54 protein-coding genes, 2 tRNA genes, 1 other RNA gene, 1 pseudogene and 1 other annotated feature (2 of these 59 cut by a window edge) are annotated in these 56,372 nt (G+C 52.5%); of the genes and pseudogenes, 27 read left to right on the forward strand and 31 right to left on the reverse strand.

Going from position 1 to position 56,372, the window contains the following annotated elements; translation table 11 throughout:
* Together ACFL9S_RS04765 and ACFL9S_RS04770 are read left to right on the forward strand one after the other, a co-directional pair.
* Window positions 1-10, forward strand: the final stretch of a protein-coding gene (locus tag ACFL9S_RS04765) for a MipA/OmpV family protein (RefSeq protein ID WP_405260560.1). The gene continues 740 nt to the left of window position 1, outside the view; the window shows 10 of its 750 coding nt (coding positions 741-750); its start codon lies beyond the left edge, outside the window; its stop codon occupies window positions 8-10.
* Between the two features lie 82 nt (window positions 11-92).
* Window positions 93-944 carry an aldo/keto reductase gene (locus tag ACFL9S_RS04770; protein ID WP_405260562.1) on the forward strand — a complete coding sequence of 284 codons (852 nt, stop codon included), beginning with the start codon at window positions 93-95 and terminating at the stop codon, window positions 942-944.
* Window positions 945-998: 54 nt separating this feature from the next.
* Here ACFL9S_RS04770 and ACFL9S_RS04775 read toward each other — a convergent pair whose 3' ends face one another.
* Window positions 999-1,877, reverse strand: coding sequence for a D-hexose-6-phosphate mutarotase (locus ACFL9S_RS04775; RefSeq protein ID WP_405260564.1), 879 nt, complete (start codon window positions 1,875-1,877; stop codon window positions 999-1,001).
* 70 nt (window positions 1,878-1,947) lie between these two features.
* Window positions 1,948-2,943, reverse strand: a complete 996-nt coding sequence (gene gapA / locus ACFL9S_RS04780) for a glyceraldehyde-3-phosphate dehydrogenase (protein ID WP_405260566.1) — start codon at window positions 2,941-2,943, stop codon at window positions 1,948-1,950.
* Window positions 2,944-3,284: 341 nt separating this feature from the next.
* Between gapA and msrB the strand changes: the two genes are divergently transcribed.
* Window positions 3,285-3,695, forward strand: a complete 411-nt coding sequence (gene msrB, locus ACFL9S_RS04785) for a peptide-methionine (R)-S-oxide reductase MsrB (RefSeq protein ID WP_405260568.1) — start codon at window positions 3,285-3,287, stop codon at window positions 3,693-3,695.
* An 8-nt stretch (window positions 3,696-3,703) separates the two neighbouring features.
* Window positions 3,704-3,982, forward strand: coding sequence for a YeaC family protein (locus tag ACFL9S_RS04790; protein ID WP_405260570.1), 279 nt, complete (start codon window positions 3,704-3,706; stop codon window positions 3,980-3,982).
* Between the two features lie 75 nt (window positions 3,983-4,057).
* Here ACFL9S_RS04790 and pncA read toward each other — a convergent pair whose 3' ends face one another.
* From pncA to sppA, 3 genes are all read right to left on the reverse strand, one after another.
* Window positions 4,058-4,672 carry a bifunctional nicotinamidase/pyrazinamidase gene (pncA, locus tag ACFL9S_RS04795; RefSeq protein WP_405260572.1) on the reverse strand — a complete coding sequence of 205 codons (615 nt, stop codon included), beginning with the start codon at window positions 4,670-4,672 and terminating at the stop codon, window positions 4,058-4,060.
* A gap of 16 nt (window positions 4,673-4,688) precedes the next feature.
* Window positions 4,689-5,702 carry an asparaginase gene (ansA, locus tag ACFL9S_RS04800; protein WP_405260574.1) on the reverse strand — a complete coding sequence of 338 codons (1,014 nt, stop codon included), beginning with the start codon at window positions 5,700-5,702 and terminating at the stop codon, window positions 4,689-4,691.
* A 102-nt stretch (window positions 5,703-5,804) separates the two neighbouring features.
* Complete coding sequence (sppA, locus tag ACFL9S_RS04805) at window positions 5,805-7,661, reverse strand: signal peptide peptidase SppA (RefSeq protein WP_405260576.1); 1,857 nt, start codon at window positions 7,659-7,661, stop codon at window positions 5,805-5,807.
* Between the two features lie 193 nt (window positions 7,662-7,854).
* Between sppA and ACFL9S_RS04810 the strand changes: the two genes are divergently transcribed.
* From ACFL9S_RS04810 to ACFL9S_RS04820, 3 genes are all read left to right on the forward strand, one after another.
* A complete protein-coding gene (locus ACFL9S_RS04810) occupies window positions 7,855-8,406 on the forward strand; it encodes an NAD(P)H nitroreductase (RefSeq protein WP_405260578.1) in 552 nt (183 codons plus the stop codon).
* Between the two features lie 105 nt (window positions 8,407-8,511).
* Entirely contained in the window at window positions 8,512-10,434 is a 1,923-nt protein-coding gene (locus ACFL9S_RS04815) for a DNA topoisomerase III (protein WP_405260580.1), read from the forward strand.
* Entirely contained in the window at window positions 10,434-10,739 is a 306-nt protein-coding gene (locus tag ACFL9S_RS04820; protein ID WP_405261061.1) for a YnjH family protein, read from the forward strand. The genes ACFL9S_RS04815 and ACFL9S_RS04820 overlap by 1 nt, the downstream gene beginning before the upstream one ends.
* 66 nt (window positions 10,740-10,805) lie before the next feature.
* Here ACFL9S_RS04820 and xthA read toward each other — a convergent pair whose 3' ends face one another.
* From xthA to ACFL9S_RS04850, 6 genes are all read right to left on the reverse strand, one after another.
* Complete coding sequence (gene xthA, locus ACFL9S_RS04825) at window positions 10,806-11,609, reverse strand: exodeoxyribonuclease III (protein ID WP_405260582.1); 804 nt, start codon at window positions 11,607-11,609, stop codon at window positions 10,806-10,808.
* A gap of 134 nt (window positions 11,610-11,743) precedes the next feature.
* Window positions 11,744-11,872: non-coding RNA, RtT sRNA (locus tag ACFL9S_RS04830), on the reverse strand.
* 39 nt (window positions 11,873-11,911) lie between these two features.
* Window positions 11,912-11,996: transfer RNA gene (locus ACFL9S_RS04835), tRNA-Tyr, on the reverse strand.
* A gap of 72 nt (window positions 11,997-12,068) precedes the next feature.
* A tRNA-Tyr gene (locus ACFL9S_RS04840) sits at window positions 12,069-12,153 on the reverse strand.
* Window positions 12,154-12,297: 144 nt separating this feature from the next.
* The gene (gene purU / locus ACFL9S_RS04845) at window positions 12,298-13,146 is read right to left on the reverse strand and encodes a formyltetrahydrofolate deformylase (protein WP_405260584.1); all 849 of its coding nucleotides are present in this window, start codon (window positions 13,144-13,146) and stop codon (window positions 12,298-12,300) included.
* 39 nt (window positions 13,147-13,185) lie between these two features.
* Window positions 13,186-13,647: a YchJ family protein gene (locus tag ACFL9S_RS04850; RefSeq protein WP_405260586.1), complete on the reverse strand. Its 462-nt coding sequence runs from the start codon at window positions 13,645-13,647 to the stop codon at window positions 13,186-13,188.
* 106 nt (window positions 13,648-13,753) lie between these two features.
* Between ACFL9S_RS04850 and rssA the strand changes: the two genes are divergently transcribed.
* The 5 genes from rssA (at window position 13,754) to ACFL9S_RS04875 (ending at window position 19,264) form a co-directional block, all read left to right on the forward strand.
* Complete coding sequence (rssA, locus tag ACFL9S_RS04855; protein WP_405260588.1) at window positions 13,754-14,662, forward strand: patatin-like phospholipase RssA; 909 nt, start codon at window positions 13,754-13,756, stop codon at window positions 14,660-14,662.
* A gap of 95 nt (window positions 14,663-14,757) precedes the next feature.
* Window positions 14,758-15,771, forward strand: coding sequence for a two-component system response regulator RssB (gene rssB, locus ACFL9S_RS04860; RefSeq protein WP_405260590.1), 1,014 nt, complete (start codon window positions 14,758-14,760; stop codon window positions 15,769-15,771).
* 194 nt (window positions 15,772-15,965) lie between these two features.
* Complete coding sequence (galU, locus tag ACFL9S_RS04865) at window positions 15,966-16,874, forward strand: UTP--glucose-1-phosphate uridylyltransferase GalU (protein WP_405260592.1); 909 nt, start codon at window positions 15,966-15,968, stop codon at window positions 16,872-16,874.
* Between the two features lie 26 nt (window positions 16,875-16,900).
* Window positions 16,901-18,241, forward strand: coding sequence for a UDP-glucose dehydrogenase family protein (locus ACFL9S_RS04870; RefSeq protein WP_405260594.1), 1,341 nt, complete (start codon window positions 16,901-16,903; stop codon window positions 18,239-18,241).
* 15 nt (window positions 18,242-18,256) lie between these two features.
* On the forward strand, window positions 18,257-19,264 hold the full coding sequence (locus tag ACFL9S_RS04875; RefSeq protein ID WP_405260596.1) for an NAD-dependent epimerase: 1,008 nt from the start codon (window positions 18,257-18,259) through the stop codon (window positions 19,262-19,264).
* Between the two features lie 133 nt (window positions 19,265-19,397).
* Here the strand turns inward: ACFL9S_RS04875 and hns are convergent, their stop codons facing one another.
* A complete protein-coding gene (hns, locus tag ACFL9S_RS04880) occupies window positions 19,398-19,805 on the reverse strand; it encodes a histone-like nucleoid-structuring protein H-NS (RefSeq protein ID WP_133842144.1) in 408 nt (135 codons plus the stop codon).
* Between the two features lie 363 nt (window positions 19,806-20,168).
* Between hns and tdk the strand changes: the two genes are divergently transcribed.
* Window positions 20,169-20,795, forward strand: coding sequence for a thymidine kinase (gene tdk, locus ACFL9S_RS04885; RefSeq protein ID WP_405260598.1), 627 nt, complete (start codon window positions 20,169-20,171; stop codon window positions 20,793-20,795).
* A 129-nt stretch (window positions 20,796-20,924) separates the two neighbouring features.
* On the opposite strand, the gene adhE is transcribed toward tdk, so the two are convergent.
* Both adhE and ACFL9S_RS04895 read right to left on the reverse strand, forming a co-directional pair.
* The gene (adhE, locus tag ACFL9S_RS04890) at window positions 20,925-23,615 is read right to left on the reverse strand and encodes a bifunctional acetaldehyde-CoA/alcohol dehydrogenase (protein ID WP_405260600.1); all 2,691 of its coding nucleotides are present in this window, start codon (window positions 23,613-23,615) and stop codon (window positions 20,925-20,927) included.
* Between the two features lie 236 nt (window positions 23,616-23,851).
* On the reverse strand, window positions 23,852-24,064 hold the full coding sequence (locus ACFL9S_RS04895; protein ID WP_405260602.1) for a hypothetical protein: 213 nt from the start codon (window positions 24,062-24,064) through the stop codon (window positions 23,852-23,854).
* A gap of 24 nt (window positions 24,065-24,088) precedes the next feature.
* Here ACFL9S_RS04895 and ACFL9S_RS04900 point away from each other — a divergent pair, with 24 nt between their 5' ends.
* The 7 genes from ACFL9S_RS04900 (at window position 24,089) to ACFL9S_RS04930 (ending at window position 32,112) form a co-directional block, all read left to right on the forward strand.
* A complete protein-coding gene (locus tag ACFL9S_RS04900; RefSeq protein WP_405260604.1) occupies window positions 24,089-24,736 on the forward strand; it encodes a YchE family NAAT transporter in 648 nt (215 codons plus the stop codon).
* A 791-nt stretch (window positions 24,737-25,527) separates the two neighbouring features.
* Window positions 25,528-27,165, forward strand: coding sequence for an oligopeptide ABC transporter substrate-binding protein OppA (oppA, locus tag ACFL9S_RS04905; RefSeq protein ID WP_405260606.1), 1,638 nt, complete (start codon window positions 25,528-25,530; stop codon window positions 27,163-27,165).
* 83 nt (window positions 27,166-27,248) lie between these two features.
* Complete coding sequence (oppB, locus tag ACFL9S_RS04910; RefSeq protein WP_405260607.1) at window positions 27,249-28,169, forward strand: oligopeptide ABC transporter permease OppB; 921 nt, start codon at window positions 27,249-27,251, stop codon at window positions 28,167-28,169.
* Between the two features lie 14 nt (window positions 28,170-28,183).
* Entirely contained in the window at window positions 28,184-29,092 is a 909-nt protein-coding gene (gene oppC, locus ACFL9S_RS04915) for an oligopeptide ABC transporter permease OppC (RefSeq protein ID WP_405260609.1), read from the forward strand.
* Between the two features lie 11 nt (window positions 29,093-29,103).
* Window positions 29,104-30,120 carry an ABC transporter ATP-binding protein gene (locus ACFL9S_RS04920; protein ID WP_405260611.1) on the forward strand — a complete coding sequence of 339 codons (1,017 nt, stop codon included), beginning with the start codon at window positions 29,104-29,106 and terminating at the stop codon, window positions 30,118-30,120.
* Window positions 30,117-31,118: a murein tripeptide/oligopeptide ABC transporter ATP binding protein OppF gene (gene oppF / locus ACFL9S_RS04925; RefSeq protein WP_405260613.1), complete on the forward strand. Its 1,002-nt coding sequence runs from the start codon at window positions 30,117-30,119 to the stop codon at window positions 31,116-31,118. Before ACFL9S_RS04920 ends, oppF begins: the two co-directional genes overlap by 4 nt.
* 136 nt (window positions 31,119-31,254) lie before the next feature.
* A complete protein-coding gene (locus ACFL9S_RS04930; RefSeq protein WP_405260614.1) occupies window positions 31,255-32,112 on the forward strand; it encodes an ion transporter in 858 nt (285 codons plus the stop codon).
* A 25-nt stretch (window positions 32,113-32,137) separates the two neighbouring features.
* On the opposite strand, the gene ACFL9S_RS04935 is transcribed toward ACFL9S_RS04930, so the two are convergent.
* The gene (locus ACFL9S_RS04935; protein ID WP_048915935.1) at window positions 32,138-32,461 is read right to left on the reverse strand and encodes an HI1450 family dsDNA-mimic protein; all 324 of its coding nucleotides are present in this window, start codon (window positions 32,459-32,461) and stop codon (window positions 32,138-32,140) included.
* A 45-nt stretch (window positions 32,462-32,506) separates the two neighbouring features.
* Window positions 32,507-33,967, reverse strand: coding sequence for a cardiolipin synthase ClsA (gene cls / locus ACFL9S_RS04940; RefSeq protein WP_405260616.1), 1,461 nt, complete (start codon window positions 33,965-33,967; stop codon window positions 32,507-32,509).
* Between the two features lie 171 nt (window positions 33,968-34,138).
* Here cls and ACFL9S_RS04945 point away from each other — a divergent pair, with 171 nt between their 5' ends.
* The gene (locus ACFL9S_RS04945) at window positions 34,139-34,312 is read left to right on the forward strand and encodes a YciY family protein (RefSeq protein WP_137269397.1); all 174 of its coding nucleotides are present in this window, start codon (window positions 34,139-34,141) and stop codon (window positions 34,310-34,312) included.
* A gap of 43 nt (window positions 34,313-34,355) precedes the next feature.
* Here ACFL9S_RS04945 and ACFL9S_RS04950 read toward each other — a convergent pair whose 3' ends face one another.
* Window positions 34,356-34,652, reverse strand: coding sequence for a YciI family protein (locus ACFL9S_RS04950; protein WP_405260619.1), 297 nt, complete (start codon window positions 34,650-34,652; stop codon window positions 34,356-34,358).
* A gap of 202 nt (window positions 34,653-34,854) precedes the next feature.
* Here ACFL9S_RS04950 and tonB point away from each other — a divergent pair, with 202 nt between their 5' ends.
* On the forward strand, window positions 34,855-35,568 hold the full coding sequence (gene tonB, locus ACFL9S_RS04955; protein WP_405260621.1) for a TonB system transport protein TonB: 714 nt from the start codon (window positions 34,855-34,857) through the stop codon (window positions 35,566-35,568).
* 227 nt (window positions 35,569-35,795) lie between these two features.
* On the opposite strand, the gene yciA is transcribed toward tonB, so the two are convergent.
* The 3 genes from yciA to ACFL9S_RS04970 all read right to left on the reverse strand — a co-directional run bounded on the left by yciA (window position 35,796) and on the right by ACFL9S_RS04970 (window position 37,649).
* Window positions 35,796-36,224, reverse strand: a complete 429-nt coding sequence (gene yciA, locus ACFL9S_RS04960) for an acyl-CoA thioester hydrolase YciA (RefSeq protein WP_405260623.1) — start codon at window positions 36,222-36,224, stop codon at window positions 35,796-35,798.
* A 73-nt stretch (window positions 36,225-36,297) separates the two neighbouring features.
* The gene (locus ACFL9S_RS04965; protein ID WP_405260625.1) at window positions 36,298-36,837 is read right to left on the reverse strand and encodes a septation protein A; all 540 of its coding nucleotides are present in this window, start codon (window positions 36,835-36,837) and stop codon (window positions 36,298-36,300) included.
* A 74-nt stretch (window positions 36,838-36,911) separates the two neighbouring features.
* Window positions 36,912-37,649, reverse strand: coding sequence for a YciC family protein (locus tag ACFL9S_RS04970; protein WP_405260627.1), 738 nt, complete (start codon window positions 37,647-37,649; stop codon window positions 36,912-36,914).
* A gap of 370 nt (window positions 37,650-38,019) precedes the next feature.
* Between ACFL9S_RS04970 and ompW the strand changes: the two genes are divergently transcribed.
* Window positions 38,020-38,655, forward strand: a complete 636-nt coding sequence (gene ompW / locus ACFL9S_RS04975) for an outer membrane protein OmpW (protein ID WP_405260628.1) — start codon at window positions 38,020-38,022, stop codon at window positions 38,653-38,655.
* Window positions 38,656-38,713: 58 nt separating this feature from the next.
* Here the strand turns inward: ompW and ACFL9S_RS04980 are convergent, their stop codons facing one another.
* Window positions 38,714-39,028 (reverse strand): BON domain-containing protein, encoded by a 315-nt coding sequence (locus ACFL9S_RS04980; RefSeq protein WP_405260630.1) that lies wholly within the window; start codon window positions 39,026-39,028, stop codon window positions 38,714-38,716.
* Window positions 39,029-39,423: 395 nt separating this feature from the next.
* Between ACFL9S_RS04980 and ACFL9S_RS04985 the strand changes: the two genes are divergently transcribed.
* Complete coding sequence (locus ACFL9S_RS04985) at window positions 39,424-39,612, forward strand: hypothetical protein (protein WP_405260632.1); 189 nt, start codon at window positions 39,424-39,426, stop codon at window positions 39,610-39,612.
* Here the strand turns inward: ACFL9S_RS04985 and ACFL9S_RS04990 are convergent.
* The gene (locus ACFL9S_RS04990; RefSeq protein WP_405260634.1) at window positions 39,584-40,279 is read right to left on the reverse strand and encodes a hypothetical protein; all 696 of its coding nucleotides are present in this window, start codon (window positions 40,277-40,279) and stop codon (window positions 39,584-39,586) included. The two genes, ACFL9S_RS04985 and ACFL9S_RS04990, sit on opposite strands and share 29 nt — an antisense overlap.
* Window positions 40,280-40,574: 295 nt before the next feature.
* On the opposite strand from ACFL9S_RS04990, the gene ACFL9S_RS04995 reads away from it, so the two are divergent.
* Window positions 40,575-41,432: a hypothetical protein gene (locus ACFL9S_RS04995; RefSeq protein ID WP_405260635.1), complete on the forward strand. Its 858-nt coding sequence runs from the start codon at window positions 40,575-40,577 to the stop codon at window positions 41,430-41,432.
* A gap of 280 nt (window positions 41,433-41,712) precedes the next feature.
* Here ACFL9S_RS04995 and trpA read toward each other — a convergent pair whose 3' ends face one another.
* The 5 genes and pseudogenes from trpA to ACFL9S_RS05020 form a co-directional block, all read right to left on the reverse strand.
* Entirely contained in the window at window positions 41,713-42,519 is an 807-nt protein-coding gene (gene trpA, locus ACFL9S_RS05000) for a tryptophan synthase subunit alpha (protein WP_405260636.1), read from the reverse strand.
* Window positions 42,519-43,709, reverse strand: a complete 1,191-nt coding sequence (trpB, locus tag ACFL9S_RS05005) for a tryptophan synthase subunit beta (RefSeq protein WP_405260637.1) — start codon at window positions 43,707-43,709, stop codon at window positions 42,519-42,521. Before trpB ends, trpA begins: the two co-directional genes overlap by 1 nt.
* A 14-nt stretch (window positions 43,710-43,723) precedes the next feature.
* Window positions 43,724-45,085 (reverse strand): bifunctional indole-3-glycerol-phosphate synthase TrpC/phosphoribosylanthranilate isomerase TrpF, encoded by a 1,362-nt coding sequence (trpCF, locus tag ACFL9S_RS05010; protein ID WP_405260638.1) that lies wholly within the window; start codon window positions 45,083-45,085, stop codon window positions 43,724-43,726.
* A gap of 2 nt (window positions 45,086-45,087) precedes the next feature.
* Window positions 45,088-46,679, reverse strand: a pseudogene (gene trpD, locus ACFL9S_RS05015) (bifunctional anthranilate synthase glutamate amidotransferase component TrpG/anthranilate phosphoribosyltransferase TrpD).
* A complete protein-coding gene (locus ACFL9S_RS05020; protein ID WP_405260640.1) occupies window positions 46,679-48,241 on the reverse strand; it encodes an anthranilate synthase component 1 in 1,563 nt (520 codons plus the stop codon). Before ACFL9S_RS05020 ends, trpD begins: the two are co-directional and overlap by 1 nt.
* 23 nt (window positions 48,242-48,264) lie before the next feature.
* Window positions 48,265-48,363: a sequence feature (Trp leader region), on the reverse strand.
* Between the two features lie 156 nt (window positions 48,364-48,519).
* On the opposite strand from ACFL9S_RS05020, the gene ACFL9S_RS05025 reads away from it, so the two are divergent.
* Together ACFL9S_RS05025 and ACFL9S_RS05030 are read left to right on the forward strand one after the other, a co-directional pair.
* Window positions 48,520-49,431, forward strand: coding sequence for a PHP domain-containing protein (locus ACFL9S_RS05025; RefSeq protein WP_405260642.1), 912 nt, complete (start codon window positions 48,520-48,522; stop codon window positions 49,429-49,431).
* Entirely contained in the window at window positions 49,431-50,051 is a 621-nt protein-coding gene (locus ACFL9S_RS05030) for an L-threonylcarbamoyladenylate synthase (protein WP_133841897.1), read from the forward strand. The genes ACFL9S_RS05025 and ACFL9S_RS05030 overlap by 1 nt, the downstream gene beginning before the upstream one ends.
* A 55-nt stretch (window positions 50,052-50,106) precedes the next feature.
* Here ACFL9S_RS05030 and ACFL9S_RS05035 read toward each other — a convergent pair whose 3' ends face one another.
* The 4 genes from ACFL9S_RS05035 to fdhF all read right to left on the reverse strand — a co-directional run.
* On the reverse strand, window positions 50,107-50,733 hold the full coding sequence (locus ACFL9S_RS05035) for a serine protease (RefSeq protein WP_405260644.1): 627 nt from the start codon (window positions 50,731-50,733) through the stop codon (window positions 50,107-50,109).
* 831 nt (window positions 50,734-51,564) lie between these two features.
* The gene (locus ACFL9S_RS05040; protein WP_405260646.1) at window positions 51,565-52,590 is read right to left on the reverse strand and encodes a HoxN/HupN/NixA family nickel/cobalt transporter; all 1,026 of its coding nucleotides are present in this window, start codon (window positions 52,588-52,590) and stop codon (window positions 51,565-51,567) included.
* A 27-nt stretch (window positions 52,591-52,617) separates the two neighbouring features.
* On the reverse strand, window positions 52,618-54,909 hold the full coding sequence (gene hypF, locus ACFL9S_RS05045) for a carbamoyltransferase HypF (protein ID WP_405260648.1): 2,292 nt from the start codon (window positions 54,907-54,909) through the stop codon (window positions 52,618-52,620).
* Between the two features lie 69 nt (window positions 54,910-54,978).
* Window positions 54,979-56,372, reverse strand: the 3' portion of a protein-coding gene (gene fdhF, locus ACFL9S_RS05050; protein WP_405260650.1) for a formate dehydrogenase subunit alpha. It continues 778 nt past the right edge of the window; only the last 1,394 of its 2,172 coding nucleotides appear in the window; its start codon lies beyond the right edge, outside the window; the stop codon is at window positions 54,979-54,981.

A 56,372-nucleotide genomic window follows, 5' to 3' on the forward strand; every position in this document is an offset into this window, starting at 1 on the left:
TACCTTCTGATGCTATCGCTATGCACTAAAAAGGGGCGCTTTGCGCCCTTTTTTATCATTGTTGCGCCCTAAAAAAGTGCATGGAGAGAAAGATGAGCCGAGTCGTCACGTTTGCCGATGGCACCGACCTGCCTGCAATAGGTCAGGGTACATGGTTTATGGGGGAAGATGCCGCTCAGCGTCACCAGGAAGTCGCTGCATTACAGGCCGGACTGGAGAGAGGGCTGACGCTGATTGATACCGCTGAGATGTATGCCGATGGTGGCGCTGAACGCGTGGTTGGGGAAGCCTTGCGCGGGCGACGTGATCAAGCCTTCCTTGTCTCCAAGGTCTACCCGTGGAATGCCAGTGAAGTGGATGCGGTTGATGCCTGTGAGCGCAGCCTGACGCGCTTAAACACCGATTATCTCGATCTCTATCTGCTGCACTGGCGGGGGAATATCCCGCTGGAAGAGACGCTGCGGGCGATGCAAACATTGCAGCAGCAGGGAAAAATTCGCCGCTGGGGTGTGTCTAACTTTGACAGTGATGACCTCCACGAGTTACTGGCTGAAGAGGGCGGTGCGCAGTGTGCCACCAACCAGGTGCTTTATCATCTGGCCTCTCGCGGTATTGAGTACGATGTGTTACCTGACTGTCAGCAATTAGCGATGCCGCTGATGGCTTACTGTCCACTGGCGCAGGCAGGCCGGTTACGCGCGGAGCTGATGAGTCACCCGACGCTGACCCGGATTGCACAACAAAAGGGCATCAGCATGGCGCAGCTGTTGCTGGCGTGGGTGATCCGCAAAGAGGGCGTCATGGCGATCCCGAAAGCGAGCAACATTGCGCACGTTGATGACAATGCGGCGGCGCTTAAGGTGGTACTGACCAGCGAGGAGCTGGCGCTGATCAATCAGGCGTTTCCTCCGCCAGCAACAAAGCAGCCGCTGGATGTGGTCTGAATTCGGATCGGGCAGAGCTGGGAGCGGCCCGGAAAGGGTCGCTCCAGTCTATCCTTAACGCTTGCTGCGCACCCGGAAGGTGCTCGCCAGGCGGGCAGGTTGTTCACCCGCGCTTTTCATCGGCTGGCTAACATGGGCCGTTTCCACGCACACCATGGTTTTAAAACCTTCGTTAGCCATATCACTCATACTGCATGACAGTTCTGCACCCGGGTTCCAGGTGACAACGTCACTTTGGTGATGATGATAAACCTCAATCACGCGCTGCCCGGCCTTGTCGTCAATCAGGCTGCAATCTGCCGGTTGGGTATAGATGCGGTCGACGCGTTGCGGGTAGGTCTGTTTACCGTCGACAGAGGCACCAGTGACACCGTTGTTGACCTTGTCGATATAGCTCTGGCCCAGACCGCTGACTTCAACGTCTGCAATGTCGGCCACTTCGAAATAGCTGTGCAGTGCGGCGGTGGCATCGAAGTCACCGTGGGCCTCCAGCTCTATTTCACAGCGATCGCTGAAGCGGAAACGGGCAAACAGCGTAAAATCGTGCGGCCAGAGTTTCTTCGTTTGCTCACTGCTTTTTAATTCGAAGGTCAGCATCACGCTGCTGTCATTTTCATCGTGAGCGGTCAGCGTCCACGGCAGAACACGGGCAAAGCCATGTGCAGGTTCACCGGCCGGGCCAAACCACGGCCAGCAGATCGGGACACCACCACGAATAGCTTTACCGGGGTTCCAGGCGGTTTTATCACTTAACCAGACCACCGGTTTTTCACCGGAAGGTTGCCAGGCAATCAGTTGGGCGCCCTGTAAGGTCACGGCAGCACGCACTTTAGGATGCGTCACGACCACCACGGGTAATTCGCCAATCTGACGCTGGGAGAGGTAAGGGGTAATCTGGTTAATCACGGGCAGTGAAAAGAGTTTCTCGTTCATGAGTCAGCCTTCTGAAATTTAACCATAAAAAAAGGGCGACTTCCGTCGCCCTCAGTCTCATTCACGTCGCTTATTTAGCGATGTGAGCAACCAGGTCCAGGACCTTGTTGGAGTAGCCAGTTTCGTTATCGTACCAGGAAACCAGTTTAACGAAAGTGTCGCTCAGTGCGATACCCGCTTTCGCATCAAAGATAGAAGTCAGTGTTTCACCGTTGAAATCGGTAGAAACAACTTCGTCTTCGGTGTAACCCAGAACGCCTTTCATCTCGCCTTCGGCAGCAGCTTTAATCACAGCACAAATTTCTTTGTATGTAGCTGGTTTAGCCAGACGTGCAGTCAGGTCAACAACAGAAACGTTAGGGGTAGGAACGCGGAACGCCATACCAGTCAGTTTGCCGTTCAGCTCAGGAATCACTTTACCTACCGCTTTAGCAGCACCGGTAGAAGAAGGGATGATGTTCTGAGATGCGCCGCGGCCGCCGCGCCAGTCTTTGTGAGACGGGCCATCAACGGTTTTCTGAGTAGCGGTAGTTGCGTGAACAGTTGTCATCAGTGCTTCAACGATACCGAAGTTGTCGTTGATCACTTTAGCCAGTGGTGCCAGGCAGTTGGTGGTACAGGAAGCGTTAGACACGATATCCTGGCCAGCATATGACTTGTGGTTTACACCCATAACGAACATAGGGGTGTCATCTTTAGATGGGCCAGTCAGTACAACTTTCTTCGCGCCAGCTTCGATGTGTTTACGTGCAGTTTCGTCAGTCAGGAAGATGCCCGTTGCTTCTGCAACCACATCCACGCCTACTGCATCCCACTTCAGGTTCGCCGGATCACGCTCAGCGGTAACACGGATGGTTTTGCCGTTAACAACCAGATGGCCGTCTTTGACTTCCACGGTGCCTTTGAAACGGCCGTGAGTTGAGTCGTATTTCAGCATGTAAGCCATGTACTCTGCGTCCAGCAGATCGTTGATTGCAACGATTTCTACATCAGAACGTTCCTGAGCAGCACGGAAAACGATGCGACCGATACGGCCAAAACCGTTGATACCTACTTTGATAGTCATATATTCCACCAGCTTGTTGATAGTGAATAAAAGGTTGGCTGTAAAATTACAAAAACCATACCAGGCGTCAAGCGGAATCGTGTCAATTGTTGCGACAAATCAAACTGTCGAACAGGAATTATTCAACACAAAACCTATTTCTTGACGCGTGAACAACATTGATCTTGGGGCAAGTTGCCCGAATATAAAGGGGTGATGGTTCCAAAGAGTGATCCGCATCACAAATTCGGCGTTGTCTGGATCACCTTATGCACCCGACTCGAAAAATTCACCTGCTCTTGTTAAGTATTTGTTAGAATACCAGCCGATAAATTCAGAATAACACTGCCAGAGAGTCTAACATGGCTAAAGATGATACACCTTTCTCACCCGAAAATGTGTTAACCGAGATGCAGCGCTACGTTACCCAGCAGCGTGGCACAGAACCGCCGTATTCCGGCAAATTGCTGCATAACAAGCACGAAGGCATCTATCACTGCCTGGTTTGTCAGGCTCCGCTGTTTCTGTCCGGGTCAAAATATGACTCCGGCTGTGGCTGGCCGAGCTTCTATGAACCCTACAGTGATGACGCCATTCGCTATCTGGAAGATGAAACTCACGGCATGCAACGCATTGAAATCCGGTGCGGAAGCTGTGATTCTCACCTCGGTCATGTGTTCCCGGATGGTCCGCAGCCGACCGGTGAGCGCTTCTGCGTTAACTCCGCTTCGTTGAGTTTTACCGACGAAGACGGCAACAGCACTCAGGGCTAGGAGTCGTGATGGAACTGGACGAAATGATTGCCAGTATGACGCCAGAAGTGTATCAGCGACTGGTGACGGCCGTAGAAATCGGCAAGTGGGCTGATGGCGTGGCACTGACGCCGGAGCAGAAAGAGAACAGCCTGCAACTGGTCCTGCTGTGGCAGGCGCGTCACAATGAAAACCCGCAACATATGAGTGTAGCGAAAGGCGGGGAAATTGTGACGAAAAGCAAGAAACAGCTCAAAGAAGAGTTCGGGATCAGCGACGACGCGATCACGCGAATAAAACTCCAGTAAATTATTCCTCCCGGAATAATTCTTGCTGATGATATCACCGGGTGGGGCTTTTCCCGCCCGGTGTTTTCGTTGCGTTTAGATAATTTTCGCGCCTGCCCTGGCCATTTCTGTCAGGGCCTTCTGGCTGTCACCTGCCTGCAAATTGACCCCACGGCATCCGGCACTCACCAGGGTGACCTGATATCCCAGCGCCAGCGCATCCAGCACGCTGTATTTAACACAGTAGTCGATTGCCAGGCCCATTACCGTCAGCGCCGTTATGCCGTTCGCCTGGAGCCAGGCATGTAAGTGCGTCTGGTGACGCTGGCCGTTATCATAGAACGCACTGTAGCTGTCGACATCCGGGTTCTCCCCTTTGCACACCTGCAGTGTCAGCAGCGCCTGGTTAAGCTGTGGGTGCAGCTGCGCACCGTGGCTGTGCTGCACGCAGTGATCCGGCCACCACATTTGCGGCAGGCCGTTAAGCTCACCTACGGTCCCTGGCTGCGTACCTGCGCTGGTGGCAAAACTACCGTGTCCTGCCGGATGCCAGTCCAGCGTGGCAATCACCGGCTCACCGCGCTGATGAAACTCGGCAGCGAGGCGGTTTCCCACCGCAATGGTCTGATCACCTTCACTGACGGCCAGCGCGCCACCAGAACAAAAGTCATTTTGCAGATCAATCAACAACAACGCCTCGCGGTCACGCATCAGTTACTCCATTGAATTAGTCCGGGGTCAGTTCACCACGCAGGTTCTGTTTCATCAGCTGACGAATGTCGTTGCTGGTCAGATCCTGGCTCAGAAGGAAGTGCAGTTTGGTCAGTGTTGCCTCAACGGTCAGGTCGGCACCGCTCACGACACCGGCAAGGGCCAGTGCGTTTCCGGTGGCATAGCCGCCCATATTCACCTTACCGGACATGCACTGCGTGAGGTTCACGACCACAATGCCGCGCTCAGACGCTTCTTTCAGTTCCTGCAGGAACTCTTTGTTCTGCGGCGCATTCCCGACGCCATAGGAACGCAGGATCAGTGCTTTTACCGGCTGTTGCAGGAAATTACGTACAACGGCAGCTGAAATGCCCGGATAGATCGTCACCACGCCAATCGGCTGCGGTGTAATCGGATGCACGATCAGCGCTCCCTGACCGGCGGGGGCCGCGGGGGTATTCAGACGACGAATATGGATACCGGCTTCCAGCAGCGGGGCGAGGTTGGGCGAATCAAACGCATTGAAACCGTCAGCGTGCGCCTTGGTGGTGCGGTTACCGCGATAAAGCGTGTTATTGAAGAATAACGTCACTTCATTAATCGGGTAATTAGCGGCAACAAACAGGGAGTTCAGCAGGTTTTGCTGGCCGTCGGATCGCAGTTGCTCCAGGGGGATCTGTGAGCCGGTCACAATCACGGGTTTGGCCAGGTTTTCCAGCATGAACGACAGCGCAGAGGCAGTAAATGCCATGGTGTCGGTGCCGTGCAAAATGACAAAACCATCGTAATTGTCATAATTCTGACGAATGTCATCCGCAATCGATTGCCAGTCTTGCGGCGTCATATCGGAGGAGTCGATCAGCGGCTGGTATTCATGGATGGTGAAATCAGGCATCTCCGGGCGATGAAACTCCGGCATATTGGCCAGTTGACGTTGCAGATGGCCGGAGACCGGGATAAAGCCGTGTTCAGAGCGCTGCATACCGATCGTACCGCCCGTATAGGCGACGTAAATGGATTTCTTTTGCATTAGTAAACTCAAGACTTGCCAAAAAAGCGCAGTATAAGGGGAAAACAGGGGAAAAGCAGCCCGACCAGATGGCGTCGGGCTGAATAGTGATCGCGGTCACCGCTATTTGACGTTACCGCAGCTCAGACAGAAGGCGTAACGGTTCTGAGGATCGTTCAGATCGCCCATCAGTCCTGGCTGATCTTTCATGGTATTCATCACATCCATCATCGGCGCGGGTAACCAGGCTTTCAGCGTTTCAGGCAGTGCCGCGTGTGCGGAGGCATCGACCTGGCTGAACAGCACCTCAATCAGGCTGGGGTCATTCTGATACCAGCTGAGCTGAGGTTGCTTGAGTTTGGCCAGCTCTGCGGCTTTGGCGACGGCATCGTCAAAGTCACCCAGCGCATCCACCAGCCCGTTTGCTTTCGCGTCGCTGCCGGTCCAGACATGGCCCTGTGCAATCTGGTCAATCTGTTCCGGTGTTTTGTTGCGCGACGTCGCCACCAGACCGAGGAAGTTTTTATAGCCATTCTCGATGCTCAACTGCATCAGCTGTTGCACTTCTGTTGGCAGCGCCTTGGTGCTGGCAATATCAGCCAGCGGTGAGGTCGCTACGCCGTCAGTGTGTACGCCGATCGCATCCAGTGAGTTCTCAACCGTGTTAATCACGCCGAAAATCCCGATGGAACCGGTCAGCGTATTCGGGCTGGCAATGATGTAGTTAGCCGGTGTAGACACCCAGTAACCGCCTGATGCTGCCATACCGCCCATCGATACCACCACCGGCTTACCCGCTGCTTTTGCGGCTGCCAGCTCTTCACGGATGGTTTCAGATGCCGTCACGCTGCCGCCAGGGCTGTTCACGCGGAAAACGATCGCTTTGATTTTCGGATCAAGGCGCGCATCCCGGATCTCCATTGCGGTGGTGTCACCACCAACGCTGCCCGGTGTTTCTTCGCCATCCATGATCGCGCCATTGGCCATGATGACCGCGACGTTGCCATCGGTGGTCGGGGTGTTTTTCAGCGGATAGTCATAAATGCTGGTGCCGTTATAGTCTTTCGCCTGTTTATCCCAGCCGAATGTTTTCACCAGTTGCTGATCCACAATGGACGGAGAAGCCAGTTCATCCACCAGCTTGGCGTCTTTGGCATACTGAGCCGTATCGCCACCGACTTTCTGCAAGCCATCCAGCACGCCCTGCGCACCCGGGAACACCTGGTCTGCGGTGATCTGACGGTTGGCCGCCAGTGTATTCACATAGTTTTGCCACAGCTCACCGACCCAGCGACTGTCGGCATCCCGTGCCGCAGGTGACATATCATCACGCAGGAAAGGCTCAACGGCTGATTTATACGTCCCGACGCGGAAGACATGAGAGCTGACTTTCAGCTTATCCAGCAGGGTTTTGTAGTAGAGACCGTTGGTGGCAAAGCCGTGCAAGTCGACCGTTCCCTGTGGGGAGAGGTAGATCTTATTCGCGAAGCTGGCGAGGTAATATTGCGCCTGGCTGTAGCTGTCGCCCGTGGCGTAAATCGGTTTGCCGCTGTCGCGGAACTCGCGCAGTGCTTTACCAATATATTGCAGTGACGGCTGATCAGCGCCAGCAAAGTTGCGTAAATCCAGCACCATGCCGGTAATTTTTGCATCCCCTTTTGCCTGGCGAATGGCATCCACCACGTCAAACAGGGAATTTTCTTTCAGGCGATCGCTGCTGGCACCCAGCAGCTGGCGGCTCAGTTTACTCATCGTATTGCTGACGGACGGTTTATCGACCACCACACCGCTGAGGTTGACGGTCAGCGCACCTTTCTGAACATCGGCAGGCGTGCTGGCACTGTTAAACTGCAACCAGATACCTGCGCCTACCAGGATCAGCAAAATAAGGAAAAGGTTGAGAATAAATTCGCGTACGAAATTCAGCACCCGCCATGTCCACTTAAAAAAATTAGCGATAATTCGCCACAAGACGCGCATAAACTCTCCATAATCGCAATGAAATACCCGATACGCGTGATGTCGGTGACAGCGTAACCGCTAAACCGGGCAGTAATAGCTCACATCCTAAATAGCAGTGGCGTAATTGTCAGCAGGAAAAAGCGCAATGCTGTAACAAAACATCATCCTGTGCTAGTTTCTGCGGGATACAAATTATTATCAGGAGGAAGTTATGGACGCTCTGGAATTACTGGTTAACCGTCGCTCAGCATCCCGTCTGGCGGTGCCAGCGCCGGCAGGTGAGGTACTGGAAAACATTCTGCAGGCAGGTATGCGCGCTCCCGATCACGGCACCTTGCAGCCGTGGCGTTTCATCATCATTGAAAATGAAGGCCGCGATCGCTTCAGCGCGCTGCTGGAAAAAGTCTCACGTGATGCACAGCTGGATGACAAAGCCATCGAAAAAGCGCAGCAGGCGCCATTCCGTGCCCCGATGATTATTACCGTGGTTGCTCACTGTGAAGAGCATCCAAAGGTGCCGCGCTGGGAGCAGGTGGTTTCTGCTGGCTGCGCCGTGATGGCAATGCAGATGGCCGCAGCGGCACAGGGTTTTAACGGCATCTGGCGCAGCGGTGCCTGGACAGAAGACGAAACGGTACGCCAGGCATTCGGTTGCCGCACGCAGGATGCCATTGTCGGTTTCCTCTATCTGGGCACCCCGCAGTTGAAATCCTCAACCACTATCCAGTCGCCAGATAGCGCACCATTCGTCAGCTATTTCTGAGTGATACAGATGAACGAGAACACGATTCGTCTGACGCAGTACAGCCACGGAGCAGGCCGGAAGGGCCGTTATTGAAGTCAAACCCTGAGCAGGATTTACCCACGGATGCGTTTGTTTATTGCCGAGAAACCCAGTCTTGCCCGTGCTATTGCGGATGTCCTGCCCAAGCCACATCGTCGTGGTGATGGTTATATTGCCTGTGGTCCCGACCAGGTGGTGACCTGGTGCGTGGGGCACCTGTTAGAACAGGCGCAGCCTGACAGTTATAACAGCCGTTTTGCCCGCTGGTCGCTGGCTGACCTGCCTATTGTGCCGGAAAAGTGGCAGCTGAAGCCGCGCCCGTCGGTCGCCAAGCAGCTTAATGTCATCAAAGGCTTGCTGGAGCAGGCCAGTGAAGTGGTTCACGCAGGTGACCCGGACCGCGAAGGTCAGCTTCTGGTCGATGAAGTGCTGGACTACCTGACCATGCCGGTGGAGAAGCGGGCAAAGGTACAGCGTTGCCTGATTAACGATCTCAACCCGCAGGCGGTGGAAAGAGCTATTGGGCGACTGCGCGAAAACCGCGAATTCATTCCGCTGTGCGTCTCGGCGCTGGCGCGTTCACGCGCTGACTGGTTGTATGGCATCAACATGACCCGTGCATACACCCTGTTGGGGCGTAATGCTGGCTATGATGGCGTTCTGTCTGTGGGGCGTGTTCAGACGCCCGTGCTCGGACTGGTGGTGCGCCGCGATGAAGAAATTGAAAACTTCGTGGCGAAAGATTTTTTTGAAGTGAAAGCGCATATCGTCACGCCAAAGGATGAACGCTTTGTCGCGCTGTGGCAGCCCAGTGACTCCTGCGAGCCTTATCAGGATGAAGAGGGGCGTTTGCTGCATCGCCCGCTGGCGGATCATGTGGTGGCGCGTATTGATGGCCAGCCCGCACTGGTTACCAGCTATAACGACAAACGTGAGAACGATACGGCACCGCTGCCGTTTTCACTGTCGGCGTTACAGATTGAAGCGGGTAAACGTTTTGGTCTGAGCGCACAGATTGTTCTCGATACCTGTCAGCGTCTGTATGAAACCCATAAGCTGATCACCTATCCGCGTTCTGACAGTCGCTATCTGCCCGATGAACACTTTGCCGGGCGTCAGGCAGTACTGAATGCCATTAATGCCCATCAGCCCGATCTGACACCGCCTGCCGATTTCAACAGCGACCAGAAGAATCGCTGCTGGGATGATAAAAAAGTGGATGCGCACCATGCCATTGTCCCCACAGCGCGCAGCAGCCGGGTCTCTCTGACGGAGAACGAACAGCAGATCTATCGGCTGATCGCCACCCAGTATCTGATGCAGTTCTGCCCGGATGCGGTGTATCGCAAGTGCGTGATCGAACTGGATATCGCGGGGGGTAAGTTTGTGGCTAAGGCGCGGTTCCTTGCTGAAGCGGGCTGGCGTGCGCTGCTGGGCAGCAAAGAGCGTGATGAAGAGAACGATGGCACGCCGCTACCGGTAGTGGCGAAGGGCGATGAGCTGTTGTGCGAGCGCGGGGAAGTGGTTGATAAGCAGACCCAGCCGCCGCGACCCTTTACGGATGCCACGTTACTTTCGGCGATGACGGGCATTGCACGCTTTGTTCAGGATAAAGATCTCAAGAAAGTGCTGCGTGCGACCGATGGTTTAGGTACGGAAGCTACGCGCGCCGGGATTATCGAGCTGTTGTTTAAACGCACGTTCTTATTCAAGAAAGGGCGTTATATCCACTCCAGCCCGGCGGGTCGCGCGTTAATCCATTCACTGCCGGAGATGGCCGCACGGCCTGATATGACCGCGCAGTGGGAGTCAACGCTGACTAAAATCAGTGAGAAACAGTGTCGCTATCAGGACTTTATGTTCCCGCTGGTCGAAACACTGCACAGTCTTATCCATCAGGCGCGACAGCAACCCGCTGCGCATGCATTCCGGGGCTTACCGGCACCGGCGACGAACAAAGCGAAAAAACCGCGCCGTAAGGCGGCAAAAGAGAAGGAGAGCGAGTGATGAAATTGCGTCTGGCTATGTTACTGCTGCTGGCTATTAGCGCCCCGACGATGGCCGAACGTTACACCAGTAACGGCCACGGTAATAATAACGGCGGCAATACTGATGTCGTGGTCGATCTGCCACCGGAAGTCTGGACTCAGGGGAGCGGCAACAGTCAGCCACCGTGTCAACGCTGCTGTATCTATGAGAACCGGAGCTATACCGAAGGTGCCGTACTGAAAAGTGAAGGGGTTCTGTTGCAGTGCGCACGTGATGAGCAATCGCTGGGAACCAACAATCTCATCTGGCGGATTGTGAAGTAAAAACATCATCGTTGGTGTTGCAGGGCGGCGGGGTGCCGTCCTGCAACAGGATATCAGCGCGATAAATTACAGTGAAAACTCTGCCCAAATTGGCGCATGATCTGACGGCTTTTCCATCCCGCGAATGTCATAATCAATCCCGGTCGCGATGCAGCGCTCCGCCAGCGGTTTGCTGGCCAGTACCAGATCGATACGCAGTCCACGATTGTCATCGAAACCTTTAGAACGGTAGTCGAACCAGGAGAAGCGGTCATTAGCTTCCGGGTTCTGTGCGCGCCAGGTATCGACCAGCCCCCAGTTCATCAGACGATCCATCCATTCACGCTCTTCCGGAAGGAAAGAGCACTTGCCGGTGCGCAACCAGCGCTTGCGGCTCTCTTCACCGATGCCAATATCCAGATCGGTGCTGCTGATATTCATATCGCCCATGATCAGAATCTGATTGTCAGTACTTTGCTGCTCCAGATAGCTTTGCAGATCGCGATAGAATTTCTCTTTTGCCGGGAATTTGGTGGCATGGTCACGGCTTTCACCCTGAGGGAAATAGCCGTTAAGCACCGTCACAATGCCGGAAGCCGTCGGGATATCGGCCATAATCATACGACGCTGAGCGTCTTCATCATCACCGTCAAAGCCACGGCGCACGGCAAGCGGCTCTGCTTTGGTCATCAGCGCAACGCCGTAGTGGCCTTTTTGACCGTGGTAAAAAACGTGGTAGCCGAGTTTAGCGACCTCTTCGAGAGGAAACATATCGTCGTGAACTTTCGTTTCTTGCAGGCCGATAACATCCGGCTGATGCTGCTCAACGATCGCTTGAAGCTGATGCGGGCGCGCACGCAGCCCATTGATATTAAAAGAAAGAAATTTCATAGCACAGGCCATTTTGCGTGGAAAAAGTGGGCCGAATGGTAGCAGGTTTTGCCAGCAGAAAGAAATATTGCTGCGATTGATAAAGGGGAGATGAAAGTGTGGAGCAAGTTTGGAAGTATCTGGATATTTGAAGATGGTGGTGGGGGAAGGATTATTCGTCGCTAAGCTCCTCACCCTGCGGGCCGCCATAAATGGCGTTGTCTCACTGCGTTCGACGCAAACCTTCGGTCGAAGCTTCTCATTCTTCCCCAACGGGAATATGAAAGCGTGATGCAGTTTGGGAGTATTTAGGTATTAGAAGATGGTGGTGGGGGAAGGATTCGAACCTTCGAAGTCGATGACGGCAGATTTACAGTCTGCTCCCTTTGGCCGCTCGGGAACCCCACCAGGGGAAGCGTGTTAACAAGTTCAGAATCTTTACTGCGGAAGGATAACTGCGTCGCTGCGCTCTCCCAGAAATGGTGGTGGGGGAAGGATTCGAACCTTCGAAGTCGATGACGGCAGATTTACAGTCTGCTCCCTTTGGCCGCTCGGGAACCCCACCACTGGCCTGATTACTGTGCTTGTTAAGCGGGGCGCATCATATCAAATGAAGTGATGCTGTAAAGCCCCGTTTTGCATAAAACAGCGTGTTTGCCGTTTTTTTGCCCGTGATGCTGTTTTGTCAGACAAAACAGCATCATCCGGCTCACAAAATGATGGTGCGGTTGCCGTAAACAAAGACGCGCTGAGCCAGTACCTGATAAAGGGCACGGCTCAGGGCATTTTTCTCAACGTCACGACCCGCACGCATCATATCTTCAGCGGTGTAGGTGTGATCAACATGGATCACGTCCTGCATAATGATCGGGCCTTCATCCAGGTTGTCATTCACGTAGTGCGCGGTCGCACCGATGATCTTCACTCCGCGCTCATATGCCTGATGATACGGGCGCGCACCGATAAAGGCGGGCAGGAATGAGTGGTGGATATTGATGATCTGATTTGGGTAACGCTGCACAAAGCCCGGAGTCAGCACGCGCATGTATTTTGCCAACACCACATAATCAGGCTGGTAGCGGTCGATTTCCGCAGCCATATTATTGTCATGCTCTTCGCGGGTTAACCCTTCATGGCTGACCAGAACGAAGGGAATGTCAAAACGCTCAACCAGCGTGCGCAGTGTGTCATGGTTGCCAATGACGGCGGCAATCTCGACATCCAGACCACCGTAGGCGCTTTTCATCAGCAGGTCGCCCAGGCAGTGCGCTTCTTTCGTCACGAGGATAACAATGCGACGACGACCTGCGGGTTGCAGTTCACGCACGGATCCAACAGGCAGCGCGCTGTCGAGATCGGCCAGCAGCGTACCGTCATTAAAAATGCCTTCCAGCTCAGTGCGCATAAAAAAGCGACCGGTGCGGTGATCGACAAACTCATTGTTTTGCACAATGTTCAGTTCGTGTTTGTAGCAAATATTGGTTATTTTCGCGATCAACCCTTTAGCGTCAGGGCAGATAGTGCGTAGAACTTTACGTTGCAGTGTTTGCGCTTGCATTGCGATGGTAATCCTGTCGATACAAAAGGGAAAACCGGGTCACGACTGACCACAGCATTTCTTGTATTTTTTGCCAGAGCCACATGGACACTGGTCATTACGCCCGATTGGCGGGAAAATTCCGTCGATATAGTACCAGCGTTGTTCCTCACGAAGAAAGCGCGAACGTTCATGAATAAAACTTTCACGCCCATTTTCCGTGAATCGGGCAAAAAATGTCACATAACCCTGGGGCTTATCCGGCACTATTTCACTGTTAAGGATGGTTAATCCCCGCCAGTGAGTATGAGGATAGCTCTCTTCAATACTGGCTGAGAACCGCTCTGCGTGGCACGACGGGTGCCAGGTCGCCACCAGATAGGGTGTGTCCTGCTTCACATAAGCGCTGTAGCGTGAGCGCATCAGGCTTTCTGGTGTGGCGGGGAGAGCGCTACCGTTTAGATACGATTCGCAACATAGGCTATACTGCAACCCGCTACCGCACGGACAATGTTCAGACACGTTGACTCCGGAAGTGTTATGACAGGTAAGAAGATATTCAGGCGTCATGATAACCGGGCAGACGCGGTGATGCCATTTTGTTCGTTGAGCACTGGCCAGAGGTGGAATGAGACAGGTAAAAATCGGGCTTGCGCTGGGATCGGGAGCAGCCAAAGGATGGGCGCACATTGGTGTTATTAATGCCCTTGAACGTGCTGGAATTCGCATTGACGTGGTAGCTGGATGCTCTGTCGGTGCTCTGGTGGGCGCAACCTATGCGACTCATCGTCTGCCATTGATGGAGCGCTGGGTGCGATCTTTCAGCTACTGGCAGGTCATTCGCTTGATGGATTTCTCCTGGCGACGTGGCGGGCTAATCCGTGGCGAGCGAGTCTTCAGTCATGTCCGCAGTTTGATCAACTGTGACACCATCCAGCAGTGCGCAATGCCTTTTGGTGCCGTCGCCACTAACCTCAGTACCGGACGCGAACTGTGGCTGACGGAAGGCGATTTGCATCAGGCCGTCCGGGCTTCCTGCAGTATGCCAGGCTTACTGGCACCGGTGAGCTGGAACGGTTACTGGCTGGTGGATGGTGCGGTAGTCAATCCTGTTCCTATCTCTTTGACGCGTGCGTTGGGGGCCGATATCGTGATTGCGGTCGACCTTCAGCATGACGCACATCTTATGCAGCAGGAACTCTTCTCGGTCACGCCAGAATCGGATATCGACACTCACTTACCTGAGCCGAACAGTTGGAGCGGTCGACTGCGCCAGCGCATCGGACGCATCAAATCACGTAAGATGCACTATACGCCGGGCGCGATGGAAATCATGTCCACATCCATTCAGGTTTTGGAAAACCGGCTTAAGCGTAATCGCATGGCAGGCGATCCTCCTGATGTGCTGATACAGCCATTCTGTCCGCAAATCTCCACCCTGGATTTTCATCGGGCGGAGGAAGCGATTGAAGCGGGGAGATTATCCGTTGAGAAAAAAATGGACGAACTGTTACCGCTGGTGCGTGACAGGCAATAGAGTGGTCGATTGAGCATGCTACTTCAGGCAATTCTGAGAGGCGCAAAAGGCGTTTATAGACCACTATTGAGGTATCTGTTATGCAGGGGGACACAATGGAAAAACCATTAAACGGAAAACATATTCTCATCGTCGAGGACGAAGTCGTTTTCCGTTCCCTGCTGGATAATTTTCTCACCGCTCTAGGGGCCGTTGTCAGTCTGGCGGATGACGGTATCCACGCGCTTGAAATGATGGTTCATACGCCTCCTGACCTGATGATTTGTGATCTTGCGATGCCGCGCATGGGCGGTATTCAGCTGGTTGAGCATGTGCGCAGCAAGGGGGGGGCGTTGCCGATCCTTGTGATATCTGCCACGGAGAATATGTCGGACATTGCGCACGTTCTGCGATTAGGTGTGCAGGATGTCCTGCTGAAACCGGTGAAAGACCTCGGTCGGCTGCGCGAAGCTGTTTTTGAATGTCTTTATCCCTCGATGTTTACCTCTAAAGTGGAAGAAGATGAGCAGCTGTTTCAGGACTGGGACGCGCTGGTTAGCGATCCACAGGCCGCTGCAAAATTACTGAAAGAGCTGCAACCCCCCGTGCAACAGACAATTGCTCACTGTCGAGTGAACTATCGCCAGCTCACCATGGCAGAACAGCCTGGGCTGGTCCTGGATGTCGCGGCATTGTCTGAGAAAGATCTGGCCTTTTACTGTCTGGATGTTACCCGTGCAGGCGACAACGGCGTTCTGGCTGCATTATTGTTGCGGGCACTGTTCAACGGTCTGTTACAGGAACAGTTATCAGGGCAGGGACCGCGCTTGCCTGAACTCGGCGCATTACTTAAACAGGTCAATCTTTTATTACGTCAGGCCAACCTGAAAGGGCAATTCCCGCTACTGGTTGGCTATTATCACCAGGGATTAAAGAACCTGATCCTGGTTTCTGCTGGTTTAAACGCCTCTCTCAATGTTCATACCCACCAAATCCAGTTGAGCAACGGTGTCCCTCTTGGCACGCTCGGCAGCACACATCTTAATCAAATTAGCCAGCGTTGTGATGCCTGGCAATGTCAGGTATGGGGCGCCGGAGGGCGGCTACGCCTGATGTTGTCTACAGAATAACCACCCCGTGACTATTTTCATCTGGCCCTGGCAGACAGGGCCAGAGATAAGCTTTACACTTGGGTAATAGTCTTAATTTGCGCTGAAATGGTTTAACCAGGATAAATCCGCGTGGGTTCAACTGGTATACTCACTTCGTTTTTTAACTCGACATATCAAGTAATAACTTGAACGGCCTAAAGAGAGGTACTTTGATGTCTGCCTATAAGTCCAAAGTAAAAAAAGCGGTTATCCCTGTTGCTGGTTTGGGAACGCGTATGTTACCTGCCACAAAAGCGATTCCAAAAGAGATGCTGCCGCTGGTTGATAAGCCGCTGATTCAGTATGTCGTAAACGAATGTATCGCCGCAGGAATTAATGAAATTGTGCTGGTTACGCACTCTTCCAAAAACTCCATTGAAAACCACTTCGACACCAGTTTTGAACTGGAAGCGATGCTGGAAAAGCGTGTTAAGCGTCAGCTGCTGGAAGAGATCCAGTCCATCTGTCCACCGCACGTCACCATCATGCAGGTCCGTCAGGGTCTGGCGAAAGGCCTCGGCCACGCAGTGATGTGTGCCTGGCCTGTGATTGGCAATGAGCCTGTTGCGGTGATCCTGCCAGACGTGATTATCGACGAATACGAATCTGACCTGTCTACCGAGAACCTGGCAGAGATGATGAAGCGCTTCGACGAAACCGGTCACAGCCAGATCATGGTTGAGCCAGTAGCCGATGTGACGGCGTATGGCGTTGTTGACTGCCAGGGCGCAGAGCTGAAGCCGGGCGATAGCGCACCGATGGTCGGTGTGGTCGAGAAGCCAAAAGCTGACAAAGCACCCTCCAACCTCGCGGTTGTGGGGCGCTACATTCTGTCTGCGGATATCTGGCCACTGCTGGCGAAAACCCCTCCAGGTGCCGGTGATGAAATCCAGCTGACGGATTCAATCGCCATGCTGATGGAGAAAGAAACCGTAGAAGCTTATCACCTGAAAGGTGTGAGCCACGACTGTGGTAACAAACTGGGCTACATGCAGGCTTTCGTTGAGTACGGTGTGCGTCACAACACACTGGGCAGCGATTTCAAAGCCTGGCTGGAAACCACCGTTGGTAATAAAAAGTAAGTTTAATTTCTAACCGGGACAATTCAATGAAAGTCACCGTATTTGGTATCGGCTATGTTGGTCTGGTTCAGGCTGCAGTTCTGGCCGAAGTCGGACATGACGTTCTTTGCATCGATGTCGACGAGAACAAAGTCGAGAATCTGAAGAAAGGGATCATTCCTATATTTGAACCGGGCCTGACGCCGCTGGTTATGCAGAACTATGAGGCGGGCCGCCTGAAGTTCTCCACGAACGCTGAAGATGGCGTCAACCATGGTGTTATGCAGTTTATTGCTGTCGGTACGCCACCGGATGAAGATGGTTCGGCTGACCTGAAGTATGTGACAGCGGTTGCACGCACCATTGCGCAGCACATGAAAGACCACAAAGTGGTGCTGGACAAGTCAACCGTGCCAGTAGGTACGGCTGACCGTGTGCGTAAGGTCATGGAAGAAACCCTGAAAGAGCGCGGCGTATCGCTGACCTTTGATGTGGTCTCTAACCCTGAGTTCCTGAAAGAAGGCGCGGCAGTCAGCGACTGCATGCGTCCAGAGCGTATTGTTATCGGTACGGATAATGATGACGTTGTCGAGCTGCTGCGTGAGCTGTACGAGCCGTTCAACCGTAATCACGACCGTATGATCCTGATGGATATTCGTAGTGCTGAACTGACCAAGTATGCAGCAAACTGCATGCTGGCGACTAAAATCAGCTTTATGAACGAAATCTCCAACCTGGCCGAGCGCCTGGGTGCAGATGTTGAAAAAGTCCGCCAGGGTATTGGTTCTGATTCGCGTATTGGCTACTCCTTCATCTATCCGGGCTGCGGTTACGGTGGTTCCTGCTTCCCGAAAGATGTGCAGGCACTGATCCGTACCGCTGAGCAGATTGGCTACACGCCGCGTCTGTTAAAAGCGGTGGAAGATGTCAACGACTCGCAGAAGAACAAGCTGCCAACCTTTATCAAGCGTCATTTTGGTGAAAATTTACAGGGCAAAACCTTTGCCGTGTGGGGGCTGTCATTTAAGCCAAACACCGATGATATGCGTGAAGCTTCCAGCCGTGTTCTGATGGAAGCGTTATGGCAGGCAGGGGCAACGGTTCAGGCCTTTGACCCTGAAGCCATGGACGAAGCCCAGCGCATCTATGGTCATCGCAGCGATCTGAAGCTGATGGGAACCAAAGAAGCGGCACTTCAGGGGGCAGATGGCCTGGTTATCTGTACTGAATGGCAAAACTTCCGTGCACCTGATTTTGATGTGATTAAAAATGCTCTGAAAGAACCCGTGATTTTTGATGGTCGTAACCTGTATGATCCAGAAAGAATCAGCAAACGCGGTTTTGTTTATTATGCAATCGGCCGCGGAGCATCTCTACAAATTGCATAATTAAACGAGGGTAGTATGAAATATCTGGTCACCGGCGCAGCAGGCTTCATTGGCTTTCATGTCACGCAACGTCTGCTTGCCGCCGGTCACCAGGTTGTCGGTCTCGACAACCTGAATGATTATTATGATGTGAATCTCAAGACCGCACGTCTTGATCAGATTAACCCCCACCCTGAATTCACCTTTGTGAAAGGCGATCTTGCCGATCGTGAAGGTATGGCCGACCTGTTTCGAACGCAAGGCTTCCAGCGTGTTATCCACCTCGCAGCACAGGCGGGTGTTCGCTACTCACTGGATAACCCTCTGGCATACGCTGACGCTAACCTGATTGGTCATCTCAATATTCTGGAAGGGTGTCGCCACAATAAAGTGGAACATCTGCTGTATGCTTCTTCCAGCTCGGTATATGGCCTTAATCGTAAAATGCCATTCTCGACAGATGACTCCGTTGACCATCCTGTTTCACTGTATGCGGCGACCAAGAAGGCGAATGAGCTGATGTCGCATACCTATTCTCATCTGTACGGTATTCCCACCACGGGATTGCGCTTCTTTACGGTATACGGTCCGTGGGGGCGTCCTGATATGGCGCTATTTAAGTTTACCCGCGCTATTCTTGCGGGTGAAAAAATCGACGTTTATAACCACGGACAGATGCGCCGCGACTTTACCTATATCGACGATATTGCTGAAGCGGTTGTACGCCTGCAGGACGTTATCCCGCAAGCGGATAAAGACTGGACGGTGGAGAGTGGCAGCCCGGCAACCAGCTCTGCACCGTACCGGGTATATAATATCGGTAACAGCCAGCCTGTGACGCTGATGGCGTATATTGAAGCGCTGGAAAATGCACTGGGGCAGGTGGCTGATAAAAATATGTTACCGATGCAGCCTGGTGATGTGATGGAAACCAGTGCCGATACGACGGCGTTATATCAGGTTATCGGCTTCAAGCCGAAAACGTCGGTGGAAGAGGGTGTTGCGAGCTTTGTAGAGTGGTACAAAGGTTTCTACCCGGTTTAATTTCCGGTCGATACTCAAAGAAAAAGGAAGCCATTGGCTTCCTTTTTTATCTGTACCTGGTGATAACAACTAAAAATAGGACCAAAAAAACCCCATTTAATTATGGGGTAGTAGAGAAGGACCTTGAGCAGAATTACAGAAGAAAGTCTTCCAGCTTCTTGCCTTGCTCTTCAATGGCTTTTTTGATGACTGCTGGAGTACGACCCTGGCCTGTCCAGGTCTTGCTTTCGCCATTCTCATCAATGTAAGAATATTTAGCAGGGCGCGCAGCACGTTTAGCTTTACCTGGCGCTTTAGCCGCAGCCAGAGTAGACAGTAATTCATTTGGATCAATGCCGTCAGCGATCAGCATATCGCGGTATTGCTGCAGTTTACGTGTACGCTCTTCAACTTCAGCCTGAGCCTGGTTATCTTCGTCACGACGTTCATTAACGACAACTTCCAGCTTCTCCAGCATTTCTTCCAGCGTTTCCAGGCTACATTCTCTCGCCTGAGCACGCAGTGTACGGATGTTGTTCAGAATTTTAAGTGCTTCGCTCATTGTCCAATTCTCTAAATTATATTGATAGGGATGTTTCTGCCTGATAATAATAGTGTTCGTCATTCGGAACTGCAATAGTTAATTTTGTAAGAAAGCCGAATGAGCTAATAAAGCATAATATTTAGTTAAAAAAAAAGAGTCAAAATATGATGTGCTAGCTAAATAATGCCCTTTTCAGTCGATGCTTGCACTGATGGAACGCGTTCCTCGTTAACATTTGTTAATTGTTAAATCTTGCGCGGCCTGTACGATACATACCATCTTGCCACTATTTATTACCGGGTTATTATCGGTGCCAGGGCCTTAACAACCGTGTTTATGTTACACTCCGGCCATCTTTAGCGACATGGGGGGCGGGGCTCTATGGCTCAACTTTATTTCTATTACTCGGCCATGAACGCCGGTAAGTCAACGGCATTACTGCAGTCTTCTTATAACTATCATGAGCGTGGTATGCGCACGCTGGTGTATACCGCAGAGATTGATAATCGCTTTGGCGCGGGGCGGGTGAGTTCGCGCATTGGGCTTTCTTCTCCGGCTAAATTGTATAATAACAACACTTCGCTGTTTAGTGAGATAAACGCAGAACACCAGATCGAACCGATTCACTGTGTGCTGGTGGATGAAAGTCAGTTTTTGACACGCGATCAGGTGAAAGCATTATCTGATGTTGTTGATAATTTAGATATACCTGTACTTTGTTATGGTTTGCGTACAGATTTTCGGGGTGAGTTATTTATCGGCAGTCAGTACCTGCTGGCCTGGTCAGATAAACTGGTTGAATTAAAAACCATCTGTCATTGTGGCAGGAAAGCCAGCATGGTATTACGCCTGAATGAAAGCGGAAAACCCTTTAAAGAAGGGGCTCAGGTGGTGATTGGCGGTAATGAACGTTACGTTTCCGTATGTCGTAAACACTACTATGAAGCGCTTGACAGCGGATCGATGGTGGCTATTTACGGGCATCGTCATTCCGAAGACAATGCCTGAAAGTATTCTCTTACATAAAAGGTGAGTGTGGTTTAGCTTATACCGTTTATAAGCATTGCTTACTATTTCATGCACCTTTATGTATTAAAAAACCCGCCAGATGGCGGGTTTTTTTGTGTCACGAAGGATTTAGTGTTTCACTTTACGTTCTGCTTTCTTAACTTCACCTGCAGATTCAGTGGCTGTTACCGCTTCTGCCACATTGGCGAAAGGCTCAACAAAGTCACGACCGTAGAAGCTATCCAGCATAATCTGTTTCAACTCAGCAATCAGCGGATAACGTGGGTTAGCGCCGGTACACTGGTCATCGAAAGCATCATCAGCCAGCTTATCCACTTTTGCCAGGAAGTCTGCTTCCTGAACGCCCGCTTCGCGGATGGATTTAGGAATGCCCAGTTCTGCTTTCATGCCATCCAGCCACACCAGCAGTTTTTCGATTTTCTGCGCAGTGCGGTCACCCGGTGCGCTGAGGCGCAGGTGATCGGCGACTTCAGCGTAACGACGACGTGCCTGAGGACGGTCATACTGGCTGAACGCGGTCTGTTTGGTTGGGTTGTCATTGGCGTTATAGCGGATAACGTTGCAAATCAACAGTGAGTTCGCCAGACCGTGTGGGATGTGGAACTCTGAACCCAGTTTATGGGCCATTGAGTGACAAACCCCAAGGAAGGCGTTGGCAAAGGCAATCCCAGCAATGGTCGCGGCGTTGTGAACGCGTTCACGTGCAACCGGGTTTTTCGCGCCTTCGTTGTAACTGGCTGGCAAGTTTTCCTGCAGCAGTTTTAACGCCTGAAGTGCCTGGCCGTCAGAGTATTCGTTAGCCAGCACGGAAACGTAGGCTTCCAGTGCGTGGGTCACGGCATCCAGTCCACCGAAGGCACACAGGGATTTCGGCATATCCATGACCAGGTTGGCGTCAACAATCGCCATGTCCGGGGTCAGCGCATAGTCTGCCAGTGGGTATTTCTGGCCCGTTGCATCGTCGGTAACAACCGCAAACGGCGTCACTTCTGAACCGGTACCTGACGTTGTGGTTACCGCGATCATTTTCGCTTTCACGCCCATTTTCGGGAACTTGTAGATGCGTTTACGGATATCCATAAAGCGCAGCGCCAGTTCTTCGAAAGAGGTTTCAGGGTGTTCGTACATTACCCACATGATTTTCGCTGCATCCATCGGTGAACCACCGCCCAGGGCGATAATCACGTCAGGTTTGAACGAAAGCATCTGCTCAGCACCTTTGCGAACGATACTCAGCGTTGGGTCGGCTTCCACTTCGAAGAACACTTCGGTTTCAACGCCACGTGCTTTCAGCACGTTGACGACCTGGTCCGCATAACCATTATTAAACAGGAAGCGGTCGGTCACGATAAAGGCGCGTTTCGCCCCGTCGGTAGCCACTTCATCCAGAGCAATAGGCAGTGAACCGCGACGGAAGTAGATAGATTTAGGAAGCTTGTGCCACAACATATTCTCTGCTCGCTTGGCCACGGTTTTCTTGTTGATCAGATGTTTTGGTCCGACGTTTTCAGAAATCGAGTTACCACCCCATGAGCCGCAGCCCAATGTCAGTGATGGTGCGAGTTTGAAGTTGTAGAGGTCACCGATACCACCCTGAGAAGCAGGGGTGTTAATCAGAATGCGCGCAGTCTTCATTTTGTCGCCGAAGAAATTCACGCGTTCACGTTCGTTATCCTGGTCGGTATACAGGCAAGAGGTATGACCGATACCGCCCATTGCCACCAGTTTTTCTGCTTTGCTGACGGCGTCATTGAAGTCTTTGGCACGATACATGGCAAGCGTCGGAGACAGTTTTTCGTGAGCGAAAGGCTCTGACTCATCGACCAGCTTCACTTCACCGATCAGAATTTTGGTGGTGCCCGGTACGGTAATACCGGCCATTTCCGCAATTTTCACCGCAGGCTGACCAACAATGGCTGCATTCAGTGCGCCATTCTTCAGAATAATATCCTGAATGGCTTTCAGCTCTTTACCCTGCAACATGTAGCCGCCGTGGCTGGCAAAGCGTTCACGCACTGCATCATAAACGCTGTCGACCACAATCACTGATTGCTCAGAAGCACAGATAACACCGTTGTCGAAGGTTTTTGACATCAGAATAGAAGCAACGGCACGTTTGATATCCGCCGTTTCATCGATCACGACAGGTGTATTACCTGCACCAACGCCGATGGCAGGCTTACCAGAGCTGTAGGCCGCTTTCACCATGCCCGGACCGCCGGTTGCCAGAATCAGGTTGATATCAGGGTGATGCATCAGCTGATTGGACAGCTCAACAGAAGGGACATCAATCCACCCGATAATATCTTTCGGGGCACCCGCAGCAATCGCGGCCTGCAAAACAATATCCGCAGCTTTATTGGTGGCGTTCTTAGCACGTGGGTGCGGCGAGAAGATGATCCCATTACGGGTCTTCAGGCTGATCAGTGCCTTAAAGATAGCGGTAGAGGTTGGGTTAGTGGTTGGGACGATACCGCAGATGATGCCGGTCGGTTCTGCGATGGTGATTGTACCGAAAGTGTCATCGGTCGCGAGAATGCCGCAGGTTTTTTCGTCTTTGTAAGCGTTATAGATGTATTCGGAAGCAAAGTGGTTTTTGATAACTTTATCTTCAACAATCCCCATGCCGGATTCGGCAACGGCCATTTTGGCCAGTGGGATACGGGCATCCGCTGCAGCAAATGCTGCGGCCCGGAAGATTTTGTCTACTTGTTCTTGCGTGAAGTTGGCATATTCACGCTGGGCTTGTTTAACACGTTCAACCAGTGCATTAAGTTCAGTGATATTAGTAACGGCCATGTGGCTCTCCTGAAAGTTAAACTCTATTAGTAAACAAGTCAGAACTAGCAATTATAGTCATGTCGGACAACACTGCCTGCCAGGGCTTGCCGAATGGCTAAAAACGTTCTAATAGGTTTACTAAAAGAGTCTGTGGTACAGGTTATTACAGATCCCTTTCGGTACGTTATCATCTTCCTTTGATGTCCCTGAGCATAGCGGTTGTGCCGGGGTGAAAAGATGATTTAGATCATTATTTATGTAAGCTGATACCATTCAGCCATTGGAATAATCTGATCTGAATAAAAGTCATCTTTTGTGCAAAAAATATGCGCTTTTTTGTTTTTTATTGTGCTGAAATGTGAGGTTTCAGCAGTCATAATCGCTGGCTTTACGCTGATAATTTGGTGTGATATTCCGGTCTTTGGGGGATAGTCATTATCAGCGATTTCTATTACATTAGCGGCCATCAATCGTCCCCCACAGGAGCGCATGTGAATCCTGCTCTTTTAGATCTCTCTGGCTATATCAAATTTTTCGTTGGTCTGTTTGCACTGGTCAACCCGATTGGGATCATCCCGGTGTTCATCAGTATGACCAGCTACCAGATTCCGGCAGCGAGGAATAAAACCAACCTGACAGCCAATCTGTCGGTGGCGATTATTCTGTGGACGGCGCTGTTTCTCGGTGACGGCATCCTGCATATTTTTGGCATCTCGATTGATTCTTTCCGTATTGCGGGCGGCATTCTGGTGGTGACCATCGCAATGTCGATGATCAGTGGGAAGCTGGGTGAAGATAAACAGAACAAACAGGAAAAGTCAGAAAGCGCTAACCGCGAAAGTATTGGCGTTGTGCCACTGGCGCTGCCGCTGATGGCCGGGCCGGGTGCTATCAGCTCGACCATTGTCTGGAGCACCCGCTACCATAGCTGGCAAAACCTGCTCGGCTTTACCCTGGCCATTGCGCTGTTTGCTTTTTGTTGTTGGCTGTTATTCCGCGCCGCCCCCTTGATGGTCAGAGTACTGGGGCAAACGGGGATTAACGTCGTAACTCGTATTATGGGCTTACTGTTGATGGCGTTAGGGATTGAATTTGTCGTGACTGGCCTTCGGGCACTGTTCCCCGGGCTTACAAATTAACCCGGTTAAAATTCTGAATTGGTAAATATAAAGCGCATTTAATGCGCTTTTTTTTAACACCCCTATCCCGTAATGCACTGAAAAGGTGCAACACACCATTTTGGTGTATTGTTTTGGTGCATTTATTCATTTCTCTTACATTAACGTGGCAATTATTAATGTAATTACTGCAAACGATATGATTATCCATGCAATTGTAGGGGGTGTGATTTTTTTAACATCACAACATAGCGCGGAGTGGCGTTATTTGTGGTTTTTACTGCTGGTTTTTCGTTAAATAGCAGTGTTAATGTAATTATTACTCATATTTATACGATATTTGCTTAAAAATCATTCGAAAAAAATCCTGTTTTTGAAAAAACTCACGCTATAACCCCTCTTTATTACTATTTATCATCAATTTAGCTGTTATTTTTCAATAATAAATAACGCTTTATCCCTGCTTTTTATCGTGATAAAAGAGAAATGGTTAACATTTTTGCTATTTAGCTTTAGCGCAAATGCAGCCCTTCTGATAATTTTTTAATGGCGTTGATAAAAAGTGGCACTGGAAATGCAATCCCAAGGGGGGCGTTCTGAAGTCTTACCGCTCCCCATGCCAGACCGAACATGACAACGTGCGGCACCGCCGGGCGTTGAAAGGTGATAGCAAGCAGTTCTCAGCAGTACAGAGTATAAAAAAAACAAACCGGGTAGCCTCGTTCCGCTGCCCGATGAAGTTTTCCCGAAAATAGGGTAACCGCGGTGCCTGTCACACGTCGGTATTAATAAAAACTGGAATAGGTAAAAAAATGATCAACATCACGAAGAAGAGTCTGATCGCCGTGGGCGTGATGGCGGCGCTGGGATCAATGACAGCACAGCAGGCTTTTGCAGCATCCGTGCCGGCAGGTGTCGAGCTGGCTGCGAAGCAGGAGTTAGTAAAAGGTAACGGTGCAGAATTACAGTCACTTGACCCGCATAAAATAGAAGGTGTGCCGGAATCTAACGTCAACCGTGACCTGCTTGAAGGTCTGGTTATCAGTGACCTGCAGGGGCACCCGATTCCAGGCGTGGCCGAGAGCTGGGACAATAAAGACGGCAAGGTGTGGACATTCCACCTGCGCAACAACGCCAAATGGTCCAATGGCGAGCCGGTAACGGCACAAGACTTCGTTTACAGCTGGCAGCGTCTCGCCGATCCGAAAACAGCTTCTCCTTACGCCAGTTACCTGCAGTACGGCCATCTGGCGAACATCGACGATATTATTGCGGGTAAAAAAAGCCCGGACACGCTGGGCGTGAAGGCGATCGATGCGCATACGCTGGAAGTCACACTGAGCGAGCCGGTACCTTATTTCTATAAACTGCTGATCCATCCTTCCATGTCCCCGGTGAATAAAGCGGCGGTAGATAAATTTGGTGAGAAGTGGACTCAGCCCGCTAACTGGGTGGGTAACGGCGCCTTCAAACTCTCTGAGTGGGTGGTGAACGAACGCATTGTTCTGGTGCGTAATACCGATTACTGGGACAACGCGGAAACCAAACTGGATAAAGTCACCTTCCTGCCGATCTCATCTGAAGTGACCGATGTTAACCGCTACCGCAGCGGCGGCAGCGATATGACCTACAACAACATGCCGATTGAGCTGTTCCAGAAGCTGAAAAAAGATATCCCGACCGAAGTGCATGTTGACCCTTATCTCTGTACTTACTATTACGAAATCAATAACCAGAAAGCACCGTTCAACGATCCGCGCGTTCGTGCTGCGCTGAAACTGGGTATTGACCGCGACATCATCGTTAATAAAGTGAAAGGACAGGGCGATCTGCCTGCCTACAGTTTCACTCCGCCTTATACCGAAGGTATTAAGCTGACGCCGCCAGAGTGGTTTGGCTGGTCCCAGGAAAAACGTAATGAAGAAGCGAAAAAATTACTGGCTGAAGCAGGTTACACTGCGGATAAACCACTGACCTTCAATCTGCTGTATAACACCTCCGATCTGCATAAGAAGCTGGCGATCGCTGCCGCGTCGATCTGGAAGAAAAACCTGGGTGTGAACGTTAAACTGGAAAACCAGGAGTGGAAGACCTTCCTGGATACGCGTCACCAGGGCAACTTTGATGTAGCACGTGCAGGCTGGTGCGCTGACTACAACGAACCGACCACCTTCTTAGGCACCATGCAGTCAAAAAGCAGCAACAACACCTCCCACTATAAGAGTGAAGCCTTCGATAAAGCGATGGATGCGGCACTGGCATCAGCGGACGAAGCGACCCGCGCTACCCGTTATGCCGATGCTGAGAAAATCCTCGATAAAGATTCCGTCATCGTGCCGGTCTATTACTACGTCAATGCCCGTCTGGTGAAACCTTACGTCGGCGGCTACACAGGTAAAGATCCGCTGGATAACGTTTACGATAAAAACTTGTACATCATTAAACATTAATGGTCGTTCCCGGGGAGGGGTAACTCTCCCCGGCAGATCTTTTATAGAGCAGTGCTGAGGCAGTAAGCCGGGCAGGTAGGGCAATGTTAAAATTTATCTTTCGTCGTTTTCTTGAAGCGATCCCGACGTTATTTATTCTGATCACCATCTCCTTTTTTATGATGCGTCTGGCTCCCGGAAGTCCGTTTACCGGCGAGCGCACGCTGTCACCTGAAGTTATGGCCAATATTGAAGCCAAATATCATTTAAACGATCCGATCCTGACGCAGTACTTCAGTTATCTGAAGCAGCTGGCGCACGGGGATTTTGGTCCATCGTTTAAATACAAAGATTATACGGTCAACGATCTGGTGGCCGGGTCATTCCCTGTGTCGGCCAAACTGGGGGCAGCTGCGTTTCTGTTTGCCCTGGTACTGGGCGTCAGTGCGGGCGTGATTGCCGCGCTAAAACAGAACACAAAATGGGATTATGCCGTGATGGGCGTGGCGATGACCGGGATCGTTATTCCCAGTTTCGTTGTGGCGCCGCTACTGGTGCTGCTGTTCTCGATTACCCTGAAGTGGCTGCCCGGGGGCGGCTGGAATGGCGGGGCGCTGAAATTTATGATCCTGCCGATGGTGGCGTTGTCGCTGGCCTACATTGCCAGCATCGCGCGTATTACCCGTGGTTCGATGATCGAAGTGCTGCACTCCAACTTTATTCGTACTGCCCGCGCCAAGGGGCTGCCGATGCATCGTATCGTTCTGTGTCATGCGCTGAAGCCCGCGCTGCTGCCGGTGCTCTCCTACCTTGGCCCGGCCTTTGTCGGCATCATTACCGGTTCAATGGTTATTGAAACCATTTACGGTCTGCCGGGCATTGGCCAGCTGTTTGTTAACGGGGCACTGAACCGTGACTATTCGCTGGTATTAAGCCTGACGATTCTGGTCGGGGCGCTGACCATTCTGTTCAATGCGATTGTTGACGTGCTGTATGCGGTCATCGATCCAAAAATTCGTTACTGATCCAGGAGCTGGGGATGATTTTTGTTAAGAAAAACAGCGAAGCTCTGGATAACTTCAGTGAAAAGCTTGAGATCGAAGGGCGTAGCCTGTGGCAGGATGCGCGCCGACGCTTTATCCATAACCGTGCCGCGGTAGCCAGCCTGTTTGTGCTGCTGCTGGTGGCACTGTTTGTGATTTTTGCACCGATGCTGTCGGCGTTCACCTACGACGACACGGACTGGGCAATGATGTCAGCGGCACCGGATATGAGTTCGGGCCACTATATGGGCACTGACTCGTCAGGGCGTGACCTGTTGGTACGTGTGGCGATTGGTGGGCGTATCTCCTTGATGGTCGGGATTGCTGCTGCGCTGGTGGCGGTGCTGCTCGGTACGCTGTACGGCACGCTGGCGGGATATCTTGGCGGGCGCGTTGATTCCCTGATGATGCGCGTGCTTGAGATCCTCAACTCCTTCCCGTTTATGTTCTTCGTTATCCTGCTGGTCACCTTCTTTGGTCAAAATATTCTGCTGATTTTCGTCGCCATCGGCATGGTGTCGTGGCTGGATATGGCGCGTATTGTGCGCGGACAGACGTTGAGCCTGAAACGTAAAGAGTTTATCGAAGCGGCGGAAGTGGGCGGGGTGTCCACCTTCAATATCGTTCTGCGCCATATCGTCCCCAATGTGTTGGGCGTGGTGGTGGTGTATGCCTCACTGCTGGTGCCGAGCATGATCCTGTTTGAATCCTTCCTGAGTTTCCTCGGCCTCGGCACGCAGGAACCGCTGAGCAGCTGGGGAGCGTTGCTCAGTGACGGTGCTAACTCGATGGAGGTTTCACCCTGGCTGCTGCTTTATCCAGCCGGTTTTCTGGTGATTACCCTGTTCTGTTTCAACTTTATTGGCGATGGCCTGCGTGATGCCCTCGACCCGAAAGACCGTTAAGGAGTTTCCCTATGAGCGTAATTGAACTTCAGCCAGCAATGGCAAAAACCCAGGGAAGCGAACGGCTGCTGGATGTGAAAGATCTGCGTGTGACGTTCAGCACTCCCGATGGGGATGTCACGGCAGTGAACGATTTGAACTTCAGCCTGAGTGCGGGTGAAACCCTCGGCATTGTCGGGGAGTCCGGCTCAGGAAAATCGCAGACCGCGTTTGCCCTGATGGGACTGCTGGCCAGCAACGGCCGCATCGGTGGTTCAGCCCGTTTTAACGGCAGTGAGATCCTTAACCTGCCGGAAAAACAGCTCAACAAGCTGCGTGCCGAACAGATTGCGATGATCTTCCAGGACCCGATGACCTCGCTGAACCCGTATATGCGTGTTGGCCAGCAACTGATGGAAGTGCTGCAACTGCATAAAGGCATGAATGGGGCGCAGGCATTTGAAGAATCCGTCCGCATGCTCGATGCGGTAAAAATGCCGGAAGCCCGTAAGCGCATGAAAATGTTTCCCCACGAATTCTCCGGGGGCATGCGTCAGCGTGTGATGATCGCGATGGCGCTGTTGTGTCGTCCAAAGCTGCTGATTGCGGATGAGCCGACGACCGCACTCGATGTGACGGTGCAGGCGCAGATCATGACCCTGCTGAACGAACTCAAACGCGAATTTAACACCGCGATTATTATGATTACCCACGATCTGGGTGTGGTGGCGGGGATCTGCGACCAGGTGATGGTGATGTACGCCGGTCGGACTATGGAATATGGAAAAGCGCGTGACGTCTTCTACCATCCGTCACATCCTTACTCCATTGGCCTGTTGAATGCGGTGCCGCGACTTGATGCGGATGAAGGTGAAACACTGATGACCATTCCGGGTAACCCACCGAATCTGTCTCGCCTGCCGAAAGGCTGCCCGTTCCAGCCGCGCTGCCTGCATGCGATGGATATCTGTTCCAGCGCGCCGCCACTTGAGGCGTTCGGTGAAGGACGTCTGCGTGCCTGCTTTAAGCCCGTGGAGGAGTTGGTATGACATCGGTTGCTGAGAAAAAAGTGCTGCTGGAAATCGCCGATCTGAAGGTGCATTTCGATATCAAAGATGGTCATCAGTGGTTCTGGCAGCCGCCAAAAACCCTGAAAGCCGTCGATGGCGTTAGCCTGCGTCTGTACGAGGGGGAAACCCTGGGCGTGGTGGGCGAATCCGGTTGCGGTAAATCCACCCTGGCGCGCGCGATTATCGGGCTGGTGAAAGCGACAGAGGGCCGGGTGGCGTGGTTAGGACGCGATCTGTTAGGGCAGAGTGCTGACGAATGGCGTGCCGCGCGCAGCGATATCCAGATGATCTTCCAGGACCCCCTGGCATCGCTGAACCCGCGTATGAATATCGGAGAGATTATTGCGGAACCGCTGCGCACCTATCACCCGAAGATGCCGCGCCAGGAAGTGAAAGATCGTGTGAAGGAGATGATGCTGAAGGTCGGTCTGCTGCCTAACCTGATAAACCGTTATCCCCATGAGTTTTCTGGCGGGCAGTGCCAGCGTATCGGTATTGCACGTGCGCTGATCCTCGAACCGAAGCTGATTATCTGTGATGAACCGGTATCGGCGCTGGATGTGTCTATTCAGGCGCAGGTGGTCAATCTGCTGCAAAAGTTGCAGCGTGAGATGGGGCTGTCGCTGATCTTTATCGCGCACGATCTGGCTGTTGTGAAACATATCTCTGACCGCGTACTGGTGATGTATCTCGGACATGCCGTGGAGTTGGGCACCTATGATGAGGTGTATCAGAATCCACAGCATCCTTATACGCGGGCGCTGATGTCAGCAGTACCGATCCCCGATCCCGATCTGGAAAAGCAGAAGGTGATTCAACTGCTGGAAGGGGAGCTGCCATCGCCGATCAACCCGCCATCCGGCTGTGTGTTCCGCACGCGTTGCCCGATTGCCGGGCCGGAGTGCGCGAAAACCCGGCCATTGCTGGAGGGCAGTTTCCGTCACGCGGTCTCCTGCCTGAAAGTGGACCCGCTCTAGCGCTTATCCCCCGTTAACATCGCTGTCGAGCCGCATTGAACCTTCAATGCGGTTTTTTTTATTCCCCCCGTTTAGTGCTTGAACTTCCAATGGCTGGATCCTAGAACTACGCTTTCGCACAAAGCATGGAGGATTTATGGATCAGGAAGAACAGGGATGGCGTAACCGCCTGTATATTTTTTTATTTGATGTCAGCACTCTCGCGGGGCGGCGGTTTGAAGTTTTTTGGGTGATCACCACGCTTGTCAGCGTGTTCACGTTGTTTGTGGAGTCTTCCGAGCCGCATAAAATCTCTCTCGACATCAAAGACGCCTCTGTTTTTCTCCTTCTGGAATATGTCTTTACACTGCTCTTTAGCCTTGAGTATCTGCTGCGCGTGCTCACCACGCCACGGCCGCTGCAGTATGTAACGAGCTTTTTTGGATTTATCGATCTGGTTACCACGCTGCCGCTGTACCTATTCTGGCTTTGGCCGGAAATGGCCCTGAGCTATATGATGGCGATAAGGCTGCTGCGTGTGTTGCGCCTGCTGAGACTGATCAAACTCCTGCGCTATATGGGATCGGCCAATGTACTGTGGGAAACGCTGGTCAGTGCGCGTAAGAAGCTCTGCCTGTTTTTTGGCGGTGTGATGATATTGCTCTGTGTGTTCGGCGGACTCATGTATGTGATTGAAGGCCCTGAGCACGGCTTTACCAGTCTGCCCGTTGCGGTGTACTGGGCGGTGGTCACTATGACAACGGTGGGTTACGGGGATATCACGCCTCATACTCCGCTGGGGCGCATGCTCTCGTCAGTGCTGATACTGCTTGGCTATTCGTTGATCGCCATTCCAACGGGCGTAATGAGCTCGTATATGACGGATGTGATGCAGCGTAATCGCCACCGGCGTCACTGCACCGGGTGTCAGCAGACCGGCCATGACGATGATGCGCATTTCTGCAAAGGCTGCGGGGGAAGGCTGGACGATAAAAATAAAGAAGGCCCGGATTAACCGGGCCTGATAGCCGTAAGCGGGCTTACTCTTTCCACAAAATATGGCAGAGCTTATGGTCCTTCTCGCGGCAGAGAAGCACGCGGGCAAACACGTCGGTAATCGGTTCGCCGTCTTCTTCGCCCAGCCCAATCACCACCTCAGCGAAAAAGTCAGGGTTCAGGTCGAAATCGACATGTTCAGCCCAGTCTTCCGCAGGATCATACAGCTCTGCGCCGCCGCGTTCTTCAAACTGGAGGTTGAACAGAATGACGTCGGCCGGGTCAAGGTTATCAACTGCCAGCTCAAGGAAAATATCGTAAGCCTGTTCCAGCGTCTCGTCTTCGGTAAGGCGGTTGTTCAAATCCATAATATGTCCTGTGGTGCCATTGGGGGCTGTGCATTTTTGCTCGTTTTACAGCAATGGACTGAAGAAGTAAAACAGTCGTTCAACGATGCGCTGCCAGTAAGCACGGCGTGACCAGCGTTTTCCGTCAACCAGACGTGAACGGGCGATATAATCATCCTGAACGCGCGCCAGGTCACTGCCAAAGCCATCATCATCAATGACCAGAGTGATCTCGAAATTCAGCCACAGGCTGCGCATATCGAGGTTTACCGTCCCCACCAGACTGAGCTGCCCATCCACCAGAATGCTCTTGGTATGCAGCAGCCCGCCTTCGAACTGATAGATTTTCACCCCGGCGTCCAGCAGTTCACCAAAGAAAGCACGGCTGGCCCAACCGACCAGCACGGAGTCATTGTGCCGTGGCACAATAATGCTGACCTCAACGCCCCGGTAAGCCGCCGTGCAGATGGCATGGAGTAAATCGTCACTGGGAACGAAGTAGGGCGTGGTCATGATCAGCTGTTCGCGCGCGGAATAGACCGCCGTGAGCAGCGCCTGATGGATCATATCTTCCGGGAAGCCAGGGCCTGAGGCGATCACCTGAATGGTGTGGCCGCTCTCGGCTTCAAACGGCATCACATTATCATCGGGCGGTGGCGGCAAAATACGCTTACCGGTTTCAATTTCCCAGTCGCAGGAGTAGATAATGCCCATCGTGGTGGCGACCGGGCCTTCCATACGCGCCATCAAATCCACCCACTGGCCAACGCCTGCGTCCTGTTTAAAGTAACGCGGGTCCACCAGGTTCATACTGCCGGTGTAGGCAATATAGTTATCGATTAACACCACCTTCCGGTGCTGGCGCAGATCCATGCGGCGCAGGAAAACACGCAGCAGGCTGACTTTCAGCGCTTCCACCACATCCACACCGGCGTTGCGCATCATGGCAGCCCACGGACTGCGGAAAAAGTCGACGCTGCCTGCGGAATCGAGCATTAAACGGCAGTGAACACCGCGCCGCGCCGCAGCCATCAGCGCTTCTGCGACTTCATCGGCCTGTCCGCCAGGCTGCCAGATATAGAACACCATCTCAATGTTGTGGCGTGCCAGCTGAATATCGCGCACCAGCGTGCGCAGGGTATCGTCAGTGCTGGTCAGCAGTTGCAGCTGATTGCCTTTTACCCCGGCGATCCCCTGACGGTTCTCGCACAGCTGAAACAGTGAGCGGGCAACGTCACTGTTGGTTTCAGCAAAGATATGATGACTGGATTTCAATTCGTTAAGCCAGCGCGCCGTGGAAGGCCACATGGTGCGCGCACGCTCTGCCCGGCGCTTTCCCAGATGAAGTTCGCCGAAGGAGAGATAAGCGATAATTCCCACCAGCGGCAGGATATAGATAATCAGCAGCCATGCCATGGCAGAGGGCACCGCGCGGCGCTTCATCAGAATGCGCAAGGTCACACTGGCAATCAGTAACCAGTAGCCAAATACCAGCAGCCAGCTCATCACGGTGTAAAAAGTGGTCATTAAGTGAAAGTCCTGTTCACGCGGAAGTCTCTGGAGTTTACGTGCAGATGACAACGCTGGGAACCTTTAAACCGTAATCAGGTTAAAGAGATCGGACCTTGTGGGGAGAAAGAAAGGTTTATAATACGTCGCGAGTTTTTACTGTACACAGAGCCACAGACTGAGGGTGTCATGAGACGAAGCAGAAATGAAGTTGCACGCTGGCGCATGAGTCGCCAGGTACAGCGTCGCCGGGCGCGTTGGTTAGAAGGGCAGTCACGTCGTTATGGCCGCATGCACTCATTTCGCCATATGGTCAGTCAACAGCAGCGTCGTTCAATTCTGTTTATTACGCAGCATCACTGATACGTCTGGTGTTTCCGGCGGTTCACCGAACCGCCGGCCGCGATTAGAACGCGCGTTTGAAAGGCTTAACATCCACCTTTTTATACACGCCAGCCGCAATATACGGGTCATCCTGAGCCCAGGATTGCGCAGCTTCCAGTGAAGTAAACTCGGCGATAATCGTTGACCCGGTAAAACCCGCCACGCCAGGTTCATTGGTGTCCACCGCAGGCATTGGGCCAGCGATAATCAGACGACCTTCATCACGCAGCAATTGCAGGCGCGCAAGGTGAGCAGGGCGCACAGCGGTGCGTTTATCCAGTGAGTCAGCATTATCTTCAGCGTAAATTACGTAGAGCACCTTCATAACTCCTGTCGGGGATGAGATTCGGCATCACGTTAAGTGATCGTTAACTTTTGTGCAAACGAAACATAATTTGCCCTTGATAAAGGTCAGGTTGCTGCCTTTAAAAACGCAAATCCGCGATTGATCGTGAGAGGTTATTGAAATTGATTGCTATTTGCATTTAAAATCACCCCTTCACATTTTGACCAGAAAGATTATGACGACGCTAACAACTGATCTACCTCGCCGCTCACCTTTGCCATTGCTGATTTCGGTCGTACTGCATGGATCGGTGATCGGGGCACTGCTGTACGCCTCATTTCATCAGGTGGTCGAAATGCCAAAAGCGTCTCAGCCCATCAGCGTGTCGATGGTGGCACCTGAAGTGCAACCCGAACCTGCGCCCCCCGTTGTTGAACCCGAACCTGAACCGGTGGTGGAACCTGAACCGGCTCCGGAGCCACCGAAGCCTGAACCGGTGCCGATCCCGAAACCTGAACCTAAGCCAAAGCCTAAACCGAAGCCGGTGAAGAAAGAAGTGGTTAAGCCAAAGCAGGACGTGAAACCGCGCCCGGCGGCCCCGGCGGAAACCCGGCCAACAGAGCAGACAAAGCCATCCACGGCACCGAAGACCTCGCAGACTCCGTCTACGGCCGTTTCAACAGGTCCACGAGCGCTGACCGTGGGTAAGCCATCCTATCCGTCACGCGCCTTTGCGCTGCGTGTGGAAGGGCGGGTACGCGTGCAGTTTGACGTCGATAGCTCAGGACAGGTCGATAACATCCGTATCCTCTCTGCTGAACCACGTAATATGTTTGAGCGGGAAGTGAAGCAGGCAATGCGCAAATGGCGCTATGAAGCAGGCAAGCCAGGTAAGGACATTACGATGAATATTGTGTTCAAAATCAATGGCGGCACCAGCATCGAATAAAATTAGCCAGTATCATTAGCCAGTATCTTTTGCACCATGGCTGTGTTGGCTGCCTTCGCTAACCCCGGTCACTTACTCATGTAAGCTCCCGGGGATTAGCTCGTTTGCCGCCTTGCCCTAGCACAAAATCTACAGGCTAATTAAGAGTAGTAACCCTGGTCACCGACTAATGTCAGTTCGCGGGGTTGCCCTCGTACAAAATCTACAGGCTAATCAGGCGTCGGGAATTACTGCGCAGTATCCAGCGTGAAATTGATTTTATCATCGGGCAGGGAGCGCGGTTTTCCGTCCGGGTCGACGGCGACGTAAATAAACACCGCTTCGGTGGTGCAGTAGCGTTGCCCGATAGGTTCAGACGACACTTTCTTGATCCAGACTTCAATATTGATCGTGATCGAGCTGGTGCCGGTGCGGATGCAGCGTGCATGGCAGGTCACCACATCGCCCACCGCGACCGGTTTCAAAAAGGTCATCCCGTCAGCGCGTACGGTGACCACACGTCCTTCCGCAATCTCTTTGGCCAGAATAGCGCCGCCCATATCCATCTGCGACATCAGCCAGCCACCGAAAATATCACCGTTGGCATTGGTGTCTGCTGGCATGGCGAGGGTGCGCAGCACCATCTCACCCTGCGGGGTTCTTAATTCTTCGCTCATTGTAATATTCCTGACATTGCTGATTTCAAATGACCTGCTCGCCCGACAGAGTGTCCCGTCGGGCATTTAACGCTTATTTTTCTTCTTGTTGTGGCATCAGACGGTAAATATAGACACCGCTTAATAACGTAAACAGCAGGGTTAAGGCACTCAGACCGAAGACTTTAAAGTTCATCCAGATGTCCTGGGAAAGCCAGAAAGCCACATAGATGTTGGCCAGGCCGCAGGTGAGGAAAAAGATCGCCCAGGCAATATTCAGGCGTCGCCAGGCAAATTCCGGCAACTGAATCTCTTTGCCCAGCATTTTCTGGATAAGAGGTTGTTTCATAAACCACTGGCTGAACAGCAGTGCGATAGCAAACAGACCGTAAATAATGGTGACTTTCCATTTAATAAAGTCTGGATTATGCAGCGCAATCGTCAGGGTGCCAAAAATGGCCACCAGAGCGAAGGTGATCAGCGACATTTTTTCCAGCTTGCGATACAGCAGCCAGCTGGCGACCAGCGCCAGGCCTGAGGCCACAATCAATGCGCCAGACGCAACAAAAATGTCGTACAGCTTGTAGAAGACAAAAAAGACTACAAGAGGGAGAAAGTCGAGTAACTGCTTCATAGCGGCTTCCAAATAACAGACTAAACCGAAATATTATGAACCGGGAATGTCTCTGTCGAGGCATTCCCCATTAATTAACGTAACAGCATATACAGGCGTGACAAATAGATAATCAGTATGGCTGAAATCAGATTGCTAATGGCGTTCAGCAGCACGGAGGCCACATCAGCCGGTAACCACAGCAGTGAAGAGGCCAGCAGCAGCACAATCAGTTTCGCCACAATCCACAGAACAACAGCCGGAGCCACCAGTTTCATCTGGCTCCATCCCAGGCGAACGCTGGTGCGCATTGCCGCGAAAACGCCAGTTTTCTCTGTGTTCATGATGATCGGTGACAACGCCAGCGTAACGGCCAGTAACACACCCGGCACCACCAGCACCATAAAGCCAAGCTGAATCACTAACGTCATCAGGAACGTCAGCAGCAGCAGGCGCGGTAACAGCGGTGCAGAAGCACCAATGGCCCGCAGTGCGCTGACACGCTGCCCGGATGACACCATCGGGATCAGACACAGCATGCCACCCAGCAGCAGCACATTCCCCACCAGCGAGGCGAACGTCCCCGCGGCAGAGGCTTTTAGCAGCACCTTTTGTTGCTCCGGCGACATGTTTTGAATCATTTCCATCAGGCTGCCGGCCGAACCTGCGGCACCGTCACCCAGGATCTTCATCTGTTCGGCGTCGGGTGTAAATGCCTTGCCGAGCATCATGGTGATAAATGAGGTCAGAAGCGCCATCAGTATAATGGTAACCATCTGATGGCGGAAAAAATTCCCCGTGTCACGGTATAGCGAACCCGCCGTGATAGACATGTACTCTCCTTGAAAGGCCGGTGTTATAGACCGGGCGATTGTACATGCTCAGATGGGGTGCTGGCACTCAGATTGACATAACTTTCGATTTAAGAAGGTATTACCGCGACTTTCACGCGCTGCAGCATGACATTTCCCGGCATCAGACCTGACGGTGCGCCATTTCTCGTTTTCCCTTTCTCGATCAATAAGATGAATTCCTGTGCGAATCGGCCAAATTTGATCTAAATCAACCCTATGTTTTATATCAGTTTTATACGGATTGATTCACATGACCTTTTGCGTAAATCAGCGTAAATATATGCGTGATTTCGCACTAAGGCCTCGTAGCAGGCCACATGCTGACAACTTTTTGATAAAAGGAATGGTTATGAAACTGAAAGCACTGGCACTGGCTCTTGTTACCTTACTTCCTGTTGTTGCCTCCGCCCACGAAGCCGGGGACTTCTTTATGCGCGTCGGCTCAGCGACCGTTCGTCCGACCGGTGGCTCTGACAATGTCATGGGGCTGGGTGAGTTCGATATCGATAACAATACCCAGCTGGGTCTGACTTTTACCTATATGGCGACTGACAATATGGGTATTGAGTTGCTCGGTGCAACCCCATTTAAACATCACGTGGGACTCCAGGCGACGGGCACACTGGCTACGGTTCATCAACTGCCACCCACGCTAATGGCACAGTGGTACTTCATGGGCAATACCAGCAAATGGCAGCCTTATGCGGGTATTGGCGTCAACTACACCATGTTCTATGACACTGACTTTAATGACACCGGGCGAGCGGCAGGGCTGAGTAACCTGAACGTGAAGAACTCCTGGGGTATTGCGGGGCAGTTAGGTCTTGATTATCAATTAACGCCAGACTGGATGCTGAATGCATCACTGTGGTACATGGATATTAATACTAAAGTCAGTTTCGACTCTCAGACGGCAGGCCATCAGAGTATTGATACGCACATTAACCCGTTCGTGTTCTTCTTCGGGGCGGGTTACCGTTTCTAAGCTTCGGCAGAAACAAGAAAGGCGCGAACGTCGCGCCTTTTTCTGTTTTTACAGGGTGTTACTTAATCTGCATATTATTTACCACCGATTTCACCCCTGCCACACCACGAGTGACCTGCACGGCACGGTTTGCCGCCTGCGGAGAACTGACAAAACCGCTTAACTGCACGCGGCCTTTAAAGGTCTCAACATTGATTTCTGTCGACTTCAGCGACTTATCATTCAGCAACCCGGCTTTCACCTTGGTTGTCACCACCGTATCGTCAATATATCCGCCAGTACCTTCTTTGGTTGCCGTAGGCGCACAGGCGCTGACGGACAGCGTCACAACAGCGGCAATAACCAGACCCGATAAGACTTTAAACAATTTCATTGCATCTCTCCCTGTCGTCATCAAAAGGCAGTCATCCGCGTGATTGCGGTTCACAGTAATAGTTGTTCACAGAGGGGAGGAAAGCAAATCGGGAGTGTGACAAACAGAAAGAAAATAATGCCTTATTACAGAAATAAGGCATTAACAGAGATTAGCTGCGGGTGGCGGCTTTCAGCGAGCTGGCAAACGCGGTCAGCTCTTTCAGCATCACATCCGGTTGGGCCAGGTTGTTCTCAATGATTTTGACAATCGGCGGGCCTGAATCGCCCCGGCGGCACCTGAAAGTTCACTCAGACACGCGGCAAATCAGCATCACTAAGTAAGACGGCAAGGTAAGGAATAATTTCACTGATAGTTTTAGTGTCTACCATCATAAACTATTCTTTGAGGTTCGTATGGAGTATGCCTTAGCAGCAAAGATAGAGGCACGTATCAAACGTGAGTTGCCAGTAGGATTTATAAGTAAAAACGAAATGAAGGATGGTTATACTGAAACCGCCAGCCCTGACTGTTTAGATCAGATGCTGGCGATTTATGAAGAAGAGATAGCTACTACTATGAATCCTTTTTTGCGAGTGATGTGAAGTCAAATTTTTCGTTAAAAGGTATGTTTAATATTTCTTCGGTTATTCTGCTTTGTATTTCAAATGTTTCAAAAAGCTTGTTGTTACCAATTAGTAAAAAAATGAAGTCATTGATGTTGTTATCACTATGTGAGTGTATTTGTTTAACGGTTTCGATTGAATGTCCAATATCAAACATTGATTGACCGAATTTTTCACTTTCTTTAAAAATGATCCTCCAGTTCGTAAATAGCTGATGTAGAATCAAAAGGTCAAATATTTTTTTATGTAGATCTTCGATGCTTTTTATTATATCGGAGGCTGTTCTGGTCGTTGGCTCTCTAAATTCAATTTCTGAACCGCATTCATTAATATGGCGTAGCTTATACGAGATATCTAACATCTTTAAAGAAAAGGATGAATATTCATTCATGAATTCCTCTGCTTTTTTAAACGCAGCATCATTGATTTTACTGTTCAACCATTTATTAACTTTAAATCCAGTGTAACCAGCAAGCATTAACGCACCGCCAGCAAATGCCGCTGAGAAAGCATCTGGGCTGATTTCTTCGGAAAAGTAGAATAGATCTACTAAAGATAAAGAGTAAACACCAGCAAAGAAACTAACTACACCAATCGGGTTAAAAAAAACTTTCATCCATTTAACCGGCTTTTCAAAATATAACATATTCATTCCTTGAGGGATCTACATTAAGAGGATATTACAATGAGTTCATTTAGAGAACAACTTAAACAAGGAGCGTTTCAACGTTCCAAAACAATACAGTCAAAGATTCATAAATTCATTGGTAACTTCACCATTACCGAAGAAGGATACTGTGAATTTGACTTTAGTAAGGAAGAAAACTTCTTCTTACTGAAAGCTTCCTGGATCGATTCTAAGCGGTGTGAGGGGGAGTGCGATAAGCATGTCACATGGTGTAAGATAACCCTGCAACGTTGCTTAGGGGAAGGATTCAGTAGTGAAAAGTGCTAAGGAAGTATGGAGCTTTGTTAAAGCTTATATCGGAAAGTATTACATAGCATTCTTGTTTGGTGGTGTGATGTGGATGCTACTGGATGTTTATGCTACCAAGGGTATAGATGCTTCTTTTGTTTCTGCTTGTACGGATGTTTCTTTAGTAGTCTTTGCTTTCATTACATTATTTTCAGCCAAAAAGGAATGGGCGAAGTGGTTAAAACAAGATGGGTATAAAATTGCTTCAGAGTTAATGAATGACAAGTTTATAAAAACATTTGAGATTAGTAATGATTTAAGCAATCAGATTAGAAATGTCGAAAATGCAGCGGCAGGTATAATTAATTCCCTGCCAAAGGAAGCTTTAAATATTGAAGATTTTAGCTCAGTGCATAAAGTTGCAAATCTTTCAATGAGGCTAAGGTCTAAATTCGAAAAGCTTAATGAGAGTGTAAGTCCATTAAGAGAGGAGCTTTATAAAAATATATTTCCACTAAGTCAGGAAATACAGTTTACTATATTAAAAATGAGAAATAATGGTGTTGATTTTTCCAAAAACAATAGTGGCCTCATGTTAAATGAACATTTTACTGATTTTTCTTCTTTAACAATACAATGTGAAAATTGTTATGTTGCAATTTCTCAATATTTGTTTGCTATGAAAATGACTAACAATCCATTTAATGAGTGTGAAGATTTCATTTTAAGTAAATTTAACTACGGGCAACTTGATAAGGTTTTTGAGATAAAATCGCATGTAGATGAAATTAAAAGGTTAGCAAGTGTGATACGTGCAAATCTTAACGAATTAACTGTAGCGGCTAAGAATAAAAAAACCATTGCTGATTACTTCGATTTATAATTGAGTGGTAAAAATTCAATCATATTCTCGGTGAAATATCTAAGGGGTTTTCTAAAGAAAAGAGTTGTACCCCCAAGTAGTGGTTGCATAAGGTTCTGAATTGTAATGAGTTTAATCTAAGGTGCTGATTGGCAGGATATGAATTACTTTTTTAAATGATTGTCGGCATTGCCCCGTTATTTTGTTCAAAGTTGTTCACAGAGGGGAGGAAAGCAAATCGGGAGTGTGACAAACAGAAAGAAAATAATGCCTTATTACAGAAATAAGGCATTAACCGGGATTAGCTGCGGGTGGCGGCCTTCAGCGAGCTGGCAAACGCGGTCAGCTCTTTCAGCATCACATCCGGTTGGGCCAGGTTCTTCTCAATGATTTTGACAATTGCCGAGCCTGAAATCGCCCCGGCGGCACCGGAACCGATCGCCTCTTTAACCTGTGACGGCTCAGAAATACCAAAGCCCTGCAATGCCGGTGCCGCATGGTATTCGCGCAGCTTGTCGACCAGATGTTTCAGCGGCAGATTGGCGCGGGTTTCGGAACCCGTCACCCCGGCGCGCGACAGCAGGTAGGTATAACCCCGGCCGTGCGATGCGATTTCACGCAGCAGATCGTCGCTGGCGTTCGGCGGGCAGATAAAGATCGGGGCGATGTTATGGCGCAGGGCCGACTGCCGGAAGGGCGCTGACTCTTCTACCGGGACATCCGCTATCAGCACCGAATCAACGCCCGCCTGCTGGCAACGCGCATAGAAATTATCGATGCCGTTGGAGAACACCAGGTTAGCGTACATCAGCAGGCCAATCGGCAGCTCCGGGTATTTCTGGCGAATAGCGGCCAGCATCTCGAAGCATTGTGATGGCGTCACGCCTGCGGCGAAGGCGCGCAGGTTAGCATTCTGAATGGTCGGGCCATCTGCCAGCGGATCGGAGAAGGGAATGCCCAGTTCCAGGGCGTCCGCGCCGCCAGCCACCAGGGCATCAATGATCTGCAATGACAGTTCAGGATTGGGGTCACCAAGGGTAACGAAGGGCACAAAAGCGCCTTCTTTACGATCTGCCAGGCGTTTAAAACAGAGGTCGTAACGTTCCATCAAATTTCTCCCTTAGCGGTAAAGATGTCATGCACGGTGAAGATGTCTTTGTCACCACGGCCGGAAAGGTTCACCACCAGCAGTTGCTCTTTCTCCGGGGCTTCGCGCATCATTTTCAGGGCATGAGCCAGCGCGTGTGACGACTCCAGTGCAGGAATGATCCCCTCGCTGCGGCACAGCGTTTTGAAGGCATCCAGCGCTTCGTCATCCGTAACGGAGACGTAATCGGCGCGGCCAATGCTGTTGAGATAGGCGTGCTGCGGGCCGACTGACGGGAAGTCGAGACCGGCAGAAATCGAGTAAGACTCTTCAATCTGGCCGTCGTGGGTTTGCATCATGGGGGACTTCATCCCGAAATAGATGCCAACGCGGCCATGCTTCAGCGGCGCGCCGTGCTCACCGCTTTCAATACCGTGACCGGCAGGTTCAACGCCGATCAGACCGACGCTGGTGTCATCAATAAAATCAGCAAACATACCGATAGCATTAGAACCGCCACCGACACAGGCAATCAACGCATCCGGCAGACGGCCTTCTTTTTCCAGGATCTGCGCTTTGGTCTCTTCACCAATCATGCGCTGGAACTCACGCACGATGGTCGGGAACGGATGCGGGCCTGCTGCGGTGCCCAGCATATAGTGGGCGGTTTCATAGCTGCCCGACCAGTCGCGCAGCGCTTCGTTACAGGCATCTTTCAGCGTTGAGGAACCGCTGTGTACCGGGATCACTTCTGCGCCCATCAGTTTCATACGGAACACGTTCGGCGACTGGCGTTCGATATCTTTCGCGCCCATATAGATACGGCATTTCAGGCCCAGCAGGGCGCTGGCAAGGGCAGACGCCACGCCGTGCTGACCGGCACCCGTCTCCGCGATAATCTCTGTTTTCCCCATGCGCTTAGCCAGCAATGCCTGGCCCAGCACCTGGTTGGTTTTGTGCGCGCCGCCGTGCAGCAGGTCTTCACGCTTCAGATACAGGCGGGTTTTGGTGCCTTTTGTCAGGTTCTTACACAGGGTAAGAGCGGTAGGGCGGCCAGCATAGTTTTTCAGCAGGTCGGTAAATTCCGCCTGAAATGCCGGGTCACTCTGGGCGCTGATAAAAGCATCTTCCAGCTGGATCAGCGCAGGCATCAGGATCTGCGGCACATACATGCCGCCAAACTCACCAAAATACGGATTTAATCGGGTCATGTCGTTTCTCTTTATCAGTAGGCTTTCAGTGTCTGAAACACTGAGGCAATTTTACCGGCATCTTTCACTCCAGGGGCACTTTCCACGCCGGAGTTGAAGTCGAGGCCCGCACAGCCGAGCTGTGCCGCCTGTACGCAATTTTCTGCACCCAGCCCACCGGCCAGCAGCACATTCCCCAGCGACTGACCTGCAAGCAACGACCAGTCGAAGGCCTGACCGCTGCCGCCCTTGCCGTGGTCGAAGACGTAGCGGTCAACACCCGTCCAGTCACGGTCGGGCAGGCTGTCGCTGATGCTGAACGCTTTCCAGATTTTTACTGTTTCCGGCAGTTCGCGGCGTAACTGGCAAACGTAGTCGCGATCTTCATCCCCATGCAGCTGCACGGCGAAGAGGTTAAGCTGTTGTGCGTAAGTGACAACGTCACTGATGGAATTGTTACGGAACACGCCAACATACTTCAGGGCAGCGGCGGGGATCACCTGCTGAGCCTGTTCGATGCTGATCTGGCGCGGTGAACCCTCGGCAAAGATCAGGCCACCGTACAGTGCTCCCGCCTCCAGTGCGTTGCGGGCATCTTCGGCACGCGTCAGGCCGCAGACTTTATTGTCACCGATAATCACCCGACGAACGGCGGCAGCGAGGTCATCTTCTGACATCAGCGCCGAACCAATCAGGAAGCCGTTAGCAAAGCGGCTCAGTTCGCGCACTTGCGCATAATTGTTGATGCCGGACTCGCTGATCACCGTGACGCCATGAGCGACTTTCGGTGCCAGGCGGCGGGTGCGATCCAGGTCGATGGAGAGGTCGCGCAGGTCACGGTTATTAATGCCGACCACTTTGGCACCCAGCGCGGTCGCGCGCTCCAGCTCTTCATCGCTGATCACTTCCGTCAGCACGCCCATGTTCAGGCTGTGCGCCACGGCTGCCAGCTGGCGATACTGATCGTCATTCAGCACCGAGAGCATCAGCAGAATGGCATCGGCCTGATAATGGCGCGCCAGGTAGATCTGATACGGGTCAATAATAAAGTCTTTGCACAGCACTGGCTGGGTCACAATACCGCTGACGATGGGCAGGAAATCAAAGCTTCCCTGGAAGTATTTCTCATCCGTCAGCACCGAAATGGCAGAGGCATAATGCTTATACACGCCAGCGATCACGGCCGGGTCAAAGTCTTCGCGGATCACGCCTTTCGAGGGCGATGCCTTTTTGCATTCCAGAATAAACACGGTGCGCGCACCTTTCAGCGCGTCGTAAAAGCTGCGCGTCGAGGGCGTGATGCCGTTCTGGAAGGTGGCCAGCGGCTGCTGCAACTGACGCTCTGCCAGCCACACCGCTTTGTCCTGAACGATTTTAGTGAGTACGGTTTCCTGCATGATTATCCTCTTGCTGCCAGTGCGACCACATGCTCGTAGGCTTTGCCGCTGCGAATAGTTTTCAGCGCCTGTTGGGCATTGTGTCGTAAGTCTTCATGACCAAAAATTTTCAGCAACAGGGCGACGTTTGCCGCTACGGCTTCTTCGTGCGCCAGCTCGCCATTACCCTGGAGTAAACGCGTTAAAATGTCACGGTTTTCTTCCGGTGAACCCCCGGCCAGCGCCTCTTGCGGGTGATAGCTCAGGCCAAAATCTTCGGCGGTTAACTGGTAACTGGTGATCTCGCCGTCACGCAGTTCTGCCACATGGGTAGCGCTGTGCAGCGCCACTTCATCCATGCCACCGCCATGTACCACTGCCGCACGCTGGTAACCCAGCACTTTCAGCGTCTGCGCAATCGGCAGCACCAGTTCCGGGCTGTAAACACCGATCACCGCCAGCGGCGGGCGTGCCGGGTTAATTAACGGGCCAAGCACGTTAAAGATAGTGCGCGTCTTCAGCTCTTTGCGCACCGGCATCGCATGACGAAAACCGCTGTGATACTGAGGGGCAAACAGGAAGCAGACGTTCAGTTCATCCAGCGCCTGGCGTGCCTGCTCGGCGGGCAAATCCAGGCTGATGCCGAAAGCGGCCAGCAAGTCGGACGAGCCAGATTTACTGGAAACACTGCGGTTACCGTGCTTCGCCACTTTCAGTCCGCACGCGGCAGCCACAAATGCGCTGGCGGTGGAAATATTAATGCTGTTACTGCCGTCACCGCCGGTCCCGACGATATCTGCAAACGGATAATCCGGGCGCGGGAAGGGCTTCGCGTCTTCTAACAAGGCAGTGGCCGCCCCGGCAATTTCCTGCGGGCGCTCGCCGCGGATCTTCATGGCGATCAGCGCCCCCGCCAGCTGGGTCGGCTCCAGCTGCCCGGTAATAATCGCCGAAAACAGCTGGTGGCTCTCTGCCTGCGTCAGGATCTCGGCCTGGTATAATTTTTCCAGAATAGTGTTCATTGCTGTCTCCTTGATCACGCCAGCGCCCAGGCAAGAGTGTTTTCCAGCAGGCGTGCGCCCTGGCTGGTAAGAATAGATTCCGGGTGGAACTGGAAGCCACAGACACGGTTGGCGTCATCACGAACGGCCATCACCATGCCGTTATAGGTGGCGTTAACCGTTAATCCCTCGGGAATATTGCTGCCGACCAGCGAGTGGTAACGCGCGACCGGTAAGGGGTTGTTCAGCCCGGCAAACATGCCCTGATCGTCATGCTCAATCGCCGAGGCTTTCCCGTGCAGGATTTCGCCCGCCTGGCCCACGTGGCCGCCATAGGCTTCAACAATCGCCTGATGGCCGAGGCAGATACCGATAATCGGCAGCTGGCCGCGTAACGCCTGTAACAGCTCAGGCATACAGCCCGCTTCTGATGGCGCGCCCGGTCCAGGAGAGAGCATCAGCACCGGATTTTCCATCTGCTGTAAACGCGCAATCAGCTGGTCCGCCGGAACGTTGTTACGGTAAATCACCACGTTATGGCCAAAGGCACGTAACTGGTCGACGAGGTTGTAGGTAAATGAGTCGAAGTTATCGAGCAGCAGAATATCGGCCATCAGAACATCTCCTTGCTGTGGTGCGCTGTAGCGATTGCACGCAGAACGGCGCGCGCTTTATTGCGGCTTTCATCCGCTTCCGCCTGCGGATGAGAATCCAGAACCACCCCGGCGCCGGCCTGAACCGTTGCCACGCCGTCTTCAACGTAGGCAGAGCGGATAACAATGCAGGTATCCAGGTCGCCGCTGGCAGTAAAGTAACCGACCGCACCGCCGTAGCTGCCGCGACGGGTGCCTTCAGCTTTAGCAATCAGCTGCATGGCACGCACTTTCGGTGCGCCGCTCAGGGTGCCCATATTCATGCAGGCACGATAAGCATGCAGCACATCGATATCGCCACGCAGCTGGCCGACCACGCGGGAAACCAGATGCATCACAAAGGTGTAACGGTCCACTTTGGTCAGGTCGGCGACATAACGGGTGCCTGGCTCACAGATGCGCGCCAGATCGTTACGAGCGAGGTCAACCAGCATCAGATGCTCAGCCATCTCTTTATGGTCGGTGCGCATTTCCAGCTCAATGCGGCTGTCGAGGTCGCGATCCAGCGATCCATCCGCATGGCGGCCGCGTGGGCGGGTACCGGCAATCGGGTAGATTTCAATCTGGTTACTGATGGCGTCATATTTCAGTGAGCTTTCCGGCGAGGCACCAAACAGGCTGAACTCGCGATCCTGCATAAAGAACATATACGGGCTTGGGTTGCTGTTCTTCAGCGTGTCATAGGCAGCCAGCGGCGACGGGCAGGGCAGCGAGAAGCGGCGGGAGGGCACCACCTGGAAGATCTCGCCGATGCGGATCGCGTCCTGCATCTGGCGCACCACCTGGCAGTAGTCCTCATCACTCTGGCTGACGCTGAGCTGCATGTTTTCGACGGTCTTCACTGGCAGCGCGCTAGCGGGTTGCAGCATCTGACCGTGCAGTTGCTCAATGCGGCTTTGCAGGCGCATAAACTCGGAAGGTGAATGAGTAAAGAGGCTGGCCTGCAGCCGCGCGCTTTGCGTCTGATGGTCAATCACCAGCAGCGTTTCTGCCAGATAGAAGCAGTAGTCCGGGCAGCGCTGTTCATTCTTTAATTCTGGCAGTGACTCAAAACCGGCCACCAGGTCATAAGCAAACAGGCCGCCGAGCAGCACGGCTTCGCGCTCTTCTGCCGGGGCGTTCACCAGCTGGGGGATCAGGCGCAGTGCATCAAATACCGACAGCGCACGCAGATTGGCGTCTTCATCAAGGAAAGCGTGGTTGACCGGGAACACCAGTTCGCGGCCATCCGGGCGCACGCTGTTCTCAACCGATTCCGGCAGCGCGGCATCCAGCAGCGGCAGCAACGCGCGACCATTCTCTGACAGCGCCTGCACCTGCACACGGTTATCGAGGGCGCTGATGCGCAGGGCGCTATCAACAATCAGCAGGCTTTTCAGGTTGCACTTGCTGTCAACATCCGCAGATTCCAGCAGCAGCGTCTCGGAGCGGGCGGCACAAAGCTGATGAAACACAGCGGCCGGATCTTCGCGGTAAGGTGCGTTGCCGGTAATCAACTTCACTGTAGGTTTGGCATTTTGCATGTGATGTTCTCTGTTTTTTGCTCAAAAAAAAGCCCGCATCAGGCGGGCTTGAGTATCTGCACTACGTATTAACCGTGCATGACAACCTCGCCCTTTCAGGGAGAAGTACGCCACCAACCAGTTATCAGAGAGAATGAATATGTCATGATACAGAGACCTTGCTTGTGAACTTGCGTACTAGTTAACTGGTTCGCAGGAGAAAAGTCAATACTCTTTTTCCCTTAAGGCAAAATGTCGGTATCATGCTGCGATATTTTTCTGTCTTTGCCGGAGTCGTTTTGACCGCAGTTGCCGCCTCACTCAGTGCTTTCCCTATCTACGATCTACACAGCCACACGCGGGCTTCCGACGGGTTACTGACCCCGGAGCAACTGGTCTTGCGTGCGGTGGAACAGCGCGTGGGCGTGCTGGCTATCACCGACCACGATACAACGGACGGCATTAAGCCTGCGCGTGAAGCGATTGCGCGTCATGCACTGCCGTTGCAGCTGATCAATGGTGTGGAGATCTCAACGTTGTGGGAGAACCATGAAATCCATATCGTCGGCCTGGGCATTGATATTGACCACCCACAGATGATCGCCTTCCTGGCAGAACAGAGCCAGCGGCGTCTGGCGCGCGCGGAACTGATCGCTGAACGGCTGGAAAAAGCCCATATTCCCGGCGCACTGGCGGGGGCGCTGGCGCTGGCAGAAGGCGGTGCCGTGACGCGTGGGCATTTTGCCCGCTTTCTGATTAACGCCGGTAAAGCGGACACCATGCAGCAGGTATTTAAAAATTACCTGGCACGCGGCAAAACCGGTTATGCCCCGCCACAGTGGTGTACAATTAAACAAGCTATTGATGCCATTCATCATTCTGGTGGCCGCGCAGTGGTGGCCCATCCGGGTCGCTACGGTTTGTCGGCAAAATGGCTGAAACGTCTGCTGGCTCACTTCAGCGAGCAGGGCGGCGAGGCGATGGAAGTGGCGCAGTGTCAGCAGGCACCCAATGAGCGTCAGCAGCTGGCACGCTATGCGCAGGACTATCAGTTAGCGGCCTCGCAAGGCTCTGACTTCCATCAGGCCTGCCCCTGGATTGAACTGGGAAAAAAATTGTGGCTGCCTGGCGGTGTCGAAGCGGTATGGCATCGTTTTCCTGAAATTGTTAATCAGGTTTGTGGCAGTGAAGCGCAAACAAGAGGTGTGTGATGAGTCAATTTTTCTATATTCACCCGGATAATCCTCAGCCGCGTCTGATCAAGCAGGCGGTTGAAATGCTCAACAAGGGCAGTGTGATTGTCTATCCGACCGATTCTGGCTATGCACTGGGATGTAAGCTGGAAGATAAAAGCGCGATGGAGCGTATTTGCCGCATTCGTCAGCTGGACGGTAACCATAACTTTACCCTGATGTGTCGTGACCTCTCCGAGTTGTCGACCTATGCGCACGTGGATAACACCGCGTTTCGCCTGATCAAGAACAACACGCCAGGGAACTACACGTTTATTCTGAAAGCCACCAAAGAGGTGCCACGCCGTCTGATGAGCGAGAAACGCAAGACGATCGGTCTGCGCGTACCCTCAAACCCGATTGCGCTGGAACTGCTGGAAGCACTGAATGAGCCGATGATGTCGACGTCACTGATGTTGCCGGGAAATGACTTTACCGAGTCCGATCCCGAAGCGATCCAGGATGAAATTGGCAAACTGGTGGACTTGATTATTCATGGCGGGTATCTCGGGCAGCAGCCGACCACCGTCATTGATTTAACGGAAAATACCCCGGAAGTGATCCGCGAGGGTGTGGGCGATATTCAGCCCTTTCTGTAAGCGATAATAACAGGCCGCTGGGAATGGGCCTGTTATTCATTCTCATTCGTTGTTATTACGATGTTGATTTGCTCAGCCACTCTTTAAAATCCTTATACGGGATATACAACGAAACATCCTTAAGAGGAACTGGAGATTTACGCGGTCTTTTTATTTCGTTAGTGAAGCCAATAATTACGCCACCAATGGTGTCATCACTATTATAAACCGCACCGCCCGACATACCTTTTACTACGCCAGCATTGGATGCCATCGCCACGCAAGGTCGTTTATTCCATTCATTACGGATCCCCGTCAGGGCCAGATTAACACCTGATGATTCAACCGGCATGGCAGAAATAAAGCTGTAACCGTACATTTTCACGGATTCGCCAATGGCGCCGTCGCGAAATTTCGGCAGCGATTTCATGTCGTTTTTATGGTAGATGATCGCCAGATCGCAGTAGGGATGATAGGCCTTCACTTTCTGCACAGAAAGCTTTGCCACATGCGCTGCAGTCAGGCTGTACTCAGGGGTGATGGGGATACTGGTGCCCAGCGCGCCGATACCGAGAATGGTCGGAATGCCGGTGAAGTTCATATCTACGCGTTTCATAGCTTCGCTGCTGTAGTCATATTTGCCTACAGAGCAGCCGGTCAGCATGAGCAATGCCAACGCCGGCAGGGTGTTTTTAATTTTCATAATGATCACATTTTGTCGGACACGTCAGTAAAATCCCTGGTGAGGAGTAATGACGTGTAATGCCGATGCTGAGTGTTACTCAGCGTGTTTTTTTAGGAGCTTTCACTCCTGTTTTACTGCTAACAACAAAAAGAAAACGAAATTTTTATGTTTTACGTTAAACGTCTATTTATAATATATATTTAACTATCTATTTATGTGGCGCTCTTCTGCCTGGGTGAATTCTACACAAACTTATAAGTTGATCAAATTAATATCGCAGCCTTAACCTTAAAAGGCCGGATAATCCAGAATTAACCCAACCTGCTGTATAAATTAACTGACTATTTGGTGTTTGTTCTCCTGTATCCTCGGGTGATAGGCGTTATGACAGCATAAAATAATGCAAAACAGTTTCAGGTTGGTATTTGAAACTAAAAAAAACAAAAAAGCTGGAGTCACGGACTAGTGTTCACGCGTAGATACGGAGTTTTCGGGTTGGCGCCAGGCCTGGCGCGGTCTGAGCGGTTCAATAAATAAGGGGGGCGCCATGCAGTAACTTGCTGTTATTACGATTAATTCATTTTTTTGTGAATGAATAAAAAATGCGCTAAATGATAAGTATTTATCCTTTGATTCAATCGGGTGACTGTTAAGTCTTTTAGGTGTAATGAAGGTGATGTTTGAGAGGGCGAACAAACAGGCCGAGTCCTTGTTGCCTGATACGGCAATGCCGTCTGTCGTCTCGGCTGAGGAAGATAAAGTGAAATGAGAGGATCCACTGTGAGGTGGACCGTCATTGCTGCTGAAGTGAGTCGCAAACATCTCAACGCGATACACAATGGGCGATGTTTAATCTAAAAGCCGGTCATAGTTTTTAAGGCGGTAATTCAGGGATGAGACGCCCCAAAACACAATGAAAATCGCCACGGCCGCGTAGCCTACGCTGCTCATGTGGCTGTTCAATCGCTCAACAACGTGCCATATCCCCCCGTGCAAATTCAGCTTGTCCGCCATCAGCCCCAGCGCTTCCAGTCCGCCGATAAACAGGGCGATAAACACGCTGGATGCGGTAATGGTCATGTTGTAATACAGCTTGCGAACCGGTTTATCAAACGCCCAGCCGTATGCGCCGACCATGACAACATTGTCGAGTGAGTCGATCAGCGCCATGCCGCTGGCGAACAGCGCCGGGAAAATCAAAATAGTCCAGACGGACATCCCGGAAGACGCGCCCGCCGCAGAAATACCCAGCAGACCGATTTCCGTGGCGGTATCAAACCCCAGCCCGAACAAAAAACCCACCAGATACATCTGCCAGCTCTTATTCACCAGATTAAACGCGAAGCTGAAAATACGGCTCATGACACCGCCCTGAACCTGATTCAGCTCTTCTTTATCTGTAAAAGTCTTCCCCTGTTTCACCTTCTGAAAACGGCGATAGACATCCCGCAGGATCAGCGCATTGAGCAGCGCCATTATCAGTAAAAATAGCGCAGAAACCAGCGTGCCGATGGTGCTGCCATAACCATGCAGCCAGCCAATTTTATTGCCGAAAACCAGCGATGTGGCTGCAATCGCCACGCAGGCCAGCACCACAATGCTGGAGTGCCCGAGAGAGAAAAACATCCCAACCGCCACCGGTCGCTGACCCTGCTGCATCAGCTTACGGGTCACGTTATCGATAGCCGCAATATGATCCGCATCGACCGCATGCCGCAGGCCATAGCCGTAAGCCAGCAACGCTGCGGCCATCAGCGCGGCATGATGGCGAAACGCCACCAGTGCCCAGCCCCAGGCCAGTAAGTTGACGGCCAGCAGTCCAGGCAGCAGCCAGCAAGCGCTGCGGTGTGTATGAAAGAAAGCGCGATTAATCATAGATATCCTGTTTTATTTCACTGAAAGTTATACGGTCGCGGCGGTTTGCCGTCGGGCGCAGGCGATGACCGCCTGACCGAGTGCCAGTCCGCCGTCGCCAGCGGGAATGCTGTGCGGCATCAGCACATGAAGGGGAGCCAGGTGCTGGTGTAAGCGCTGACGAAGTAACCGGTTATGCAACACGCCGCCGCCTAATGCGACGGTGCGAATGCCCGTTTGTGCGGCGTGATAATGCGCGAGGGCGGCAAACCCCTGCGCCAGCGCATCATGAAACGCGAAGGCCCTTGCCGCAGGCGCCGCTTGCCAGTTCAGCCATTGCTGCCAGAACGTGGCTAAATCCAAAAAGTGGCCATTCGCCGTATGTAAAAGAGGGATCGAAATCGGATGTGCTTCGCTCTGCGCCTGATGAGCCAACGCTTCCAGACGGCAGGCAGCTTCGCCCTCCCAGCTCAGCGTATCGGGTGCGCAGCCCAGCGCCGCTGCCACGGCGTCAAATAAGCGCCCGCAAGAAGAGGCCAGCGGTGAATTAATCCGCGCGGTGATGGCTTTCGATAAAGACGGCCACGGATGAGCAGATAATACCCGGGCGTCGGGGTATGTTTGCCAGTTCGGTACAAATGCCAGCCACTGAGCCAAAAGATTGCGCCAGGGCTGTTGCGATGCACGATCGCCTCCCGCTAAAGCAACGGCGGGTAAGCCTCCGATAGGCTCACAGTGCAGATAATTAACCTGTAAACATTCGCCGCCCCACAGCGCATCCCCGGCGCCATACCCGAGACCGTCGAGAGCCAGCCCGATAACCGAATTGCCATCCAGCGGCCACTGATGTTCCGCCAGACAGGCGGCAATATGCGCATGGTGATGAAGCACGTCAACCACCCGTATACCGTAGCTTTCAGCCTGAACGTGGCTGACATAAGCGGGGTGCGCATCGCGGGCAATCGCCACCGGCGTGCATTCATAAAGCTGCTGAAAATGTTCAATGGCCTGTTGCTGCTGCCGGGCGATATCGCCGTCAGCCAGTGAACCGAAATGTGCGCTGAGAATGGCCTGATTGCCGCGCACCATGCAGAACGTATTTTTGAGATCGCCGCCCAGTGCCAGCAGCGGCGGCTGGGTGTCGAAACCGGCGGGCAGGGGCAGAACGTCGGGCACAAAACCCCGCGCACGGCGTAAAACTTCGGTGCCCTGCGGTGTCACACGCACCAGTGAATCATCGGCGCGCTGAACAATGTCGCGGTTATGCAACAGCCAGACGTCGGCAATGTTGTCGAGCTGATGCAGTGCGTCGTCATTGTTCAGGACCGGCGCGCGCCCCGCCGCATTACCCGACGTCATCACCAGCGGCGTGCCGCAGGCCTGCATCAGCAAATGATGTAACGGCGTAAACGGCAGCATCAGCCCGACTTCGTCCAGATCCGGTGCCACCGCCGCGCACAAAGGCGACGTGGCGCTTTTTGCCGTCAGCACAATCGGCGCAGCAGGGGAGCTGAGCATTTCGCGTAACGCAAACTGCGGGCTGCCGTCGCCGCACTGCGCCAGCCAGCTGACATCCGGCAGCATCACCGCCAGCGGTTTTGACGGGCGATGTTTGCGTTCCCGCAGCCGCATCACTGCGCGCTGTTGCGTGGCATCGCACGCCAGATGAAAACCGCCAAGCCCTTTAATCGCGACAATTTCACCCGCCTGCAAGGCGGCCACGGCGAAGTCCAGCGCCGCACTTCCCTGCGCCAGCGTTGCGCCGTTATGCCGTGTGGCGCGGACTTGCGGCCCGCAGTTCGGGCAGGCGACCGGTTGCGCATGAAAGCGCCGGTCGGCGGGGTTTTGATATTCCTGCTGACATTGCGGGCACAGCGGAAATTCCGCCATGCTGGTAGAAGGGCGGTCGTAAGGCATCGCGCGGATAAGGGTGAATCTCGGGCCGCAGTGCGTACAGTTGGTGAAGGCATAGCCGAAACGGCGGTCACCGGGGCGGGTTATTTCCTTCAGACACGCCGGGCAGGTCGCTGCGTCGGGCGCCACCTGCGTACTCATCTGCTGACGACGGCTGTTGGTAATGGCGAAATTTTGTGGGGGAGTGTGCCAGTCGAAACGCGCAATGCTGACGCTGTCGATGCGAGCGAGCGGCGGACATTCGCGTTTCACCTGTGCGATAAACGCGTCGATATCAACCGGCTGAAAAAGTCTGATTTCCACGCCCGCGCTGTCATTACACACTTCGCCGCGCAGGTGCATCCGCTTCGCCAGTTGCCAGATAAATGGCCGAAAACCGACGCCCTGAACCTTGCCGCAGAGACGGATCACGTGAGAATAAAACATACAGCCTCCTGGTCTTTCGGGAAATCTGGCCGTGCGGCTTCCCCGGATAAGAGGGGAAGCCGCTGAAAACTAAATTTCCACTACCGGGATCACGTCTTCAACGGCACTGCGCAGGCGCGCTTTCATGTCGCTGTAGGTTTGCTGTGCGTAGTTCTCCGCCCAGCGCTGGTCGGCAATCTGCTCAACGTTAACGGCGCAGTATTTGGTTTCCGGCGTTTTGGAAATCGGATCCAGATTTTCCTGCGTCAGTTCGTTACAGGCACCAATCCACCACTGATAGGTCATGTACACCGCGCCGATATTGATACGTTCATTGAAGTTGGCGCGGGAAATGACTTTGCCACGACGCGAGGCGACCCAGACCAGTTGCTGGTCGCGGATACCCAGCGCTTCAGCGTCCTGCGGGTGCATCTGCACGAAGCCCGGTTCGTCGGCCAGCGTTTGCAGGGCAGCACAGTTGCCGGTCATTGAACGGCAGGAATAGTGGCCGACTTCGCGGACGGTACACAGCACCAGCGGATAGCTGTCATCCGGGACTTCTGCTGGTGCGCGCCACGGAGCGGCAAACAGCTGGCCTTTACCGGTTGGCGTATCAAAGCGATTGTCCGCATAAAGGTACGGCGTCCCAGGGCTTTCGAGGGTGGTACAAGGCCACTGAATGTGCCCGAGTTCGCCCATTTTTTCGTAGGTGGCGCCATAGAACAGCGGGCAAAGCTCACGCATTTCGTCCCAGATTTCCTGGTTATCGTTGTAATGCATCGGATAACCCAGCTCTGTCGCCAGCAGGCTGATGATTTCCCAGTCGCGTTTAACGTTGTATTTCGGCTCAATGGCTTTCTCAAAACGCTGGAAGCCGCGGTCGGCACAAGAGAAGACGCCGCCGTGTTCGCCCCAGGACGTGGCAGGCAAAATGACGTCGGCCTGTTCTGCCGTTTTGGTCATGAAGATGTCCTGCACCACCACGAAGTCCAGCGCCTCGAAGCCTTTACGGACCAGGCTTAAATCAGCTTCGGTCTGAAGCGGATCTTCGCCCATGATGTAATAGGCTTTCACATGGCCTTCAATCGCCAGATGGGGGATTTCGGTGATGCGGTGGCCGATTTCGGCGTCCATCTGGTGAACATCAATGCCCCACGCATCGGCAAATTTTGCCCGTACTTTGGCGTCGGTAACCGACTGATAGCCGGGGAATTCATTCGGCAGAACGCCCATGTCGCAGGCACCCTGCACATTATTCTGTCCGCGTACCGGCCCGACGCCGACGTTGGCGCGGCCCAGGTTCCCGGTCAGCAATGCCAGCCCGGCCAGCCCTTTCACCACGTCCACGGCCTGACCAAACTGCGTCACGCCCATGCCCCACATAATGGTGGCAGAAGGGGCGGCGGCGTAAGTGCGCATCGCCTGACGGATTTGTTGTGCGGAAACGCCGGTCTGTTCGGCGACCGCTTCCGGTGAATAATCGG

Source organism: Erwinia sp. AnSW2-5, from assembly GCF_045107195.1.
GTDB lineage: Bacteria > Pseudomonadota > Gammaproteobacteria > Enterobacterales > Enterobacteriaceae > Erwinia.

Bases quoted from the DNA above. Each gene is read 5' to 3' on its own strand.
- ACFL9S_RS04965 (WP_405260625.1), bottom strand. From the start codon at position 36,837: ATGAAGCAGTTACTCGACTTTCTCCCTCTTGTAGTCTTTTTTGTCTTC.
- ACFL9S_RS04815 (WP_405260580.1), top strand. From the start codon at position 8,512: ATGCGTTTGTTTATTGCCGAGAAACCCAGTCTTGCCCGTGCTATTGCG.
- hypF (WP_405260648.1), bottom strand. From the start codon at position 54,909: ATGTTTTATTCTCACGTGATCCGTCTCTGCGGCAAGGTTCAGGGCGTC.
- oppC (WP_405260609.1), top strand. From the start codon at position 28,184: ATGATTTTTGTTAAGAAAAACAGCGAAGCTCTGGATAACTTCAGTGAA.
- ACFL9S_RS04970 (WP_405260627.1), bottom strand. From the start codon at position 37,649: ATGTCTATCACGGCGGGTTCGCTATACCGTGACACGGGGAATTTTTTC.
- trpB (WP_405260637.1), bottom strand. From the start codon at position 43,709: ATGACCCGATTAAATCCGTATTTTGGTGAGTTTGGCGGCATGTATGTG.
- ACFL9S_RS04770 (WP_405260562.1), top strand. From the start codon at position 93: ATGAGCCGAGTCGTCACGTTTGCCGATGGCACCGACCTGCCTGCAATA.
- ompW (WP_405260628.1), top strand. From the start codon at position 38,020: ATGAAACTGAAAGCACTGGCACTGGCTCTTGTTACCTTACTTCCTGTT.
- rssB (WP_405260590.1), top strand. From the start codon at position 14,758: ATGGAAAAACCATTAAACGGAAAACATATTCTCATCGTCGAGGACGAA.
- gapA (WP_405260566.1), bottom strand. From the start codon at position 2,943: ATGACTATCAAAGTAGGTATCAACGGTTTTGGCCGTATCGGTCGCATC.
- galU (WP_405260592.1), top strand. From the start codon at position 15,966: ATGTCTGCCTATAAGTCCAAAGTAAAAAAAGCGGTTATCCCTGTTGCT.
- sppA (WP_405260576.1), bottom strand. From the start codon at position 7,661: ATGCGCGTCTTGTGGCGAATTATCGCTAATTTTTTTAAGTGGACATGG.
- xthA (WP_405260582.1), bottom strand. From the start codon at position 11,609: ATGAAATTTCTTTCTTTTAATATCAATGGGCTGCGTGCGCGCCCGCAT.
- trpA (WP_405260636.1), bottom strand. From the start codon at position 42,519: ATGGAACGTTACGACCTCTGTTTTAAACGCCTGGCAGATCGTAAAGAA.
- hns (WP_133842144.1), bottom strand. From the start codon at position 19,805: ATGAGCGAAGCACTTAAAATTCTGAACAACATCCGTACACTGCGTGCT.
- oppB (WP_405260607.1), top strand. From the start codon at position 27,249: ATGTTAAAATTTATCTTTCGTCGTTTTCTTGAAGCGATCCCGACGTTA.
- ACFL9S_RS04920 (WP_405260611.1), top strand. From the start codon at position 29,104: ATGAGCGTAATTGAACTTCAGCCAGCAATGGCAAAAACCCAGGGAAGC.
- tdk (WP_405260598.1), top strand. From the start codon at position 20,169: ATGGCTCAACTTTATTTCTATTACTCGGCCATGAACGCCGGTAAGTCA.
- ACFL9S_RS04870 (WP_405260594.1), top strand. From the start codon at position 16,901: ATGAAAGTCACCGTATTTGGTATCGGCTATGTTGGTCTGGTTCAGGCT.
- rssA (WP_405260588.1), top strand. From the start codon at position 13,754: ATGAGACAGGTAAAAATCGGGCTTGCGCTGGGATCGGGAGCAGCCAAA.
- oppA (WP_405260606.1), top strand. From the start codon at position 25,528: ATGATCAACATCACGAAGAAGAGTCTGATCGCCGTGGGCGTGATGGCG.
- ACFL9S_RS04930 (WP_405260614.1), top strand. From the start codon at position 31,255: ATGGATCAGGAAGAACAGGGATGGCGTAACCGCCTGTATATTTTTTTA.
- ACFL9S_RS05040 (WP_405260646.1), bottom strand. From the start codon at position 52,590: ATGATTAATCGCGCTTTCTTTCATACACACCGCAGCGCTTGCTGGCTG.
- ACFL9S_RS04875 (WP_405260596.1), top strand. From the start codon at position 18,257: ATGAAATATCTGGTCACCGGCGCAGCAGGCTTCATTGGCTTTCATGTC.
- ACFL9S_RS04790 (WP_405260570.1), top strand. From the start codon at position 3,704: ATGGAACTGGACGAAATGATTGCCAGTATGACGCCAGAAGTGTATCAG.
- ACFL9S_RS04945 (WP_137269397.1), top strand. From the start codon at position 34,139: ATGAGACGAAGCAGAAATGAAGTTGCACGCTGGCGCATGAGTCGCCAG.
- ACFL9S_RS05030 (WP_133841897.1), top strand. From the start codon at position 49,431: ATGAGTCAATTTTTCTATATTCACCCGGATAATCCTCAGCCGCGTCTG.
- tonB (WP_405260621.1), top strand. From the start codon at position 34,855: ATGACGACGCTAACAACTGATCTACCTCGCCGCTCACCTTTGCCATTG.
- ACFL9S_RS04990 (WP_405260634.1), bottom strand. From the start codon at position 40,279: ATGTTATATTTTGAAAAGCCGGTTAAATGGATGAAAGTTTTTTTTAAC.
- adhE (WP_405260600.1), bottom strand. From the start codon at position 23,615: ATGGCCGTTACTAATATCACTGAACTTAATGCACTGGTTGAACGTGTT.
- ACFL9S_RS04985 (WP_405260632.1), top strand. From the start codon at position 39,424: ATGGAGTATGCCTTAGCAGCAAAGATAGAGGCACGTATCAAACGTGAG.
- trpCF (WP_405260638.1), bottom strand. From the start codon at position 45,085: ATGCAGGAAACCGTACTCACTAAAATCGTTCAGGACAAAGCGGTGTGG.
- ACFL9S_RS04895 (WP_405260602.1), bottom strand. From the start codon at position 24,064: ATGGCCGCTAATGTAATAGAAATCGCTGATAATGACTATCCCCCAAAG.
- ACFL9S_RS04935 (WP_048915935.1), bottom strand. From the start codon at position 32,461: ATGGATTTGAACAACCGCCTTACCGAAGACGAGACGCTGGAACAGGCT.
- msrB (WP_405260568.1), top strand. From the start codon at position 3,285: ATGGCTAAAGATGATACACCTTTCTCACCCGAAAATGTGTTAACCGAG.
- yciA (WP_405260623.1), bottom strand. From the start codon at position 36,224: ATGAGCGAAGAATTAAGAACCCCGCAGGGTGAGATGGTGCTGCGCACC.
- ACFL9S_RS04775 (WP_405260564.1), bottom strand. From the start codon at position 1,877: ATGAACGAGAAACTCTTTTCACTGCCCGTGATTAACCAGATTACCCCT.
- ACFL9S_RS04820 (WP_405261061.1), top strand. From the start codon at position 10,434: ATGAAATTGCGTCTGGCTATGTTACTGCTGCTGGCTATTAGCGCCCCG.
- purU (WP_405260584.1), bottom strand. From the start codon at position 13,146: ATGCAAGCGCAAACACTGCAACGTAAAGTTCTACGCACTATCTGCCCT.
- ACFL9S_RS04810 (WP_405260578.1), top strand. From the start codon at position 7,855: ATGGACGCTCTGGAATTACTGGTTAACCGTCGCTCAGCATCCCGTCTG.
- pncA (WP_405260572.1), bottom strand. From the start codon at position 4,672: ATGCGTGACCGCGAGGCGTTGTTGTTGATTGATCTGCAAAATGACTTT.
- ACFL9S_RS04980 (WP_405260630.1), bottom strand. From the start codon at position 39,028: ATGAAATTGTTTAAAGTCTTATCGGGTCTGGTTATTGCCGCTGTTGTG.
- cls (WP_405260616.1), bottom strand. From the start codon at position 33,967: ATGACCACTTTTTACACCGTGATGAGCTGGCTGCTGGTATTTGGCTAC.
- oppF (WP_405260613.1), top strand. From the start codon at position 30,117: ATGACATCGGTTGCTGAGAAAAAAGTGCTGCTGGAAATCGCCGATCTG.
- ACFL9S_RS05020 (WP_405260640.1), bottom strand. From the start codon at position 48,241: ATGCAAAATGCCAAACCTACAGTGAAGTTGATTACCGGCAACGCACCT.
- ACFL9S_RS05035 (WP_405260644.1), bottom strand. From the start codon at position 50,733: ATGAAAATTAAAAACACCCTGCCGGCGTTGGCATTGCTCATGCTGACC.
- ansA (WP_405260574.1), bottom strand. From the start codon at position 5,702: ATGCAAAAGAAATCCATTTACGTCGCCTATACGGGCGGTACGATCGGT.